Annotated in this window: 57 protein-coding genes and 2 pseudogenes (1 of these 59 only partly in view); 27 read left to right on the top strand and 32 right to left on the bottom strand. The window is 63.3% G+C overall.

Annotated features, from left to right (window positions below; translation table 11 throughout):
- Positions 1-102: 102 nt before the first annotated feature.
- On the top strand, positions 103-981 hold the full coding sequence (locus VSR82_RS08350) for a LysR family transcriptional regulator (RefSeq protein ID WP_368582945.1): 879 nt from the start codon (positions 103-105) through the stop codon (positions 979-981).
- Between the two features lie 4 nt (positions 982-985).
- Here the strand turns inward: VSR82_RS08350 and VSR82_RS08345 are convergent, their stop codons facing one another.
- Both VSR82_RS08345 and VSR82_RS08340 read right to left on the bottom strand, forming a co-directional pair.
- Complete coding sequence (locus tag VSR82_RS08345; protein ID WP_368582946.1) at positions 986-1,237, bottom strand: hypothetical protein; 252 nt, start codon at positions 1,235-1,237, stop codon at positions 986-988.
- 40 nt (positions 1,238-1,277) lie between these two features.
- Positions 1,278-1,799 carry a lecithin retinol acyltransferase family protein gene (locus VSR82_RS08340; RefSeq protein WP_429456035.1) on the bottom strand — a complete coding sequence of 174 codons (522 nt, stop codon included), beginning with the start codon at positions 1,797-1,799 and terminating at the stop codon, positions 1,278-1,280.
- Between the two features lie 450 nt (positions 1,800-2,249).
- Here VSR82_RS08340 and VSR82_RS08335 point away from each other — a divergent pair, with 450 nt between their 5' ends.
- Together VSR82_RS08335 and VSR82_RS08330 are read left to right on the top strand one after the other, a co-directional pair.
- Complete coding sequence (locus VSR82_RS08335; RefSeq protein WP_013092508.1) at positions 2,250-2,537, top strand: hypothetical protein; 288 nt, start codon at positions 2,250-2,252, stop codon at positions 2,535-2,537.
- A 5-nt stretch (positions 2,538-2,542) separates the two neighbouring features.
- Entirely contained in the window at positions 2,543-3,313 is a 771-nt protein-coding gene (locus VSR82_RS08330; protein WP_368582949.1) for a PP2C family protein-serine/threonine phosphatase, read from the top strand.
- Between the two features lie 56 nt (positions 3,314-3,369).
- Here VSR82_RS08330 and VSR82_RS08325 read toward each other — a convergent pair whose 3' ends face one another.
- From VSR82_RS08325 to VSR82_RS08285, 9 genes are all read right to left on the bottom strand, one after another.
- Positions 3,370-4,725, bottom strand: a complete 1,356-nt coding sequence (locus VSR82_RS08325; RefSeq protein WP_368582951.1) for a sigma-54 interaction domain-containing protein — start codon at positions 4,723-4,725, stop codon at positions 3,370-3,372.
- Positions 4,722-7,790 carry a peptidase domain-containing ABC transporter gene (locus VSR82_RS08320; protein ID WP_429456036.1) on the bottom strand — a complete coding sequence of 1,023 codons (3,069 nt, stop codon included), beginning with the start codon at positions 7,788-7,790 and terminating at the stop codon, positions 4,722-4,724. The genes VSR82_RS08325 and VSR82_RS08320 overlap by 4 nt, the downstream gene beginning before the upstream one ends.
- Positions 7,791-7,829: 39 nt before the next feature.
- Positions 7,830-8,582 (bottom strand): peptidylprolyl isomerase, encoded by a 753-nt coding sequence (locus tag VSR82_RS08315; protein WP_429456037.1) that lies wholly within the window; start codon positions 8,580-8,582, stop codon positions 7,830-7,832.
- A gap of 37 nt (positions 8,583-8,619) precedes the next feature.
- Positions 8,620-9,993 carry a beta-barrel domain-containing protein gene (locus VSR82_RS08310; protein ID WP_429456038.1) on the bottom strand — a complete coding sequence of 458 codons (1,374 nt, stop codon included), beginning with the start codon at positions 9,991-9,993 and terminating at the stop codon, positions 8,620-8,622.
- The gene (locus VSR82_RS08305; RefSeq protein WP_429457732.1) at positions 9,971-12,583 is read right to left on the bottom strand and encodes an FHA domain-containing protein; all 2,613 of its coding nucleotides are present in this window, start codon (positions 12,581-12,583) and stop codon (positions 9,971-9,973) included. Before VSR82_RS08305 ends, VSR82_RS08310 begins: the two co-directional genes overlap by 23 nt.
- 240 nt (positions 12,584-12,823) lie before the next feature.
- Entirely contained in the window at positions 12,824-14,236 is a 1,413-nt protein-coding gene (locus VSR82_RS08300) for an efflux transporter outer membrane subunit (RefSeq protein WP_368583209.1), read from the bottom strand.
- 315 nt (positions 14,237-14,551) lie between these two features.
- A complete protein-coding gene (locus VSR82_RS08295) occupies positions 14,552-14,836 on the bottom strand; it encodes a hypothetical protein (protein ID WP_176106806.1) in 285 nt (94 codons plus the stop codon).
- A 251-nt stretch (positions 14,837-15,087) separates the two neighbouring features.
- Positions 15,088-15,525 carry a DUF4399 domain-containing protein gene (locus VSR82_RS08290; RefSeq protein ID WP_368582957.1) on the bottom strand — a complete coding sequence of 146 codons (438 nt, stop codon included), beginning with the start codon at positions 15,523-15,525 and terminating at the stop codon, positions 15,088-15,090.
- Positions 15,526-15,571: 46 nt separating this feature from the next.
- Positions 15,572-15,964, bottom strand: coding sequence for a DUF4399 domain-containing protein (locus VSR82_RS08285; RefSeq protein ID WP_368583210.1), 393 nt, complete (start codon positions 15,962-15,964; stop codon positions 15,572-15,574).
- Positions 15,965-16,245: 281 nt separating this feature from the next.
- On the opposite strand from VSR82_RS08285, the pseudogene VSR82_RS08280 reads away from it, so the two are divergent.
- Positions 16,246-17,217 (top strand): annotated as a pseudogene (locus tag VSR82_RS08280) (caspase family protein); the annotation flags it as partial.
- 105 nt (positions 17,218-17,322) lie between these two features.
- Positions 17,323-18,417: a formylglycine-generating enzyme family protein gene (locus VSR82_RS08275; protein WP_498857647.1), complete on the top strand. Its 1,095-nt coding sequence runs from the start codon at positions 17,323-17,325 to the stop codon at positions 18,415-18,417.
- Between the two features lie 28 nt (positions 18,418-18,445).
- Here the strand turns inward: VSR82_RS08275 and VSR82_RS08270 are convergent, their stop codons facing one another.
- Complete coding sequence (locus VSR82_RS08270; protein WP_429456040.1) at positions 18,446-20,605, bottom strand: serine/threonine protein kinase; 2,160 nt, start codon at positions 20,603-20,605, stop codon at positions 18,446-18,448.
- A 433-nt stretch (positions 20,606-21,038) separates the two neighbouring features.
- Between VSR82_RS08270 and VSR82_RS08265 the strand changes: the two genes are divergently transcribed.
- The 6 genes from VSR82_RS08265 to VSR82_RS08240 all read left to right on the top strand — a co-directional run bounded on the left by VSR82_RS08265 (position 21,039) and on the right by VSR82_RS08240 (position 23,953).
- Positions 21,039-21,308 carry a hypothetical protein gene (locus VSR82_RS08265; RefSeq protein ID WP_368582962.1) on the top strand — a complete coding sequence of 90 codons (270 nt, stop codon included), beginning with the start codon at positions 21,039-21,041 and terminating at the stop codon, positions 21,306-21,308.
- 88 nt (positions 21,309-21,396) lie between these two features.
- Entirely contained in the window at positions 21,397-21,696 is a 300-nt protein-coding gene (locus VSR82_RS08260; protein WP_410851150.1) for a hypothetical protein, read from the top strand.
- A 195-nt stretch (positions 21,697-21,891) separates the two neighbouring features.
- Positions 21,892-22,110, top strand: a complete 219-nt coding sequence (locus tag VSR82_RS08255) for a hypothetical protein (RefSeq protein ID WP_498857622.1) — start codon at positions 21,892-21,894, stop codon at positions 22,108-22,110.
- Between the two features lie 344 nt (positions 22,111-22,454).
- Positions 22,455-22,664, top strand: a complete 210-nt coding sequence (locus VSR82_RS08250; protein WP_429456042.1) for a hypothetical protein — start codon at positions 22,455-22,457, stop codon at positions 22,662-22,664.
- A gap of 227 nt (positions 22,665-22,891) precedes the next feature.
- Positions 22,892-23,047 carry a DUF3309 family protein gene (locus tag VSR82_RS08245; protein WP_013092523.1) on the top strand — a complete coding sequence of 52 codons (156 nt, stop codon included), beginning with the start codon at positions 22,892-22,894 and terminating at the stop codon, positions 23,045-23,047.
- A 105-nt stretch (positions 23,048-23,152) separates the two neighbouring features.
- On the top strand, positions 23,153-23,953 hold the full coding sequence (locus VSR82_RS08240) for an SDR family oxidoreductase (protein WP_368582967.1): 801 nt from the start codon (positions 23,153-23,155) through the stop codon (positions 23,951-23,953).
- A 238-nt stretch (positions 23,954-24,191) separates the two neighbouring features.
- On the opposite strand, the gene VSR82_RS08235 is transcribed toward VSR82_RS08240, so the two are convergent.
- Entirely contained in the window at positions 24,192-24,821 is a 630-nt protein-coding gene (locus VSR82_RS08235) for a LysE family translocator (RefSeq protein ID WP_429456043.1), read from the bottom strand.
- Positions 24,822-25,157: 336 nt separating this feature from the next.
- On the opposite strand from VSR82_RS08235, the gene VSR82_RS08230 reads away from it, so the two are divergent.
- Positions 25,158-25,631 (top strand): Lrp/AsnC family transcriptional regulator, encoded by a 474-nt coding sequence (locus VSR82_RS08230; RefSeq protein WP_013092527.1) that lies wholly within the window; start codon positions 25,158-25,160, stop codon positions 25,629-25,631.
- 21 nt (positions 25,632-25,652) lie between these two features.
- On the opposite strand, the gene VSR82_RS08225 is transcribed toward VSR82_RS08230, so the two are convergent.
- From VSR82_RS08225 to VSR82_RS08210, 4 genes are all read right to left on the bottom strand, one after another.
- The gene (locus VSR82_RS08225) at positions 25,653-26,441 is read right to left on the bottom strand and encodes an alpha/beta fold hydrolase (protein ID WP_429456044.1); all 789 of its coding nucleotides are present in this window, start codon (positions 26,439-26,441) and stop codon (positions 25,653-25,655) included.
- An 87-nt stretch (positions 26,442-26,528) separates the two neighbouring features.
- Positions 26,529-26,876 (bottom strand): DUF4148 domain-containing protein, encoded by a 348-nt coding sequence (locus tag VSR82_RS08220; RefSeq protein WP_429456045.1) that lies wholly within the window; start codon positions 26,874-26,876, stop codon positions 26,529-26,531.
- A 40-nt stretch (positions 26,877-26,916) separates the two neighbouring features.
- The gene (locus VSR82_RS08215; protein ID WP_368624112.1) at positions 26,917-27,264 is read right to left on the bottom strand and encodes a DUF4148 domain-containing protein; all 348 of its coding nucleotides are present in this window, start codon (positions 27,262-27,264) and stop codon (positions 26,917-26,919) included.
- A 381-nt stretch (positions 27,265-27,645) separates the two neighbouring features.
- Positions 27,646-28,689, bottom strand: coding sequence for an alpha/beta fold hydrolase (locus tag VSR82_RS08210; RefSeq protein ID WP_368582973.1), 1,044 nt, complete (start codon positions 28,687-28,689; stop codon positions 27,646-27,648).
- Positions 28,690-29,055: 366 nt separating this feature from the next.
- Here VSR82_RS08210 and VSR82_RS08205 point away from each other — a divergent pair, with 366 nt between their 5' ends.
- The 4 genes from VSR82_RS08205 (at position 29,056) to VSR82_RS08190 (ending at position 32,688) form a co-directional block, all read left to right on the top strand.
- Positions 29,056-29,772 carry a cytochrome c biogenesis CcdA family protein gene (locus VSR82_RS08205; protein ID WP_368582976.1) on the top strand — a complete coding sequence of 239 codons (717 nt, stop codon included), beginning with the start codon at positions 29,056-29,058 and terminating at the stop codon, positions 29,770-29,772.
- A gap of 1 nt (position 29,773) precedes the next feature.
- A complete protein-coding gene (locus tag VSR82_RS08200; protein WP_368582977.1) occupies positions 29,774-30,313 on the top strand; it encodes a thioredoxin family protein in 540 nt (179 codons plus the stop codon).
- Between the two features lie 295 nt (positions 30,314-30,608).
- Positions 30,609-30,998, top strand: a complete 390-nt coding sequence (locus VSR82_RS08195; protein ID WP_368582978.1) for a hypothetical protein — start codon at positions 30,609-30,611, stop codon at positions 30,996-30,998.
- A gap of 367 nt (positions 30,999-31,365) precedes the next feature.
- Entirely contained in the window at positions 31,366-32,688 is a 1,323-nt protein-coding gene (locus tag VSR82_RS08190; protein ID WP_429456047.1) for a metal-dependent hydrolase family protein, read from the top strand.
- A gap of 60 nt (positions 32,689-32,748) precedes the next feature.
- Here VSR82_RS08190 and VSR82_RS08185 read toward each other — a convergent pair whose 3' ends face one another.
- Positions 32,749-34,965: a beta-glucosidase family protein gene (locus VSR82_RS08185; protein WP_498857621.1), complete on the bottom strand. Its 2,217-nt coding sequence runs from the start codon at positions 34,963-34,965 to the stop codon at positions 32,749-32,751.
- A gap of 565 nt (positions 34,966-35,530) precedes the next feature.
- Here VSR82_RS08185 and VSR82_RS08180 point away from each other — a divergent pair.
- The 6 genes and pseudogenes from VSR82_RS08180 to VSR82_RS08155 all read left to right on the top strand — a co-directional run bounded on the left by VSR82_RS08180 (position 35,531) and on the right by VSR82_RS08155 (position 39,391).
- A complete protein-coding gene (locus VSR82_RS08180; RefSeq protein WP_429456049.1) occupies positions 35,531-36,754 on the top strand; it encodes a M23 family metallopeptidase in 1,224 nt (407 codons plus the stop codon).
- Between the two features lie 82 nt (positions 36,755-36,836).
- The gene (locus tag VSR82_RS08175; protein WP_368582983.1) at positions 36,837-37,424 is read left to right on the top strand and encodes a helix-turn-helix domain-containing protein; all 588 of its coding nucleotides are present in this window, start codon (positions 36,837-36,839) and stop codon (positions 37,422-37,424) included.
- Positions 37,421-37,944, top strand: a pseudogene (locus tag VSR82_RS08170) (GNAT family N-acetyltransferase). Before VSR82_RS08175 ends, VSR82_RS08170 begins: the two are co-directional and overlap by 4 nt.
- A 97-nt stretch (positions 37,945-38,041) precedes the next feature.
- Positions 38,042-38,497 carry a MarR family winged helix-turn-helix transcriptional regulator gene (locus tag VSR82_RS08165; RefSeq protein ID WP_429456051.1) on the top strand — a complete coding sequence of 152 codons (456 nt, stop codon included), beginning with the start codon at positions 38,042-38,044 and terminating at the stop codon, positions 38,495-38,497.
- Between the two features lie 58 nt (positions 38,498-38,555).
- Positions 38,556-38,753 (top strand): hypothetical protein, encoded by a 198-nt coding sequence (locus VSR82_RS08160; protein WP_368582989.1) that lies wholly within the window; start codon positions 38,556-38,558, stop codon positions 38,751-38,753.
- Positions 38,750-39,391, top strand: coding sequence for a trimeric intracellular cation channel family protein (locus tag VSR82_RS08155; protein ID WP_368582991.1), 642 nt, complete (start codon positions 38,750-38,752; stop codon positions 39,389-39,391). Before VSR82_RS08160 ends, VSR82_RS08155 begins: the two co-directional genes overlap by 4 nt.
- Before the next feature lie 10 nt (positions 39,392-39,401).
- Here VSR82_RS08155 and VSR82_RS08150 read toward each other — a convergent pair whose 3' ends face one another.
- The 11 genes from VSR82_RS08150 to VSR82_RS08100 all read right to left on the bottom strand — a co-directional run bounded on the left by VSR82_RS08150 (position 39,402) and on the right by VSR82_RS08100 (position 48,559).
- Positions 39,402-40,370: a type II secretion system F family protein gene (locus tag VSR82_RS08150; protein WP_498857620.1), complete on the bottom strand. Its 969-nt coding sequence runs from the start codon at positions 40,368-40,370 to the stop codon at positions 39,402-39,404.
- 28 nt (positions 40,371-40,398) lie between these two features.
- Positions 40,399-41,376, bottom strand: a complete 978-nt coding sequence (locus VSR82_RS08145) for a type II secretion system F family protein (protein WP_368582994.1) — start codon at positions 41,374-41,376, stop codon at positions 40,399-40,401.
- Between the two features lie 52 nt (positions 41,377-41,428).
- On the bottom strand, positions 41,429-42,790 hold the full coding sequence (locus tag VSR82_RS08140) for a TadA family conjugal transfer-associated ATPase (protein ID WP_368582996.1): 1,362 nt from the start codon (positions 42,788-42,790) through the stop codon (positions 41,429-41,431).
- Between the two features lie 36 nt (positions 42,791-42,826).
- On the bottom strand, positions 42,827-44,038 hold the full coding sequence (locus VSR82_RS08135) for a CpaE/TadZ family protein (RefSeq protein WP_368582997.1): 1,212 nt from the start codon (positions 44,036-44,038) through the stop codon (positions 42,827-42,829).
- A 21-nt stretch (positions 44,039-44,059) separates the two neighbouring features.
- Complete coding sequence (locus VSR82_RS08130; RefSeq protein WP_429456053.1) at positions 44,060-44,374, bottom strand: hypothetical protein; 315 nt, start codon at positions 44,372-44,374, stop codon at positions 44,060-44,062.
- Positions 44,375-44,395: 21 nt separating this feature from the next.
- Complete coding sequence (locus VSR82_RS08125) at positions 44,396-46,297, bottom strand: type II and III secretion system protein family protein (protein ID WP_429456054.1); 1,902 nt, start codon at positions 46,295-46,297, stop codon at positions 44,396-44,398.
- 100 nt (positions 46,298-46,397) lie between these two features.
- Positions 46,398-47,228, bottom strand: a complete 831-nt coding sequence (cpaB, locus tag VSR82_RS08120) for a Flp pilus assembly protein CpaB (RefSeq protein WP_410851164.1) — start codon at positions 47,226-47,228, stop codon at positions 46,398-46,400.
- 36 nt (positions 47,229-47,264) lie between these two features.
- Positions 47,265-47,807: an A24 family peptidase gene (locus tag VSR82_RS08115; RefSeq protein ID WP_410851165.1), complete on the bottom strand. Its 543-nt coding sequence runs from the start codon at positions 47,805-47,807 to the stop codon at positions 47,265-47,267.
- A 30-nt stretch (positions 47,808-47,837) separates the two neighbouring features.
- Positions 47,838-48,008, bottom strand: coding sequence for a Flp family type IVb pilin (locus VSR82_RS08110; RefSeq protein WP_368583004.1), 171 nt, complete (start codon positions 48,006-48,008; stop codon positions 47,838-47,840).
- Between the two features lie 67 nt (positions 48,009-48,075).
- Positions 48,076-48,246, bottom strand: a complete 171-nt coding sequence (locus tag VSR82_RS08105) for a Flp family type IVb pilin (protein WP_013092552.1) — start codon at positions 48,244-48,246, stop codon at positions 48,076-48,078.
- 100 nt (positions 48,247-48,346) lie between these two features.
- Entirely contained in the window at positions 48,347-48,559 is a 213-nt protein-coding gene (locus VSR82_RS08100; RefSeq protein ID WP_429456055.1) for a hypothetical protein, read from the bottom strand.
- Positions 48,560-49,230: 671 nt separating this feature from the next.
- On the opposite strand from VSR82_RS08100, the gene VSR82_RS08095 reads away from it, so the two are divergent.
- Genes VSR82_RS08095 through VSR82_RS08080 form a run of 4 tightly spaced genes read left to right on the top strand, consistent with a single transcriptional unit; the run spans position 49,231 to position 52,730 of the window.
- On the top strand, positions 49,231-50,517 hold the full coding sequence (locus VSR82_RS08095; RefSeq protein ID WP_429456056.1) for a glycosyltransferase family 87 protein: 1,287 nt from the start codon (positions 49,231-49,233) through the stop codon (positions 50,515-50,517).
- 13 nt (positions 50,518-50,530) lie between these two features.
- A complete protein-coding gene (locus tag VSR82_RS08090; protein ID WP_429456057.1) occupies positions 50,531-51,592 on the top strand; it encodes a glycosyltransferase family 2 protein in 1,062 nt (353 codons plus the stop codon).
- 17 nt (positions 51,593-51,609) lie between these two features.
- Positions 51,610-52,359: a class I SAM-dependent methyltransferase gene (locus tag VSR82_RS08085; protein WP_429456058.1), complete on the top strand. Its 750-nt coding sequence runs from the start codon at positions 51,610-51,612 to the stop codon at positions 52,357-52,359.
- On the top strand, positions 52,356-52,730 hold the full coding sequence (locus VSR82_RS08080; protein WP_429456059.1) for a GtrA family protein: 375 nt from the start codon (positions 52,356-52,358) through the stop codon (positions 52,728-52,730). Before VSR82_RS08085 ends, VSR82_RS08080 begins: the two co-directional genes overlap by 4 nt.
- Before the next feature lie 23 nt (positions 52,731-52,753).
- On the opposite strand, the gene VSR82_RS08075 is transcribed toward VSR82_RS08080, so the two are convergent.
- Positions 52,754-53,989: a YbfB/YjiJ family MFS transporter gene (locus tag VSR82_RS08075; protein WP_498857619.1), complete on the bottom strand. Its 1,236-nt coding sequence runs from the start codon at positions 53,987-53,989 to the stop codon at positions 52,754-52,756.
- Positions 53,990-54,038: 49 nt separating this feature from the next.
- Between VSR82_RS08075 and VSR82_RS08070 the strand changes: the two genes are divergently transcribed.
- Positions 54,039-54,239, top strand: coding sequence for a hypothetical protein (locus VSR82_RS08070; RefSeq protein WP_429456061.1), 201 nt, complete (start codon positions 54,039-54,041; stop codon positions 54,237-54,239).
- A 15-nt stretch (positions 54,240-54,254) separates the two neighbouring features.
- On the opposite strand, the gene VSR82_RS08065 is transcribed toward VSR82_RS08070, so the two are convergent.
- Both VSR82_RS08065 and VSR82_RS08060 read right to left on the bottom strand, forming a co-directional pair.
- Entirely contained in the window at positions 54,255-55,118 is an 864-nt protein-coding gene (locus VSR82_RS08065; RefSeq protein WP_429456062.1) for a MurR/RpiR family transcriptional regulator, read from the bottom strand.
- Between the two features lie 71 nt (positions 55,119-55,189).
- Positions 55,190-55,764, bottom strand: partial view of an ABC transporter ATP-binding protein gene (locus VSR82_RS08060; RefSeq protein ID WP_429456063.1) — the 3' portion only. It continues 508 nt past the right edge of the window; 575 of the gene's 1,083 nt are visible here — the last part of the coding sequence; its start codon lies off the right edge, out of view — the gene reads right to left on this strand; its stop codon occupies positions 55,190-55,192.

The raw sequence follows: 55,764 nt of genomic DNA, 5'->3' as shown, positions 1-55,764 counted from the left end.
AGTGTCGCACAATTCGACTGGCGAAATAACAGCCAGGGAGTCGGCGAAGTGGGCCGATGGTGATAAGTTAGCCCACTCACAAGAAAATCTTGTATCTGCACCATGAGACCGTATCTCCCGCTGAACGCGCTGCGCGCGTTCGAGTCGTCAGCGCGGCATCTGAGCTTCACGCGCGCCGCGCAAGAGCTGAACGTGACCCAGGCCGCGGTCAGCCAGCAGGTCCGCTCGCTGGAGGAGCGGCTCGGCACCGCGCTATTCAAGCGTTTGCCGCGCGGCCTCGCGATGACCGATGAAGGACTCGCACTGCGGCCCGTGCTGTCCGACGCGTTCGATCGTATCGAGGCGGTACTCAAGCAGTTCGACGGCGGGCATTTCCACGAGGTGCTGACGGTCGGTGTGGTCGGCACGTTCGCGGTAGGCTGGCTGATGCCGCGCCTGAAGTCGTTTCGCGAAGCGCATCCATTCGTCGAACTACGGCTACTGACCAACAACAACCTCGTCGATCTCGCGACCGAAGGCCTCGATTTCGCAATCCGTTTCGGCGACGGCACCTGGCCCGGCTCGCTCGCCACCAAACTGCTCGACGCGCCGCTCGCGCTGCTCTGCACGCCCGAGATCGCCGCGCGCCTCACGCGGCCCGACGATCTCGCCAACGAAACGCTGCTGCGCTCGTACCGGATGGACGACTGGATGAACTGGTTCGCGGCCGCGGGCATCGCGCCGCGGCCGGTGCGCGGACCGGTGTTCGATTCGTCGCGGCTGATGGTGGAGGCGGCGATACAAGGCGCGGGCATCGCCCTCGCGCCCGCGTTGATGTTCGAACGGGAGATCAATACCGGGCGGCTGGTGCGCCCGTTCGACGTCGAGGTGAAGGCGGGCAGCTACTGGCTGACCTGCCTGAAGGGCAAGCCGATGACGCCGGCGATGTTGCTGTTCAGTCAGTGGCTCGCCAGGGAAGCGGCCACGGCAGGTCACGCCTGACTTCTTACGCGGCCGTACGGCCGTGCCCGTTCATCGCGGGCCGCTCGGCTTGCGGCGGGAACACGTTCCACGAACCGTCGCCGTGGCGGAAGAAGAAGATCGACAGCAATCCTTCCGGCTTCAACGCCTGCACGCATACATAGCGTTGCTGTTGCGACGCGCGATGGCAGAACCGCACGACTCGCGCGGGCATCGACGGCGTGGGCGCGAGCCATTTGTCGACGGCCCAGTGCAAGCTCTTTTCCGCGGCAACCATGATGTTCTCCTCGAATCGTCCCGTTCCCGGCGCGCTGCAATCACGCGACTTGCGCGAGTTGCGCCACGCGGTGATCGTTCCTCGCCCCGCTCTCGACAAACGCCTTCACGAGGCACAGCAGTGCGCGCACGCCCGTGCTCGGATGGCGCAGGCAGCAATCCACCTGTTCGCTGCGGCTTTCGCCGAGCAGGCACCACGCGCAGAAGTGTTCGCAGTTGTTGGTCAGCAGGCGATAGCGGTTTTCGCCGAGGCGGGAGCGCGCGCGGCGCACTGCTTCGGCACCGACGTAGATCGCGCTCGGCGTCGCCCGAACCGACATCGCATGGCCGGCGGCGAAGCGCGACAGTTCGACTTCCTCGACCGGGCCGGGATGCGCGGACCCCGCAAAGCCCGAGTAGTGCACGACGCGGCCGTTGCCGACATAGATGCCGTGATGTTCGTAGCCATTGCGTTGCGTAACCAGATGCGCGCCGATCGGCAGATCGATCGTCGATGAGGTGGTGTCGCAAGCGGCTGCGGATTGCGGTTCGTCGTCGCGGGTATCGAGCGTTTGGGTGTTCATGGCTGGCCTCGTTCGCATTTCCAACACTGTTGCGACAGCTTTTGCATCATCTGGGCCAGCTCCCGGAAAGCCCGTGTTTACGGGCTTCGCGGCCGATCGAGCGGTTTTTTGAACAGACAGATGTCAGTAAGGGACCAACAGAAATCGCGCCGATCTGTTGGCGTGCAACGCTCATTTGCGAGCGGTGTGGCGCGCTAATTAACGTGAATGGAAAACGTAAGAGGACCCGCCTGAATGTGTTGGGTCCTACACCTATTTAAATGGACGCTTGTTGGCCGCGAGCCGACCGATGACATCGACCTGATTCGTGGAAAAGCCGCGCAGCGCACGCCAGTCAAGGCGCTGCGGGGTTCGCGCCGAATCCGCCCCCGATTGGCATGGCCTTTGCACCAGCGTGTGCAGGGTCCATTCAGCCGCGCGCATTGCAAACGCGGCCAACCGGAGAACGACATGTCCTGCATCAAATTGAACGACCTCTCGCTGAACCTCGCGCTCGATCGCAAAGCGATGGCGGCGATCCGCGGTGGCGGCGGCGCGCCATGGATCTATGGCTGGATTCAGCCGTACGTGCCGCAAACGCCTAGCATTGGGCCGGTGGTCAATCTGTACGAGGTCTCCAACAACTTCTATGCTAACCAGATGATCAACCAGTTCCAGTCGGTCGACGTACGCAACACCGGCGCGAACGCAACCCTCACCGTGTCTCCGGACGCACGCAACCGAAACGAGATGGTGTAGCCGTTGTGACCTGCGAGAGCCAATTTCGCTGGACGTCGTCCGCGCGTTCCGACACGGGGCGGGTCCGCGAAATCAACGAAGATGCCTACCTCGACGATCCCGAGGCGGGACGCTGGGCTGTCGCCGATGGGATGGGCGGTCACGCGGTCGGCGATGTTGCCAGCCGCACCGTGATCGACGCATTGACTCAACTGGCGGCGCCGCACGGCCTCAGAATGCTGATCGCCGATGCGCGCGCGCGTCTGCAATTCGCGAACCGCCAATTGCGCGATGAAGCCGCGCGCCGCCAGGTGCAGCGCATCGGCAGCACCGTGGTCGTGCTGCTTGCCTGCGATCGCTTCTGCGGCTACGTGTGGGCCGGCGACAGCCGCATCTACCTGTACCGCGACGGACAGTTGCGGCAACTGACGCGCGATCACAGCCAGGTCGAGGAGCTGCGCTCGCTCGGCGTCATCACCGACGAAGAAGCACGCAATCATCCGGCGCAACACATGATCACGCGCGCGGTCGGCGCAACCGACCTGCTCGAACTCGACGACGACGCGATCGAAGTCGCCGACGGCGACGTGTTCCTGTTGTGCAGCGACGGTCTGAGCAACGAACTGAGCGACGACGAGATCGCCGGCGTGCTGACTTCGGCGGAGCGCGAAAACGCATGTTGCGAACTGGTCGACCTCGCGCTCGCGCGCGGCGGACGCGACAACATCACGGCAGTGGTCGTGGAAGCGCAAGACCCGAATGCGGCGGACAAGACCTTGCTGAATCCGGCGCCTTGATGGTCTTCAGGCACGCGTTTCAGCGAGCCTCCATTGGTTTTTCAGTGATCCTTCACTCAGCCTTCGTCGTCTTCCTCATCGCGCTCGTTCGTGCCGTTTTTCGTGGGCGGCGCATTGCGATTGCGGAAATCCTTCGAGTGCAGGCCGTGCTTTTTCAGCAGCATCTGCAAGTGCGAGCGATTCATATCGATGCGCCGCGCCAGCTCGGCGACGGTCCCGCTGACTTCCCGCAGTCCGCGTTCGAGAAACGCTTTCTCGGCGTCGTCGCTGGCCGCCCGCTTCGCGTCGCTCAACGACATCAGATTCGCGACACTGATCGGCTGCTCGCCGCTCGCCTGGCCGCCCTCCGCCTGCGCCGCAGCTGAACCGGGCGCGGCCGGTCGCATATCGAGCGGCAAATGCTCGACGTCGGCCATATCTGCAGCCAGACATGAGATGCGGTACATCACGTTGCGCAGTTCGCGGATATTGCCCGGATACGAGTAGCTCAATAGAAAGTCGCGCAAACGCGGCGTCAATCTGACCGGCCGGCGTTTCAGCGTGCCCGCCGCTTCGTCGCCGAACCACGCAATCAGCAACGGAATTTCGTCGCGCCGTTCGCGCAGCGGCGGCAGCGTGACATGAATCACGCTGAGCCGGTAGAACAGATCCTCGCGAAACCGGCCTTCTTCGCTGAGCTTGCGCAGATTGCGGTTGGTCGCCGCGACGATGCGCGTATCGACCGCAATCGTTTCGTCGGAACCGACGCGTTGAATCTCGTGCGCTTCGAGCACGCGCAGCAGCTTGACCTGGCCCGCGAGCGGCAACTCGCCGATTTCGTCGAGAAAGATCGTGCCCGTATGCGCGCTTTCGAATTTGCCCTTGCGGTCGTTCGACGCGCCGGTAAATGCGCCCTTGCGATGCCCGAACAGTTCCGACTCCAGCAGATTGTCCGGAATCGCGCCGCAGTTCACCGAAATGAACGGCTTGTCCGCACGCGCGCCATTCGCGTGAATCACCTTCGCCATCAGTTCCTTGCCGGTGCCGCTCTCTCCATCGATCAGCACCGGCAAATCGGTCGGCGCGGCTTTTTCCGCAATTTCGAGCGATTCGAGCAGCCGCGGATTGTCGCCGAACGTGCCCTCGAAAATAAAGCTGCGTTCCAGTAGCGCCTTGCGTCGCGCACCGCGCGATTGCTCCGCGCTCGCCTGCGGCTCGCCAGCGGTAGCCGCCTGCACGAAGCGCTCCTTGTGCGAAAGCTGCATCACTTCGTCGCGCAACGACGTGGCCTGCCTGAGCAGCTTGTCGATATCGGCGCGTTCGAGCCGCGACGACCAGCGCAACGTGGAGCGCAGGATCTCGATCCGCTCGATCAGTCCCGCGTACGATATCGCGGGACTCGCCTCTTCAATCTGGTCGAGTATCTTCATCATGATGCACTCAACTGTTTCTGCACGAGCTGATAGTACATGCCGCCGCGCTGGATCAGCTCCTCGTGACGGCCCTGTTCGACGATCGCGCCTTCATACAGCACGAGAATCTTGTCCGCGCGCATGATCGTGCTGAGCCGATGCGCAATGATCACCGCCGTGCGGCCCTTCAGGATGTCGTGCATATTGCCGAGAATATTGCTTTCCGATTGCGAGTCGAGCGCCGATGTCGCCTCGTCGAACACGAGCAGACGCGGATCGTGATAAAGCGCGCGCGCAATGCACAGCCGCTGGATCTGACCACCCGACAAGCCGATGCCGCGCTCGCCGACGACCTGTTCATAGCCGAGCGGCATCTTGCTGATGAAGCCATGCGCGTCGGCCATTTTCGCGACCTCCTCGATACGCCGGCGGTCCGGCGCGTCGTCGCCGCTCGCGATGTTCTCGGCTATCGTGCCCGAGAACAGCAGGTTGCTTTGCATCACGTAGCCGATTTGCGCGCGGAAGTAAGCCTTGTCGATCACGCCGGAGTCGTAACCGTCGATCGTCATTTTCCCTTCGCTCGGCTGATAGAACCCAACCAGCAGCTTCGCGAGCGTGGTCTTGCCCGAGCCGCTGCGCCCGACGATCGCGACCAGTTCACCGGGCTTGATATCGAAGCTGATGTTCTCGAGCACATAAGCGGAATCCTCTTCGCCATAGCGGAAATAGACGCCTTGCAGGCTGATTTCGCCTTGCAGCTCCGGCAGCATTACGCGGGAAGGCAAATCCTGCGGCTTCTGTTCGGGCTCGATATCGAGCACATCGCCGAGCCGTTCCATCGCGACACCCGCATCGTTGAGCATGCTCCACAAGCCGACCAGACCCATCAGCGGACTCAATACGCTGCCCATGAAGGCATTGAACGCGATCAGCTGGCCGATCGTCAATTCGCGTGCGAGTACCAGATTCGCGCCGACCCAAAGAATCGCAATCGTCGTGGCCGCATTCAGCAATTGACTGCCGAAGCTGACCAGAATATTGAATGCGTGCGCGCGATACTGCAATTCGAGCGCCTTTGCGTACTTCTTCTCCCAGCGCAAGCGCACCGGCCGCTCGATGCCCATGCCCTTGACGGTCTCGACGCCGGAGAGCGCCTCCATCAAAAACGACTTCGCCTCGGTCGACGCTGTGAACACCTCGCGCGCATAGCTCTTGATCTTCGGCGTCGCGATCACCGTGAGTCCCATGATCGGAATCACGAATGCGATCAACACCAGCGTCATCTTCACGTTGTACACGAACATGATCGTGAAGTAGATGAAGATCATCAGCAGATTGAGCGCGGTCGTCACGGTGGATTCGGTCAGGAACGCGCGAATCGTCTGGTTCTCCTGAAAGCGCGCGAAGATATCGCCGGTCTTGCGCTTCGCGAAGAACGAGAACGGCAGCGACAACGTATGCTTGAAGAACTGCGACATCATCGCGAAGTCCATGTTGCGGACCATGAAGTTCGCCAGATACGCGCGTATCGTCGACATCAGCTGCGTGAAGATGTTGGAAATGATGAGCCCGCCGATCAGCATATGCAGCAGACTGACGTTCTGATGCACGATCACACCGTCGAGAATGTTCTGAATGATCAGCGGGGGAATCACGCCGAGCACCTGGATCACGAAGGTCGCCAGAAACAGATAGCCGAGTATCTTGCGGTACGGCTTCAGGTATCCGACAAAACGAATCCAAGGCGAGCGCTCGGCCGACATCTGCAGCAGCTGCGATCCGCCGGTAAACAACAAACAGGTGCCGCTCCAGCCGCGTTCGAAATCTTCGACGCTCAGCTTTCTGAAACCGAGTGCCGGGTCCGCCACCCAGACATACTCTTTCGACAGCCCGTACACGATCACATAGTGGTAACCCTCCCAATGCACGATGAACGGCAAATCGAAGCCGCGCAGCGAATCGAACGTGCATTGGACACCGCGCGTCGTGAAGCCGAGCGACTCGCCCGCGCGCGCGAGGCTGTCGAGCGTCGCACCCTGCGTCGTCACGTTCGCGAGTTCGCGCAGTTTGCCGAGCGTCATCGGAATGCCGTAATGGCGGCAGATCATCGCGAGACACGCGGCGCCGCAATCCATTTCCTCGGCCTGCTCGACGAGCGCGAAACGCCGGATGATCTTCTCGCCGAGTTCCGGCTTGCTCTGCAGGTCCAGCATCAACGGCAGCTTGCGCCGCTGTTCGAGCCGCTTTTGGCGCTGCAATTCGCGGTCGCCGTAGCGGATGCGCTCGTCGAGTACTTCGCGCAGTTTCGGATTGCGTTCGAGAATGAAATGAACGGTGCGCTCGGGGATCACCAGCAGCCGCGTGTCGGTGGTCGCAATCACCGATGCCATCTGTTCCTGGCGCATCAGGCACGCCTTCTCGCCGAAGATCTCGCCTTCGCCGAGCGTCGCGAGCGTGTAGTCGTGACCCTCCTCGTGCCGCACGATGCGCACCTGGCCTTGCCGCACCACATAAAGCCGCCGGTCCTCGCGGCCGTCCTGTTTCAGAATCTCCTTGCCGGCAGCCACCCGTTTCGCGCCGACGCTGCGCACGTACTCTTCGAGTTCCGCCTTGTTCAGCTTGCCGCGCAGATCGAACAGTTGCGCGACGAAGCCCCCAGCCGAATTGATCGCGACATAGCTGGCGACGAACGCCAATGCCGCGGCGTTGGCCGCCATCACCGGTTCGATCGCGCTGCGCGGAATGAACAGCACTTCGGTCTTGCCCGACGACCGTACCGACGCTTCGTGAACGTACGAGCGCAACATCGCAATGTCGGCAAAGATCTCGCCCGACTTGCGTACGCCCATGCTGGTTTCCTTGCCGTGCTCCTCGGTAAAGATACGCACCGTGCCCGAGCGGATCACATAGAGACCATCGGCCACTTCGCCAGCCGAGCACACCGTCTCGCCAAACGAATAGAACTTTGCCTGCGCGTATTCGGCAAGCCGCTCCAATTCGTCGCGTGAGAATGGCGACAGGATCTCCACCGAAGCGAGAAATTCGGCGGTGGAGGGCGCGGATGGCGCGGTCTGGGGGGCGTCCATGTATCGGTGAGCCTCGCTTTATCGGGCGCTAGTCGGGTACTAGCGCGCTTCGATCACGTGTTCCTGGGCGCGGGCAATCAGCCAGCTCTCGCGCAGCAAACGGCGGATTTCAGTGGCCACGTCGGCATCGAGCGTGGCCGGATATTTGGCCGTCACCGCGAAGATCTCGAAACACGAACGGTCGGCCGACGGAAACGGACCGAGCAGATCGCCGACCGCCGCATTGAAGATCTTCGCCTCGATATCGGGCTTCAGCGAACCGCGCAGTACCTTGCCGATCACGCCGCCGGACTCGCGCGTGTCGGCGATCGAATGCTCGCACGCCATCTCGGCGAAGGCGTCGGGGTCATCGTGCAGGTACGAGATCATTTCCTTCGCCTTGCCTTCGCTATCGAGCACGATATGGCTGACTTCGATCGCGTCGAACTTCGGTGAATTCAACGCGAAGTAATCACGGATTGCCGCGTCGTTACCGATGTCGTCGAGCATCTTCTCCTGATAGAGCCCGTCGGTAATGAACACCTCGAATTCGTCGAGGCTCACGTGCAGCGCGTCGAGATAATGATTCATGTCAGCCGCGCGATGCAGCCCGCGCACGCGGCGAAACTGATCCGCGCGCTGCTGGATTTCATCGGCGCTGACAGTGATGCCCTGCTTTTTCGCCGCATGGACGGTAAGCTTGTCGCGCACGATCTGCTCGATCAGGCTCTCGAACTGGCCGGTCAGTTTCAGAAGACGAATGAACTCGTCCACATCCACGACTTCATCATCGATACGCACTATCGCGGTCATTTGTTCTGCTCCTTCCTTGGATGTTTGATTCGCGCGCTCAACCCGCCACCTCTCTGAACGGATCGAGACCGAGGTCGATCAGGCGCCGTTCGCGCACGACGATTTCCGCACTGGCGGTCATGCCGTAACGCAGTGGATAACGCGTGCCGGCCACCTGGTAGTAATCCTTGTCGAGCGTGACGCGGCCCTCGTAGACCGGTTGCTTGTCCTGCACGGACGGCTTCGTGGCCGGCGAGATATACGCGAGCGTGCCGCTGATCAATCCGTAGCGCTGGTAAGGAAACGCATTGAACTTCAATTTGACCGGCAGGCCCACGTGCAGAAAGGCGCGGTCGTGTTCGGAGATTTCGATCTTCAGCACGGGCCGCGCGTCTTTTGGCGCAATGCCGCCGAGCGGCGCATTCGCCTGAATCTTGTCGCCGCGCTGCGTCGACGTGACGTCGGTAATCACGCCGGAAACCGGCGCCAGAATCAGCAGAAAATTGTCTTTATCGATGTTCTCGAAGCGCACGCGCGCAGCGGCATCGGCTTCGAGGCGCGCGCTTTGTAATTGCACGCGCAGTTTGTCTTCCGCATCGGTGACGTCGCGCACCGCCTGATCGTATTGCAGTTGCAGATCGGTGCTTTGCTGGCCGCTCGTCGCGAGTTGCGCGTTCGCCTGCGCGTATTCATGGCTCAGACGAAAGTCCAGTTCGGCCAGCTTCGACTGCGCGACACGGAAGGCGTTATCCGCTTCGAGCGCGGCCGTGCGTTTCTGCTCGACCTGCAATTCGGCAATGCCGCCGCCGCCCGGCTGCGCGAACAGCCGCGAATAGCGATCCAGTTCCTGGTTCGCCGCTTCGCGCGCGCGGCGTGCGTTGTCGAGCGAGCTGCGCGCTTCGTCGAGTTCGGCCTTCTGCCCTTCGGCAAGCTTCGTCGTGCCTTCTGAAACGCGGTTCTCGTGCAGGCGCTCCTCGACTTCGAGTTGCGCCTTCAACGACGCAGCCTTGCGTTCCATCAACGCCTTCTTCTCCGGAAACTGCTTCCATTCGCGTTCGGCGTCTTCGAGTTTCAGTTGCGCCTGTAACGCGTTGCTCGCAGCTTCGATCGCGCCGCGCGCATTGAGCCGCGCGAGCACGTCGCCTTTCGACACCGGCTGACCCTCCGCGATGTACAGGTCCGCGAGTTCGCCGTCGATCGGCGTATAGATGCGCCGCACCTCCGATTCCGGCGACAACGTGCCAGGTGCGCTGACGATCACATCCGCGCGGCCGACGAACGACCACAGCAAGCCCGACACGACGAGCGCGACCATCGCCCAGATCAGCGCGCGCGCAATCCGCACCGGCTCGGACGTCAGGATCGCGATGCCTTCGACGCTATGATCTTCCAGCGCCTCCGATAACGGCTTAGGGTGAGGATCGCGTTTCACTCTGATCGCCTCCAATCAACGCGAGCTTCGCTTTCAGGAGCCCAGGGTCCAGCACCATGCGCAACTCGGTCAACGAGCGGCGCTGCAAACTCGCTTCCGCGTCGATATCCGCGAGCAGACGATCGAAGTCGGCGGGATGATCGGCCTTCAGCTGCGTGTAGATGCGCATGCCCTGCCGTGCCGCCGTTTGCGCGTCGCTGAGCAGACGCGCCTCGCTGCGAAAGCCCGGCGAGATGCCGGCTTCGAGCCGCTGCGTGCCGCCGATCGGCCCGTTCGCGCGGTACTCTTTCCACAGGCTTTGCGCGCGCAGCAACAGATCCTGCGCACGCGCGAGCGCATTGTCATGCAACGCGGCGACGTCTTTCTGGATCGCCTGCACGAACCATGCGTCGGTTCGCGGATCGAGGCTCGCGTAGAACGACAGCAGACGCTGGTCGTAATCTTTGCCGCCACGCGTTTTCTGCAGATCGTTGTATTGATCGGATAGCGCCTTCTTGTGCGCGGCTTCGGCCGCGAGCACGTCGGACCATGGGCTCGTCGGCATCGACTGCAAATCGCTGAGCGCCTGCTGCGCGTCGCCGCGTTGCCACGCGGCATCGACCGCGTCCTGACGTTGAACGATGTCCGCCGACGGCAAACGCGTCGCCGCAAGCTGCTGGTATTGCGCCTGGAAAGGCGGTGTGCTGAAGCGCGCCGTTTTCATCATCGCGAGCAATGACGTCAATTGGCGGCTCAACGCGGCATTCAGCAGCGCGGTGTATTGGCGCAAATCGTCGCGCACTCTATCGAGCCCCGCGAGCCGTGGGTAGCGCTGCGCGTAATCGTCGAATACCGGCGGCAGCGCGTCGGGTTTGTCGCGCGAGAGTTCGGTTTGGATCACGCCATTGAGCCGATCTATCGCGGCGACGTACACCGAATCGTCGCTTTCGAGCTTGCGCAGATGGCTCAGCGTGTGCGCGTAGGGCTCCGCGAAGGCCGGCACGTAGCTCGCAATCCGGTCGAGCGCGCGCTGATGACTCGCCGCGTCGTCGTCCCAGCGGTGCAGCAAGCCGTTGATCGTCGCTTCGTCCGTATACATGCGGATCGGCGCGTCGACGCCGCCGCGCGCCGCGACGAAGCGTTCGAGATCGCCGACCCACTGCAATTCGCCGACAAGCGACGCGGCATCGGAGTCCGTCGCGCTCAACGCCCTCATGTTCTTCAGCAGCGCGTCGGCCTGGTCGAACTGCGCTTTTTGCACGGCTTCGATCCAGCCCGGCAAGTTCGCTTTCAGCAATGCCTCGCTGGCGAGCGCGCTGATCCTGGTGTCCGTCGGGTGCGTGGCCAGATAGCCGCGTGCCATCGTCAGGGCGTTCGAGTAATCACCGTTCGCGAGCAGGCTCTTCAACTCGCGTTCCGATGAACCGTGCAGATAGAGGCCCACGCCAAGCGCAACCACGAGCGCAACACCCGCGCCGCCCCATGCCGCCGCGCGCCGAACATTGGTGCGCTCGCCGTCCGCCAACGCCTTGTGGAGTTCGCCGGCGACCATCTTCCAGCGACGCGGCTTACTACGTGCCGCGGCTTTGGCTTTGCCGCTTCTTTCATTTGCGCCGTCTTTCGTGTCCGCCGGGTGTGCCGCCTGCGCGCCCTTTGCGGCTTGCGCGCCGCTTGCCGCCCCGGCTCCATCACGCTTCGCGCGGGCGGAGCCGGGTTGCGCCGCATCGTTCACTTCGTCTTCGCGTTGCAGTGCCGGATCGACGCAAAAGATGTCGAGAAACGAATGCGCCGCGCCGACGAAGGTCGTCTTGTCGGCATCGGCGGCACTGTCGGCAGCGGGACGAAGAGAGAACTGGGTCACGGTGGGTTCGGCGTCGGCGGAGTTCTGTAGCGACACCCTGTAGACGAAGTGATCGCCGCCAAATGCAACGACATCCCCATCCACCAGCGCAAGCGCCGATTCGCCGATCCGCTGGCCATTCACGAACGTGCCGTTGGTGCTGCCGAGATCCTCGACGTAGAGCTGGCCGCCCTTCAGAAACAGGTGCGCATGGCGCCGCGAAATGTAATTGACCTGGTGCGGATAACGGTCTTTGTAGCGCGAGAAGATCTCGTCCGTTTTGCTGACCAGGAACGGAAAAGCCAGCACGTCGACCGGTTGCAGACCCAGATCGTCGCGCTGTGGCACCAGCAATAGATGGGCGAGGGAAGAAGCGCTTCCGCCCGTGACGACGCGCGGGCGCGGCTCGATGCCGACGCGATAGCACAGTTCACCGGCAAAGCAGAGTTCATCGCCGCCGCGCACGCGCGCGGGAGTTTGCCGCACCGCGATGCCGTTGACCGTCGTGCCGTTCTTGCTGCCGAGATCGGCGACATAAACCGCACCATGCTCGATAAAAACACGCGCATGCCGACGCGACAGACCGGCGGTCCATTGCGCGGGATAGTCGCTGAACGGCGCTTCGCTGCGGCCGACCGCGAACAGGTTGTCGACGATGCGAATGGCGTCGAGCGCTGGGCGCTGTGCGCACGCAACCGGCGACAGCACCACGTCGAAGGCGGCGTCCGTTGTCGTGCGCATTTCAGCAATCGGAGCTTCGCCGGTGGCCATTTTCTCTGGATCGCTCAAGCGTTTACCTGCCGCGGCAGGAACGCGGGGCGAACTGGACAAAGAACGACGGCCCAACGAAATTGTCGCGAAGAGCCACGCAAACGCTGACCCCTAAAGGATTTTAAGTCACGCATCGACAGTGTCAATTTGGATATCGCCGGATGAGAAGACAGCGGATGAGTCGTCAGCCGACGAAATACCCGCGTGGTACGCCAACTGATGGATTAGCTCAATGCTTCGTTACTTTTCTTTGGCCTGCGCCTGCACGTCGACACTGGGCCATCCACCGCCGAGCGCCTTATAAAGCGTCACCGTATCGGACAGAATCAATTGGTGGTTTTCCAGCAACGCCTGTTGCGCCTGCAGCAGGGTCCGCTCGTCTTCGAACACCTCGAGTTGCGACACGACGCCAAGGTGCAGTTGCGACTGGATCTGATCCGCGACGATCTGCAAGCGCGCCACCTGCTGCTGCAATTCCTCATGCTGCGCCTTATGCGCACTCAGATTGACGAGCGCGTTCTCCACTTCCTCGAACGCTCCCATCACGGCCACCCGATATTGCTGTTCGGCGACTTTCGATTGCGCCTCGCTCACCTTCACATGAGCGCGCACACCCGGATCGAACAGCGGAAAGTTGATGCTTGGCATCAGCCCGAACGTGAACGACTTCAGCAGCTGGTTGAGCGCATAGCTTGCCGTGCCCCCCTGAGCGGTCAGGCCGATGCTCGGCAATTGCGCGAGCTTCGACTGACCGACGAGGTCATAGGCTTCGAGCACCCTGAATTCGGCCGCCACCACGTCGGGGCGGCGCGACAGCAATTGCGCGGGCAAACCATCGGGCACGCCCGGCAATTTCACGCGCTCCTGCAAATGGCCCTGCGGCACATGGAATTCGCCGGCCGGCACGCCGAGCAACGTGCACAGTGCGTTGTCGGAAACAGCCCGCGAGCGGCGCAGATCGTACAGATCGTTGGTGAGGCGGTTGATCTCCGCCTGTTGGCGCAACACCTGCGTTTGCGGCACGATCCCGTTGCGCGCCTGCCCTTCGTAGATCGTCAGGATTTGCTTATTCGTGGCGATGGTCTTTTGCTGCTGGGCGATCTGGTCGTCGAATTGCAGGATCTGGAAATAGGTACTGGCCACGTTCGCGACGAGTTCGAGATACCCCGCGCGCCAATCCGCTTCGGTCGCGTGGAATTCGGCCTTTTGTGCCTGCACGCCTTTTTCGACCTTGCCCCAGATGTCGATGTCCCAGTTCACCTGCAGCGCGAGGTTGTAGGTCCTCGACAAAGGCTGGCCGGTCGTCTTCGAGTAGTCCGCGCCGGCACCGAGGTCCGCGGTCGGCAAGGCGGCCGCGCCCGTCTCGCTGATCTGCGTGTGCGCGACTTCGATACGCGCGGCCAGCACCCGGATATCGAAGTTGCCGTCGATAGCCTTGTCGATCAGCGTATCCAGATACGGGTCCTGGAAGCCCTTCCACCAGTCGCGCTCGATCGTCTCCGCGGCCGATACCGGCGCGCCCTGGCGATCCGACCACGATGTCTTGGCCGGCGTGTCCGGCCGTTGATAAGCCGGCATCCTGACGTCGACGCAGGCACTCAACGCCAATGCGCACATCGTTGCGGCGCCGAGGCCGCGCAGCACACGGCCCATTTGGCGCGGCGCCGTGCTGGCGGCACAAACCCGCTGAAGGTCCGGCGAATCACACGACAAACCGAACGACGAATCCGGCGATGCTGACACGGTTGTCTCCAGTTGCACCCGCCTGTTTCGCGCGAGATGGCCGGTTTTTTCAGGCCGAGCCGCTTCCGCGCGGCTTCAGCGATGAAGCGGCGGAAATCTCGATGCGGGGAGCGGCGGATACGCGAAGGATGCGTGGAAAGGACGATCGAATGCGTTGTCTTTTTGAGCGACGCGGCTATTGGGGCGCACACACGCGGCCGCTCGGGCCGCGCGTGCGAGCGCCGCTCACTTCACGTTGTTGACGTTGCTCGAGTACACGGTCGGTTCGATGTAGGTCGTCGTACCGCTGACCAGCGCCGAGTTGTTGCCGTTCGCGCTCTGGATGTTCATTTCCGTGTTGATCGACTGCGTCGTGCAGATGTTCTTGATGCTGGTCGGCGCATAGACGGGCGCATAGCTGAGGTACGACGGCATCGGGCAGTAGTAGCTGTTGCCGCCGCGCACGGCGCTCATCGCCTTGCTGTCGAGTTGTTCGGTATTGGACAGGTCCTTGATCATTAGCGTGTTCATGGCAAAACTCCTGGAAAAGGGAAAGCGCATCGTGGTGCGTCGGGTTCGAGCAACTTGTCTGCTCGGGCGCTACTGATGCATGGGCTATGCCAGGAGTGCTTCGCTTTCGACATTCGCGTCGTCAGGGCCTTGCAGTAAAGGCCTGGAGGAACGCAGGCGCTGTGGCGCCGCTACCGACCGGCGCAGCGGGGCTCGCGAATGGTGGATCGCAGCCAACAGCGCACGCGGGATTGTTGGCTGCATGATGACAGTCAGCGCGCGATCACCGTGATCTTCTTCGAATACACGGGCGGGCTGTGCGGTATATGCATGTCGTCGCCCATCAACAGCTGCAACGTATGCCTGCCAGGCGGCAATGAAATCATCGTTTCCGTTTCGCCCGCGCCGAAATGCAGATGATGGCGATCCGAGGGTATCTCCTGATCCAGCGGCGGCAGCTCGCTATCGATCAGAAGATGGTGGTGACCGGTGTTCGGGTACTTCACGCCTTTCGGCGCGACGCCCATGAAGCGCAAGCCGAACCACACGCGAAACGGCTTATTGGCGGGCACCACCTGGCCATCGTTCGGATAACCGATATACGCGTATGCGCTGGGCGGCGACGGCGTCGCTGCCCACCCACCCTGCGGCGCTGTCGATGCCGTCAGCGCCGCCGCGACGAATGCCGCGGCCGCAATGATCTTGTTCATCAGGACTCTCCGTTCCGGCTTGACCAGTTCGAACCAACGGATCGCGTTAGTCTTTTAGCACGGTGATGGTGATCTTCTTCGAATACACCGGCGGGTTGTGCGGCACGTGATTATGGTCGCCGAGAATCAGCTGCAGCGTGTGCTTGCCGGGCGGCAACTCGATGCGCGCGTCGGTTTCGCCCGCGCCGAAATGCAGGTGCTGGCGATCCGATGGAATCTCCTGGTCGAGCGCGGGCAAATCCGTGTCGATCAGCAGATGATGGTGGCCGGTATTCGGAAACGCGATGCCCTTCGGACACACGCCCATATTTCGCAGCCCCATGCGCACCCACAGCTTGCCGCCGTGAATCACCGCGCCATCCGACGGCCAGATGATGTACTCCTCGGCCCCCGGCGGTGACGCCGTCTGCTCGGCGCGCGCGACGCCACCCGTTCCCATGCCGACGCACACCGCGACGAGCGTCGCGCACACCGCCGCGCGCAATCCGCCGCAATGCGCTTGCGCGAGATCACGTCTGCCGAAAAGAGAGGAAACACGGGTTCTTCGCATAGCGCACTCTCCCGAACAGGAGTCATGGCTGGGCCCGGCTATCGATGGCCATCCGGGTGTTCGAGCGGCTTGTCGCGGATTGCAACCGGTAGACAGCCACCTAGTTAAAACGGCCGTGTGAGGTGACTTTGTGAATCAGCTTAGAACTTAACTTGCTAAAAAGATACGCAATGCTCGTTAACCGTATGACGCGTTCAGGACTCCCGGACAGTTATGACGCGAAGCGCGTGCTATCGTTAATAATGAGCGCGGACAGCGCGATCGTGGTGCGCGAATGCCTGAATTCTGTCCGGTACAAACAGGATAAAACGATGTGGCGACGATTCCTGCTGGTGTGCGTGGTTGGGGCAATCCAGGCGCAGTGGGATAGCGCCGGTGCCACGACGCAACGCGAATTCATCGAGCCGAGTGCGGCTTCGGTGACGAGTGAACCGGGGCGGCCGGCGGATACCGCTTTGCTCCTTTCACCCTTTGTTTCGTCACGCGACGGCACCCATTCGCGGCGTATCGCGCTTGTGATCGGAAATGGCGAATACGGCGACGCCACTAACCCGATTCGCGCTAACGCGCCGCGCGACGCCGAATCGATCGGCGCTGCACTCCGTGCGCGTGGCTTCGAAGTGATCACCCGCACGAATGCGACGCCGCCGCAAATGCGCGCGGCGATCGACGAATTTCACCGACGTTTGAAAACTGGCGATATCGGGCTGTTCTATTTCGCCGGACACGGCATGCAGTTGGCCGGACAAACGCTGCTTTTGCCGGCGGGACTCGATGCGCGAGCCGATAACCGTGCACCGGTGTCGCTCTTGAATAACGGCGTCGAACTGAATACCGTCTTGCAGGCGATGCAATCCGCTCGCGCCGGCCAGCTCAATCTGGTGATTCTCGATACCTGCCTCGACAATCCGTTTATGCCCGCCGGGATTGCAATCGATCAACCGAAGATCGCTGCCAACACCGTGATTGCGTACGCAACCGCGCCGGGTGGATTCGCGGCGGACGGTCCGCGGCATGGCGTCTACACGGGTGCGTTGCTGCAAGCGCTCGATGATGCCGACGCATCGTCCCGATCGCTCGCCGCGCTGTTCCGGCACGTCGCCGCCGAAGTTCGCGCCGCCACACGCGGAGCGCAGCAGCCGTGGCTCTCCGTGGCCCGTACTTCCATTCCCACGAGTGGCGAACGCACTATCGCGTCGTCGATTACGTCGGACGATCGCGCCATTACACCGCGCAGTCGCGGCATCATGCCGAAGGAAAGCGGCGAACAATACGAAATCACGTTCTGGGAGTCGATCAAGGACAGCAACTACCCAGCCGATTACGAGGCTTATCTGAAGGCCTATCCGAATGGCCGCTTCGCCACGCTCGCGCATGCGCGTATCGATCGATTGCGCGCGGCGGCATCGACTCCGGCGGTGAGTGCTGCGCCGCCCGCAGCGCCCGCGGCGCAGAGCGGTCACGTCGCGCCACCCGCGCCACCTGCTCAGGCCGCGCGTCCCACGGCGCAAGCGAGCGCGGCCGCGCCGCCACCACCGCGCCCCGCTGCCGCCCCGGCGCCGACGCCGCCCGCCACGGCCGCCGCCGCGCCATTCGCCGAAAAGACCGTCGCCCATCCGCCGACCGCCGGTGAAATCCGCGACTGCGCCGCCTGTCCGATCATGGTCGCGGTACCCGCCGGCTCGTTCGCAATGGGCAGCAATACCGACGATCCGTCGGAAAAGCCCGTCCATCACGTGAGCATCGGCGCACCCTTCGCGATCGGCAAATTCCCGGTGACGGTCGAGCAATGGAATGCGTGCGTCGCCGCCGGCGCATGCCAGAAGCTGACCCCGGAGAGCAATAGCATCAAGACCGCACCCGCGCGCGATCTGAGTTGGGACGACGCGCAGCAGTACGTCAAATGGCTCACCAAAACGACCGGCAAACCGTACCGTCTGCCGACCGAAGCCGAATGGGAATACGCGGACCGCGCCGGCACCACGACCGCGTACTGGTGGGGCGATCAGATGCGCAAGGGCAACGCCAATTGCAAGGACTGCGGCGACCCTTGGCACAAGGAAGGACCGGAAAGCGTCGGCACGTTCGCCGCGAATCCTTTGGGTCTGTACGACATGAACGGCGGCGTCTGGGAGTGGACCGCCGACTGCTGGCACAACTCCTATCAGGGCGCACCCGTCGACGGCCATGCGTGGGACACGCCCGGCTGCGAGATGCGCGCGATTCGCGGCGGCTCATGGCGCGAAGGCGGCGACTACATGCTCAGCGCGACGCGCTTCAAATACAGCGCGGGCGTGCGTCAATCGCAGAACGGTTTTCGCGTCGTCAAAGATCTGCGCTGAGGGCCGTTTCGATTGGCTCTCTGACGGATCATGGCTTGGCGGGTTTGGTCGTGATCGGCGCAAAGTCCGCCAACAGACGATCCTGACCGTATTGGCCGCCGATCTGCTTCAACCGCGTCTCGAGCGCGCGCAGATAATCGGCGCGCGCTTCGCTTTCCGGGCGCAGCTTGTCGAACAGCGGCACCGGCGTCACCACCAGCACCACCATCTCCGAGCCGAACGGCTTCGATACCGTCCAATCGCCCGCAGTGCTGCCGATCGTGTATGGACCGCCATTGGCCTGCATCTGGTTGTCCGGCCACAGACGGCTGGGCACCATGTGCACGACGTGGCCGTCTAGCTGGTAGTAGTCGACGGTCGCGAAGGAATCGAACGGGGGCGCTTTGAGGTCGACCACCAGCGAGTCGTTCTCGGTCAGCAAACCGCTTGGCGGTCGCATGTGCAGCGACGCTGCCCGTCCCGCCTGCCAGTTGCGCACCAGAAACGGCGCAAGCGTTTTGACGACGTCGCATTTGTCGTCGGCGAGCGGCCGCACGTCGAGCGAAACCGTATCGACGCCAGGCAGCCGCGACAAGGTCTCCTGCAGACGCGCGGCGCCGTACCGCTGCGACAGGAAACCGCGCACCGTCAGTGCGTGGTCCTGCACCGCGCCCGATAAAGCCGAACACGGTACGCGGGCAAGCGTGGGCGCGATCGCAGCAAGCGTCAACGCGGGCCTGGTCGCGGGCGACGGAGGCGCGGTTGCGGCCGCGCCACCCGTTGTAGGACTTCCTTCATTCGCGCCAGCCGACGGCGCCGTTTGTGCGGCATTCGTCGCAGGCGCGGCAGCGGACGCCGCAGCCGCCCGATCGACCTGGTCGCCCAGCGGTCCCGCCGCCTCGGATGGCGCGGCCTGCTGCCGGTGTGACCCCGAGCGAACCGCGAACACGCCCACGGTAACCGCGCAAACGACGGCCAGAGTAGCGAGCCCGGCCCACGCGAGCGACCCGGACTTCTCCGCGCGCGCTTCATTGTCGAACTCTGCGATAAAGCGCACGACGCTCGGCATCCGCGTATTGCGATCGAACGACAACGCGGCACGCAACGCGCGCCATTGGCGCGCATCGAGATTCGGCGGACGCTGAGGCTTGAAGTCGGCATTGCGCGCCTGCGTGGCCGACAGGCGATCGAACGGATGATGTCCGGTCAACAGCTCGTAAGTGATGCAGCCAAGCGCGTAGATATCGTCGCGCGGGTCCGGCTCGCGATGCTCGATCATCTCAGGACTCGCATAGGCCGGCGTCAACGCGCCGAGACTGCCGGGATCGAACACCGTCGCGTCGCTCTCCTCTTCCGGCCGCTGGAATACGCGCGCGATGCCGAAGTCGATCACTTTTACTTCGGCATTGGTGGTCAGAAACACGTTCGCGGGTTTGAAATCGCAATGGACGAAGCCGCGCTCGTGCGCGTACGCGAGCGCCGCGCACATGCCGCGCACGATCGGCAGCGCGGCCCGCACCGGCATGCCCTGATATCCAGGCGTGCGCAGCAGCTGGCTCAGCGGTTTGCCGCTCAGGTACTCCATCGTCAGATAGACGATCGGTCCGTCGCGGTCGAAGTCGTACACGGTGATGATGTTGCGATGGGCGAGCACCTGCGCCTTGCGTGCCTCGCGCTGCAATGCGACCAGCGAATTCGGATTGCCGCGAAACTGGACGTTCAGCACCTTGATCGCGAGATAGGGCTTGCGGTCCGACGCTTCGAGCTTGCGCAGATCGAGCGCCTTGTAGACGGTGCCCATGCCGCCTACGCCGAGGCACTCTTCGAGCACGAAGCGGTTGTTCAGCGTATCGCCGATGCCTTTGATGGTCTCGTGCGCGGCGCTTCCGGCGGTACTCGCGCTGCCCGCGTTGCCAGCGCTACCCGCGCTCGACGAACGCAGCGACGGTAGATCGACCGTGGTCTGTATGCCGGTTTCGTCGCCACCTGCCGCGACGTTCGACACGCGCAGCAGCTCGATGCGCCGCCGCACTTCCAGATAGAGATCGTCGGGCAACGGGGACTTGTGATGCGCAGCGTATAGCGTCTCCAGCAGCCGCGTCGGACCGAGTTGCTCGGTCGCCAACGCGCTGTCGAGCTGCGCGACGAACTCGTCGCGCGATAGCTCGCCGCTCTGGAAGTCGAGAATCACACGCGCAAGGCTAGCCATTTTTGCGAAGCACCGCCGTTGCCGCTGGACCGTGTCGCATGCGACCGACGCCACGCGGGTCGATAGAGAAGCTGTCGTATCCAGTTACATGTGCCGTTTCGATACTAGCTCCCGGTCCGCGCTTTCGCAAACCAGGCAAACCAGGCATGGGCCGCGCGCCGCGCCGCATGGTGTCGCGCGCAATGTCGTGCGCGAGCCAACAGGGTCCGCCGCGATGTCGGACCGCCGCCACCGCCTCTAGCGCGTCAACGCGGTTCGAGCGGACCGGCACGGCGGCCGAACCGCGCACAAAAGCCTTATACGACAAGGCTTCGTTGATTTCTTCAGGATAGTTCATTAAGACTGGCACAGCCTGTGCATTAGTGATGTCCGAGCAAACGAATTGCTCGAAACCACTCGCGACACTGCGAAAACTTCCCTCAGGAGACTCACCATGAAAACGCTGATGATCAAAGACCTGTCCGTTACCGAACAACTCGACAGCAAGGCCATGAAAGCCGTACGCGGTGGCTATGGCCCCAGCCAGTACTACAGCTTCGCCCCGGTCTATGCGCCGACGAGCATCAAGAACAGCACCACCTCGCAATTCATCGGTAACGAACTGAACTTCCAGAACGCCAATGGCAACAACGTTGCGTTCTCCGAAGGCATCGACTCGACGCTCAGCCCGTATGTCGTGTCGAGCAACTCCAACGGCCACTAATGCATGGCGCGGCGAGGCGCCTGCTGTCGCGGGCCGCTTCGCCGCCAGCCATGCATGTCCGCTTTCCATACGTTTTAGGAGAAACGCCATGTCATCCCTCATGATTCGCGATCTGCCCGGCGCGCGCGAACTCGATCGCCGGACCATGTCCGGGATCGCAGGCGGCACCGGCAGCAACGTGCCCATGCCCTCGGGCCCTGGTGGTCTCGGCAGCCTTGCCGGCATCGCCAACGTCAACGTCAATGTCAACGTCACCCAGAATCTGGCTCAACAGCAGATCGTCAATGTCGCAGCGCTCAATGACATCGGCTATATCGGCTCGGGCGTCGTGCTGCCGAAACTGAAAGTCGACCCGATCCTGGCGGGCGCCAATCTCTCCGCCGTGTAAGCCCGCGAAGCAGCGAGGGACCGGGGGTTCCTTCACTGCCGCGACAGCAGCACGGCAATGCATGCCGCGAGCGGATTTCCTATACTGATAGTGCGTTGAGACCTGAGTACAACGAATAGCACACTGAGCACATTCCGAGCCCGGCGGCCGGAACCCGAACGGGTCTGGCCGCCGGCGCGTTTTTCTGGAGCCGTCATGGCCAAGCTGAGCATCAAGGATCTGACCGAAAGCGTCGAGCTGGACCGCGAGGCGATGGCCGCCATCGTCGGGGGCGCTCGCGTCGGCGCGCGTTCGAGTCTCGCCGCGCCGCTGGTGCCGCCCGCGACGCGCGTCGTCGCATACCCGCCGGGCTTTCCTGACGCGCATCTGCGTATCGCGGAAGCCGCTTCGCCGCGCAAAGGGCGACGCCGCTAGGATTGCTCGCGGGGGCGTTTCACCAGCACGGCACGCGGAAATAGCGCGTGCCGTTTCCATTTGGGCTTGCGATTGAGTATGGCATGGGAGGGTTCGCCACGCGGCACGTTGCGCTGCGCCCCAACCATTAGTATGCGACCCGTGCGACGCGCGCAAACACTTCGACTCGCAATCGCGGTCGTATCCGGCTTGATTCAATGCGGCTATCGCGCGGATCCTTGCCAGGCTTCGCATCGCGGCCCCCGCTCCCTTTTGCGGCTCACTTCCCACACCTTGGCATAGGCCTTGCAGAAATCGAGGCGGGCGCCGCACTGTGCTCGCCTTTCACGTCAAGGAGAAATGCCATGAAAGCCACTGTGATCATCAAAGACCTGCCGCTCGGCGCGGGCGAGCCATCCAACGACAAAACGCTGAGCGCCGAACAGATGAAGACGCTGCGCGGCGGCCGATCGGTAGTCGTCAAGGTGGACGGTGGCGGCACGGGTACCGTCGACGATTGGGACATCAACACCGCGATCTTCGAAGGCCGCATCAACGGACCCTACCTTCTATAGGACGCGCGACGTGTCCGCAATTGGAAAAACGGCACCCTCCTCATGTTTTGAGCGCAATGGGTGCCGTTTCAATCGACTCGCGAATCTCCGCACGCGGCCTGCGCTGTCACCGTGATCCTCTTAACGGATCGGCCGTGGGCACGCGGTTTGCTCGCTAGGGATTACCCTGCGGCCTTGCGGCTGACCTAGGTGCAGCAGGTCCCCTTCAACCAGGCGGAGGTCATAACATGCTAGGAACCATTCTTCTCATCGTGCTGATTCTGCTGCTGATCGGCGCTTTTCCAGCGTGGCCGCACAGTCGGGCGTGGGGCTATGGTCCGACCGGCGGACTCGGCATCGTACTGATCGTGGTGATCGTTCTGCTGGTTGCCGGCGTGATATAGGCCGCGCGTCCTGGACTGGAACACCCGGCGGGCCGCCGTCTATCCGCGCGATGTCGCGCGCCGGTAGATGGCGGCTTCGCTTCTCGTCGTTGCCGGAGCACTCAAATGGAAAAGTTACTGGCCAATCAGGTCGCACTGATTACCGGTGCGAGTTCGGGAATCGGCTACGGCGTCGCCAAAGCACTCGCGGATGCCGGCGCGGCGGTCGTGCTCAATTATCATTCGCATGCGGAACCTGATGAAAAGCTCGCCGACGAAATAGAAAAATCCGGTGGATCCGCAATCGCGATCCAGGCAGACGTATCGAATCCCTCTCAGGTAGCGAACCTCTTCGAGGCGGGTCGCGCGCGCTTTGGCGGCATTGATATCGTGGTCGCGAATGCCGGACTGCAGAAGGACAGTCCACTCGCCGACATGACGCTCGACGATTGGCAACTCGTGCTGTCGACGAATTTAACCGGCCAGTTTCTAACCTGCCAGGCCGCGGTAAAAGAATTTCGCCGACGCGGCCCGACGACTGTATCGAAAGCGCTCGGCAAGATCATTTGCATGAGTTCCGTTCACGAGGTCATTCCGTGGGCGGGGCACGTCAATTACGCCGCGTCGAAAGGCGGCATTCAGATGTTCATGAAATCGCTGGCGCAGGAAGTGGCACCCGAGCGCATTCGCGTCAATTCGATTGCGCCGGGCGCGATCCGTACGCGGATCAATCAGGACGCGTGGGATTCGCAAGCAGCACTCGACAAACTATTGCAGTTGATTCCCTACGGACGCGTCGGTGCCGTGGAAGATATCGGCAAGGCGGCGGTGTGGCTTGCGTCCGATGAAAGCGATTATGTCGTCGGCACGACGCTGTTCGTCGATGGCGGGATGACGCTGTACCCGGGCTTTTCGAATAACGGCTAAAGCTTCGTACGTGACCACATGTGCCTTTCCGACTCAGGCACGCTGCCTGCTAAAACTCCTGTGTATTCGAACTTCAATACGAAAGGAGATGACATCATGCCTTACCTGATTGGCTGGCTGCTTGGCGTTCCGTTGATCGTACTGATCATCCTGTACCTCATTTTCCATTGACCTCGCGCGGTACAGACGATAAGGATGACGTTGTTCCCGCGGCGGCGGTATGCGGCTAGTTTCGTAGTCAGCGTACCGCCGCCATCAGCGCGCCCATCCCGACCAGCAAGCTACCCATCAGGCGGTTCACGACGCGCAACCGCGAGGGGCGCTGCAAAACCGTGCGCAGACGGTGCGAGAAGATCGCCGTCGACGCGACGCCCAACGCGAACATCAGCGCAAAAGTACTGGCCAGCAACAGGTATTGATGATTGGCCGACCAATCGACTTCATTCGACGAAGTACTGATGAACTGCGGAAAGAAAGACGGAAAGAACAATAGCGTTTTCGGATTCAGGCCCGACGTCGCGAAGCCGCGCCAAAACAAACCGCGTTGTCCGGCGCTTTTTGCCGGAAGCGGAGAAGCCGAGAATGTGCCGCTTCGCCATTGTTTGAAGCCCAGATAAACCAGATATATCGCGCCGGCCCAGCGCAGCACGATTAGCGCGCGCTCATCGATCAGCAATAGCGAGTTCAGACACAACGCGGTAAAAGCGAGTTGCAGCAATACCGCACAGGTGCCACCCCATACACAGGGCAATGCCGCGCGCCATCCGGCGGTAAGCGCCTGACTCATCGTAAGAACATTGACCGGGCCGGGCGAATAAACGAGTACGGCGGACGCGAGAAGAAACGAAACATACAACTGGATCGGCATCGGCGAATCAGCGGGCAAAAGAGAGTTGCGATAGACACATGCGGCGACATGCGTCCATGCCCGGCGAGCGCGTCTTCCGGCGTGGGTAACGCCGGAATTCGCCCGCGTGCCGCCTTACCGTGAAGGCGGCGAGACACCGAAAAAGCGGCTTTTGGCCACGGAGGATCGCCGGCGCGAGGCCCGCGGTCCGGGCGGTTGTCCCGGGCATGAATGCACGCTGAAAATATACCGGGAGCCCCGCTGGATAGGCTTCTTAAACGCATCTGCTTATGCCGCCTATTCGGAACGATCTTCACTTACAATATTGTTCCGCAAAATATGCTTCCCATATCGTTGATGAACACCCGAAACCGCCCGCTCGACGCGCTCGATCGCAAGATCATGCGCGAGCTTCAGAAGAACGCCCGGCTCAGTAATGCGGATCTTGCCGAACTGGTCGGCATGTCGACCACCGCGTGCTGGAATCGCACGCGGCAGCTCGAAAACGAAGGGTATATCCGCGGCTATGTCGCGTTGCTCGATCAGCAGAAGCTCGGTTTCGCGGACGTCGTGCTGCTCGAAGTCACGCTCGACCGCCACGACGAAGACGCGCTCGCGCGCTTCGGCGCCGAGCTCGCCACGCTCAGCGAAGTACTCGAAGCGTACCTGGTGTCTGGCGATTACGACTACCTGGTCAAGGTCGCGGTAGACGGCACCGCCGGCTACGAACGCTTCCTGCGAGAAAAGCTCTACAAGATCGCAGGCATTCGCCATAGCCGCTCGATGTTCGCGCTGCGCTGCATGAAGAGCATTCCGTCGATCGCAATCTGATTGGCGATCAGACTGCGCGTTTTAACGCGCGTCCCTCGAGGCGGCGATGATCGCATCGGCCACCGCTTGCGGCTGACTCAGCATCGCGACATGGCTCGTGTCGACGCGCGTGATCTTCGCGTCGATGTGCTTCGCCATCTCGAGTTGCAAGGCCGGATCGATCATGCGGTCGCGGCCCGACACCACGAAGTACGACGGCTTGTCATGCCAGGCGGCGTTCGTCACCTTGTCGTCGATACAGCCAGCGGCCCACGGCTGCTGGGTCGCCGCGATCAGGCGTTTCTGCGGCAGCGGCAGATCCTGCGCGAAGTCGTCGAGCACCGCGTGGGTCGATAGCGTCAGATAACCGGCCGAGTCCTTGCGCAACTCATCAGCCCAGACCGGCGCGGGTTTGTCTTTCGTGATGTCGGCGATGGACTGGCTGTTGTCCGGCGCAAATGCCGCGACGTATACGAGGCTCTTCACCTTGTCGTCGTTGCCGGCTTCGCTGACCACCACGCCGCCCCATGAATGGCCGACCAGAATCACAGGTCCGTTCTGCTGCGCGATCACGCGCCGGGTGGCCGCCACGTCGTCGGCGAGCGAACTCAGCGGATTCTGCACGGCCACGACATGCAGGCCGCGCGCTTCGAGCAACGGGATCACCTTGTCCCAGCTGGACCCGTCGGCGAAAGCGCCATGGACGAGTACGACGTTCTTGCCCTTCAGGTCGTCGGACGGCGCAGCCTGAGCGAACTCCGTGGCCTGCAATGCGAACAGTCCGCCCAGCAACAGAACGGAACCGAGAATTTTCTTCAGCAGCGTGGTCATCGTTTATATCTCGTCAGGTGGGTTAAACAAGGCGTCCGCGCGTCGACGTGAATCGGTGCGCGCGGACGCCTTGCTCATTTGCATCGATCACGAATGCGCGTAGATGGAACCGAGGCCGACGACGTTGGAGCCGTCATACACGCGATCCGCCGCCGCATGCTTCATCGGCAGGTGCGAGCCCGAAGCCGAACTGCCGTTCGCGACACCGCCGTAGGCGGCTGCGTCATGGCTCGCGCTGATGCGCGCCTCGGCCGCCTCGATGTTCTGCGGGTATTGCGTGTTGTCGCTGGCCGGGTTGTAGCCGGCCTTTTGCAATTGAACCAGCTCCGCGCGAACTTCAGCACGAGTGAGCGCGTGTTGCGGTTGCGATTGCGCAAACGAAACAACGGGAACAGCAACGAGTGCGGCGACGAGCAGCGATTGAACGAGTTTCATGAGTCTTCTCCGGGTATCAGAACATTCAGGGATCAACGAATCAGGAGTGCGCGTAGATGGAGCCGAGGCCGACGACGTTCGAGCCGTCGTTGGCGCTATGCGCGGCCGCATGCTTCATCGGCACATGCGAGCTGGACGCCGAGCTTCCGTTCTCGACACCGCCGTAAGCGGTAGCGTCGTTGCCCGCGCTGACACGCGCTTCAGCTGCCTCGATGTTCTGCGGGTATTGCGCGTTGTCACTAGCCGGGCTATAGCCGGCCTTCTGCAACTGGACCACCTGCGCGCGAACTTCAGCACGAGTGAGCGCCTGTTGCGGTTGCGATTGCGCGAACGAAACAACAGGAGCGGCGACGAGTGCAGCGACGATCAGCGATTGAACGAGTTTCATGAGTCTTCTCCGGGTATCAAACCATCAGGGATAAGGATTGAGCGGGACACAAAACCATCAGCGCAGATACACTGTGACGCCCCGCCTGATTCACACGCAACGTTGTGAATCAACCTTGCGTGAAGACATTAGAACGCCCCAACGTATCTGCAATGTTTTCGTCACCCCCCATTTCTGCAAGCGTGTTTGTCTGCGTACGCCGTTGATACATTGCGATACAAAACCCCGCTTCCGAACATGCGGCGCAGGGCCGGCGTCGCATGCGTCGTGCGAGTTGCGCGTGTGCTGCAAATGGCCCGCCCATGAAAAAAAACCCGGCAGCCGTGCGTTCGGCTACCGGGGTTCCGTTCAGAAGAGAGAAGCCGGCTAACGCCGGCTCGATCAAAGGCGCGTGACGTCGAGAATCGCATCCGCGAAAGCTTTCGGCGCTTCCTGCGGCAGGTTGTGGCCGATGCCGCCGCTGATGTTGCGGTGCTGATACTTGCCGGTGAACTTCTTCGCGTATGCAGCGGGCTCCGGATGCGCGGCGCCGTTCGCGTCGCCTTCGAGCGTGATGGTCGGCACCGCGATCGTCGGTCCGGTGGCGAGGCGCTTTTCGAGTTCGTCGTATTGCGGCTCGCCCTGCGCGAGTCCCAGACGCCAGCGGTAGTTGTGAATCACCACGGCAACATGGTCCGGGTTATTGAACGATTCTGCGGAGCGCTCGAAGGTGGCGTCGTCGAAATTCCATTTCGGCGAGGCGGTATGCCAGATCAGCTTGTTGAAGTCGTGACGGTTCGCTTCATAACCGGCACGGCCACGCTCGGTGGCGAAATAGAACTGATACCACCACGCGAGTTCGGCCTTCGGCGGCAACGGCGCGCGGTTAGCCTCCTGGCTGCCGATCAGATAACCACTCACCGACACCATCGCCTTCACGCGTTGCGGCCACAGCGCGGCGACGATGTTCACCGTGCGTGCGCCCCAGTCGAAGCCGCCGAGCACGGCCTTGTCGATTTTCAGCGCGTCCATCAGGTTGATGATGTCGACCGCGACCACTGCCTGCTGGCCGTTGCGCGGCGTATCCGCCGACAGGAAACGGGTGCCGCCGTAGCCGCGCAGGTAAGGCACGATCACGCGATAACCGGCCGCCGTCAGCAACGGCGTTACTTCGGCGAAGCTGTAGATGTCGTAAGGCCAGCCGTGCAGCAGAATGACCACTGGTCCGTTCTGCGGGCCCGCTTCCGCGTAGCTGATGCTCAGCGTGCCTGCATTGATCGAGCGAATGTTCTCGAACGACGCCACGCGCGCGCCTGCTCTCGCATTGCCGGCCGTGTCGGCCGATTGCGCATGCGCGAGCCCGCTCAGTCCCAATTCGAGCAGGCTGATACCCGCAACCGCCGTTCCAAGAAAGCGGCGGCGACGGCTATTGATCTGATCCGACATGGTTGTTCTCCTTCAAGCCAGGCTTTGATACGGAATTTGGAATAAACGAATCGAACACTGCTTGAGATGAATGGTGACAGCTCAGGCTGTCATCAGGAAGAGCAACTAAGTTCACAGGTCGTTGCTTTACAGGCAACGCAGGCCGTAGTCGACTACACACACGCGCGGCATCACCAACAGCGCCTTCCTCACGCTGGGACCGTTCGGCAACCACCGCGGCGCGCATCGTCTCGTCAGCCGATTTGTGTCGCAATGTATCTGCGCCGTGCGCGGACATACAACATTGCAAGCGCGCCTGATCGCCGACATAAACCAGATACGCGTGAGCGTTCCAATACGGTCATCCCAGCCAACGGAACGCCCATCATGCACAGTACTCTCGAAACTCCGCTCGCCCTGCTCGCCGGGTTGCTGACGATTGCCTCTCCCTGCGTGCTGCCGGTGATGCCGATTCTGCTCGGCACTTCCGTCGAACAACCGAGCCGTACGCGGCCATTGTTCATCGTTGCCGGCTTCATTCTGACCTTCGCGTCTTTCGCGCTGCTATTGGGCGCGGTGTCGAGCACCGTGCACGTCGCGCAACAGGTACTGCGCAATACCGGCATCGCGTTGCTCGCACTGTCCGGACTTCTGCGTATCTGGCCGCGCCCCTACGACTGGCTCGTCGCGCAACTGCAAGGGCCGCTCGACCGGATCGGCGCGGCCATTGCGCCGGGCACGCAGCCGGGCAGCGGCAACGCGGGTGGCTTCGTGCTCGGCATGTCGCTCGGCGCGGTATGGACGCCCTGCGCCGGCCCCGTGCTCGCGTCGATTCTCGTGCTCGTCGTGAAGGCTCAGGACTTCGGTTGGTCGGCGCTGCTGCTCACGCTGTATGCGATCGGCGCGGCGATTCCGATGCTCGCGATCATCTACGGCGGACATTACGTGACGCGTCACGTACGTGTCGTCTCACGTCACGCAGAACGTCTGCAACAGGTGTTCGGCGTACTGGTGATGCTGACCGCACTCGCCATCTATTTGCAGTACGACGTGCTGCTGTACGCGCGGCTCGCCGGCCTTTTCCCCTCACTCAAAGGACTTTGACATGACTACCCGATTGAAAAACTTCGCCCTGTCCACCGCGTTTGCCGCCTGCGCGTTGATCGCGGCGAGTACGGCCGCGATCGCCGCGCCGCAGGAAAGCGGGCCGCCCGCACCCGAGCTCACGGGCATCACGCAATGGCTCAATAGCGAGCCGCTCAAATTGCAGCAGTTGCGCGGCAAAGTAGTACTCGTCGACTTCTGGACCTATAGCTGCATCAATTGCGCCAACACGCTGCCTTACGTGAAAAGCTGGAACCAGAAGTACAAGGACCAGGGGCTCACGGTGATCGGCGTGCATACGCCCGAATATCCGTTCGAACGCGACACCGGCAATGTGAAGACCGCGCTCAAGCGGCTCGGCATCACCTATCCGGTTGCGCAGGACAATCAGTACGCGACCTGGAATGCGTATAACAACCAGTACTGGCCCGCGTTCTATCTGATCGACAAGCAAGGTCATATCGTCTACTCGCACTTTGGAGAAGGCGACTATGCGCAGACCGAAGCCAGGATTCAGGCGCTGCTCGCGCAGAAGAACTGACGAAGCGCTCCGTCGCGATGACGCTGGTCGCGACGATCACCTACATCGAGCTTTGATCGCACAAACAAGCCCGCCTGAACCGAATCGTCGGGTCAGGCGGGCTTCTCTTTGTCCGCCAAACCCTGCTCCGGATTCGCTGCTTGCGACGCTTTCAAGGTGTAAAACGGACCTTTCGCGCCCCGGCTGGACGAACGAATTCGTCAAGACTTTTCCAATGGTACTATCGGCTGTCATTGCCGTTATTGTCCTTCTGGCCTTCGATCTCCGCATGACCTCTTCTCAGGAGAACCAACCCATGTCAGTACCGTCGCGGCTGTACAAAGCGGTTATTGGTAGCTTGCTCGTGTTGGAAACAATGGGCGCTCACGCGGCCATCAACCTTGGATTCCTGAGCGATACGCCGATCAGTCTGATGCGGCAAGCAGACATCGCGTCGATCCAGTCCGCAGTGAATCAGGCGCTCGATACCAAGCAGGATGGCGAAACACTCGACTGGACGAACGAGGCCACGCGCAACAGGCCTCGTGTCCACGCGACGATCACACCCTCACACACGGTCAAGGAAGAAGCGCGAACATGCCGGGTCGCGGCAATCGACCTCAGTGCAAGAGGACAAACCATGCATCTCACTCCGCGATTCTGCCGGTCCGGTTCGGACAATTGGGAATTTCAGCGCCGCCACTGAATACTCGAAGATTCGGCGTTCACCGATTCGGCGGGCTGGCCCTCGCTACGCCCGCTCGTCGCACTACCTTAGTTCGACCGATCATTTCCGCACTCCGCTCACGCATTTGCCATCCACGTTCGCAGCAGATACTCTGTGCTGGCTTGACTCTCACGTCGCCAATTGTGAACTGTAGTCAGACGGCGGCTTTCGATGCACAGTGGTCCACGTCATGGGGTGAGCTATGCCTTCAGGAAAGTATCTTGGCAATAAAATAGTCAGTCCATCTTCTTCATGTCTTTGCGACAAGTCACAAGTGCAATATGCAAACCGCCGTATTAGTGCCGACCTGTCGCGCCGCGGTTTTGTCACTGGTCTCGCCGCATCGATGTTGAGTCTGGTACTGCCCGGACTCAGCAATGCCCAAACCACCGTGCCGCCAGCACCGCCCGCGAAGCCGGTGCTGTTCACGAACTTCCGTTTGTTCGATGGCAAATCGTCGACGTTGCGTGACGGCCTCTATATGGTTGTCGAGGGTGACAGCATTAGCCAGTTGGGTCGAGGTCAACCGGCTTCGATCGACGGCAAGACGCTGGTCGATTGCGGTGGCAAGGTGATGATGCCCGGCATGATCGACATGCACTGGCATGCACTGCTCGCGGCGGTGCCGGTTCAGGTCATCCTTCAATCCGACATTTCGCTCGTCCATATTGCCGCAAGCGCTGAAGCCGAACGCACGCTACTGCGCGGCTTTACGACGATCCGCGACGCGGGCGGCCCGTCATTCGCGCTGAAGCAGGCAATCGATAGCGGCATGATTTCCGGACCGCGCATCTATCCGTCTGGCGCGATGATCACGACCACCGGCGGTCACGGCGATTTTCGCGCACTGAGCGAAATGCCGCGCACCAGCAGCCAGATCACCCAATTGGAACGGGACGGTGGCTTCGCGATCGCCGACACGGAAGACGAAGTCCGCTTGCGCGTTCGCGAGCAGTTCATCCAGGGCGCGACGCAGATCAAGCTGGTCGGCTCCGGTGGCGTATCGACGCCGCGCAGCCCGCTCGACATGCTCACCTTCACCGAAAAGCAGTTGCGCGCGGCCGTCGAAACAGCGGCCGACTGGGGCACCTATGTGCTCTCGCATGCGTACATGCCCGAAGCGGTTCAGCGCTCCGTTGCGGCAGGCGTGCAGTGCATCGAGCACGCTCATCTGATGGACGACAAGACCGCGGCGTTGATGGCGAAGAACGGCACATGGTTGAGCACGCAGCCGTTCGTCAACGAAGACGACGTGGGCCCGCTCGCCCCGCAGAGTCGCGAGAAGTTTCTCGACGTGATCGCGGGCACCGATCGCGCTTTCAAACTCGCGCGCAAGCATGGCATCAAGGTCGCATTCGGTACGGACCTGATCTTTTCGCAGGCCGTGGCCGCGGGGCAAGGCAGGATGCTCACGCATATGAAGCGTTGGTACAGCGGAGCCGAGGCATTGACCATGGCAACGGGCACCAATGGACAACTACTCGCGCTGTCCGGGCACCGCAATCCGTATCCGCGCAAGCTCGGCGTACTCGAAGAAGGTGCATACGCCGATCTGCTTCTCGTCGATGGCAATCCGCTCGAGAATCTCGACCTGATGGCTAACCCGGAGCAGAACCTGCGGATCGTCATGAAGGATGGAAAGTTCTACAAGAACACGCTGAAAGCGTAATCGGTAATACAAGCGGGCGCGCAACTTCGCGCGCCCGCGTTCGCTACGACGTCACACTATTTAGCCACGCCCCTGCAGACGGATGTCGCGCGACGATGCGCCGACGTACACCGTGCTGCCCGGCACATAGCGCCAACGGTTGCTCGTGGTGTCCCACACGCTCTGCATGCGCTGCGTCACGACCACGTGCACGCGACGCGATTCGCCCGGGTTCAGACCAACCTTGTCCCAGCCGACGAGACGACGCGGCGGCTCACCCTGATACGGCACACCGAGGTACACCTGCGGCACTTCCGCACCGGCGACGCGACCATCGTTACGCACGTTGAACGACACGTCGATCAGACCGCCCGGCAGATGCTGAACCGATAGACCCGAGTATGCGAAGTGCGTGTACGACAGGCCGTAGCCAAACTCGAACATCGGCGTGATGTTCTGCGAGTCGTACCAGCGATAGCCCATATCGAGCTTCTCGGAGTACACCGGGTTCGCCGCAAATGCGCCATTCGTGCCCCACGTCGGCGTGTCCTGGTCGCGCACCGGGAACGTGACGGGGAGCTTGCCGGAAGGATTGACCTTGCCGAACAGCACGTTCGCAATCGCGTTGCCGCCGCCTTCGCCCGGATACCATGCTTCGACGATCGCCGACACGCTGTCCTTCCACGGCATCAGCACCGGGTTGCCGCTTTCGACGACGACGATCGTATGCGGATTGGCCGCCGCAACCGCTTCGACGAGTGCATCCTGGTTAGTCGGATTCGCGAGGCCCAGGCTCGGCAGATCGCCGATATCCTCGCCGGCCGGCTGCGCGACCACTACGATGGCGACGTCGGAGTTCGCGGCCAGCGTTGCTGCCTGGGTGATCTGCTGCTGCGTGTAGGCGGCAAACGGCGACTGCTGATCGCTGTTGCCGGCGAAGGTCACCGTGGCCTGCGGCGCGAGCGCCTTGATCGCCGACACGATCGGCGTGTTCAGCTTCAGCCACGGGTTGGTCCACCAGCTGCAGCCCGTCGTGGTGCCGAACGTCAAGCCGCCGCAACCGGCGAACGCGCCCGTCACCGGATCGCGTGTGTTGCCCGAACCGCCGCCCGTCAGCACCGCCGCGTCGGCGTGGCCGCCGATCACCGCGATGCGCGACAGCGAACCGGCGGAGAGCGGCAGCTGATTGCTGGCGTTCTTCAACAGTACCATCGACTGCTCTTCGACCGACTGCGTGAAGGCTCTCGCGGCCGAGAAGTCGATGGTCGCGCCACCCTTCGGCGGATCGTCCATCACGCCCGTGCGGATCATCACGTACAGCTTGCGCTCGACCATGTCGTCGACGCGCGCGGTCGACACCGAGCCGTTCGCGATCGCCTGCTTGACCAGCGTGGGCGTCAGATAGACGGTCGAACCGACGTCTTCTTCCTCGTCGAGACCGGCATTGATCGCGGCTGCCGTGCTATGCGCCGCGCCCCAGTCCGACTGCACCTGACCTTCGAAGTGCCAGTCGTTCTTCAGCACGTCGTTGAGAATGTGCGAGTTCTCGCAGGCATAGGTGCCGTTGACCTCGTTGTAGCTGCACATCACACTGCCCGGCTGCGCGCGGCGCGCGGCGATTTCGAACGGCAGCAGATAGAGCTCGCGCATCGTGCGCTCGTCGATCTGGCTGTTGCCGCCGCCGCGGTTGTGTTCCTGCTCGTTGCCCATGTAGTGCTTGATCGTCGCGATGACCTTCTGGCTTTGTGTGCCGTCGGTGCGTTCGGCGAGCATCTCGCCGGCGAGCACCGGATCTTCGCCGAGATACTCGAAGAGCCGGCCACCGCGCGGCTCACGCGCGAGGTTGGTGCCACCGCCGAGCCCCATGCCGAAGCCCTGCTGACGCAACTGGATCGCGATCTGCTTGCCGAAGTTCCACGACAGCGCGCGGTCCCAGCTCGCCGCCACCGCGAGCGTCGCGGGGAAGGTCGTCGATGGCTGGCTGGTGCTGCCCGAACCGGTGGCGGAGTCGACCATGTTCAGGTCGGGAATGCCAAGGCGCGGCACGCCCTGAATGTAGCCCGCGCCGCCGCCCGGCACAGCCGACATGGCGTACTGCGAATGAATGAACTGCAGCTTCTCGTCGATCGTCATCTTGTTGACGAGCGTTTCCGCGCGCCGGTGCGCCGCTGCCGACGCGAACGCGTTCAGCACCGTCGACGTAGGCGCGAAGTCGAGACCAGGAGTGGGAATTTCCGCGTGCGCAGCGGCGCTCACGGCCGCCGCTATCGCGACGGCCGGCCATAGTTTCTTCTGCATAGGTGTCTCTCCGAAATTGTGCTTTTCTGGGGCAACGGAGCGCGTCGGGTGGGTGGGAAGCGGACGCGAACACAGGCGTGCAGCGATGACTGCAAACGTTTGCCTGTTGGAAGAAGAATCGGCGCAACCGGATGGGCTGTAGCGACTCTCCGTGGTGAGTAATGTAAGAATGTAGTCTGACTACAGCATCGGTAGTTTTACTAATACGCGTAATTTTATGCGTAATGGGGTGTAAGGGTTTTTCTTACATAATCCAATTGAAAGTTATTGAATCGAATCGAATAAAGAAGCGGAAATTGTTATTCGAGGTTTGATTGGCAATTCATGAAAGCGGAAAAACGTACGCGTACGGCGAGGCGTTTCCTGTTCGCCCGACCCAAGCTGAGCAACCGCGCTCGCTCGTAGCTCAATCGCGCGCGATGACACCGAGTTAATCTCAAAAATCGGATTCTCCCGATATGGGCGACTTGCCACTCTGCATAGACTAAAGGCTCTTCTTACCGGGTTGTATAGCGCGAAAGAGAACCCTCTGTCGATTTATCGGGTTTTCGCGGCGTTTCAAGCGATGTCATTCATCCCTGCAGCCCTTTTCCGACTGCGAGGTTTTGAAATGATGCGCTCGCGCTATTTACGTCACGTCTGTTCCCGCGCTAAGGCCATTTCCGCCAAAGTGAGTCATTCGGCGTATTGCCGATTTAAATCCCCAGTGGCTGCCGTATTGCTGTGCGGCATCATTGCGATGCTGAGTACGTCGGATTGTGTTACGGAACCGAAGATCGTCAGTCGCGTGAACGCATCAAGTGCAAGCCAACCTTCCTCGGCCTTAACGGTGACTGCGCCGGCCCACACTGAATCCGTTAGCAGAACCAGTTACAGTCGGCTATCCGACGCTGCGCCGCTTGTCATGCCGGAGGTCGACAGCGGTTCTTACGCGGGACGGATCGAAGGCACGTTGCGCGACACCCTGGCACGAGCCAGCGTGCCAGTGGAGATACAACAGCAGATCGAGCATCTTTTCGCTCCTCGCCTCGACCTCGCCGCGCGTGCGCACAAGGGCGACACTTATCATGTTCTCTACGGACACGACGATACAGACGTACAGCGCAAGCGCGTAACGGCCGTCGAAGTCCAATCGGGCGGCGAGTTCTACCAGGCCGTGTGGTTCATCGCGCCGGGACGCACCGATGGAGACTACTATTCATTCGACGGACGCAGGCTTGCAACCAAGCCATTTTCCATGCCTGTCGATGACGTTAGGCTCAGTTCGCCCTTCGGTTACCGGACCCATCCGGTCAAGGGCCAACACCTGATGCACACAGGTGTGGACTTTGCCGCACCGAAGGGAACACCTGTCGGCGCCGCCGCCTCAGGAACGGTGCGCTTCATTGGCTTCAAAGCCGGTTACGGCAAGATCGTCGTACTCAGTCATCCGCGAGGCTTTACGACGCACTACGCGCACCTGTCCGCGTTCGCCCGCGATTTGCGTGTCGGCAAGCCGGTGACCGAAGGACAACCACTCGGCGCGGTAGGCAGTACTGGCACGGCGACGGGGCCGCATCTGCATTTCGAGGTGCGCGAATATGGTCAACCGATCGATCCGCTCGTGTTGACAAGCCGAACCCGCACCGCGCCGCTCACGACCAGTCAGCAGATCGCGTTCGACAGCATGACAGGCGCCCTGCGTGAACAACTGGCGGCATTGCCTCTCGATACACCGGCGGGCAGGATGGCGTCGAATGCCGAAAGCACGCCGAACACACCTGAGAAGCAGAAAAGCTCGTTGACTTGAAGCACGAGGCGACCGCCCGATATTGACAACAAAAAAGCCATTCTCTAGTTTACTGGATGCCCGATCCCTTAAACTGGACGACATGGACATCAACGCCCTGATCGCACGGCGAGTCAAAGCGCTACGCGACGCTCAGAACTGGTCTCTCGACGCGCTGGCCGAACGCAGCAAGGTCAGCCGCTCGAACATCTCGCTGATCGAGCGCGGGCAGAGCAGCCCCACCGCGACCGTGCTCGACAAACTTGCAACCGCGTTGAACGTGCCGCTCGCGTCGCTATTCGAGCAGGAAGGCGCACCCGCGGCTGCGCCGTCGCCAGTCAGTCGCGCGGCCGAGCAGCCGGTATGGACCGACCCGAGCTCCGGCTATGTGCGACGTCATCTGTCGCCTACCGCGCGCTCGGCGATCCAGTTGGTCGAGGTCAACTTCCCCGCGGGTCAGCGGGTCAGTTACGAAACCGGCGCGCGTGACGCGGACATCCATCAACAGGTGTGGATGCTCGACGGCTCGATGGAAATCACGATCGGCGACACCAGTTGGCGGCTCAAGACAGGCGATTGCCTGGCGATGCGGCTCGACAGCCCGATCGTGTTCCGTAACCCCACTCGCAAACGCGCGCGCTATCTCGTCGCGCTGAGCACAACGCCAATCAACGATCGGAGAAACGGATGAGCGATAACGTGACCATACGGCGCGTCGGCCCGAACGAAGCGGCCGCCTGCGTCGAAGCGCTCGCCGACGTGCTGATCGACTGCGTGGAAGGCGGAGCGTCGGTCAGCTTCATGCTGCCGATCTCGCGCAACACCGCGCTCGTGTTCTGGCGCAACGTCGCGGAGGGCGTCGCGCGCGGAGAACGCGCATTGTTGATCGCTGAAGACCGGGACGGCAGCATCGTCGGCACCGTGCAATTGATCACCGCGCAACCCGAAAATCAGCCGCATCGCGCCGACGTCGCGAAGATGCTCGCAGAAAAGCACGCCGCCGCGGCGTCGCGCACGCTCTGATGAGCGAACTCGATCGCGTCGCGCGGGAAGAGAAAAAATCGGTTCTCGTGCTCGACACCGTAACCGGCGGCGATGCCGAGCGGCTCTATCAGCGCGCCGGCTGGCTACGTGTCGGCAGCGTGCCGAACTACGCGCTGATGCCCGACGGCGCGTTCTGCGCCACCACGTTTTATTGCAAACAGCTTTGACTGCGCATGCAGTCCGTTCCGCGTAAGTATTTGAAAATTTCAACTACTTGCCTATAATGCCTGCACTGCGCAAGACGGCCGACAGCGGAGCAAATTCTTGTACTCGGACTTCCTGACTTTCAGGCTCGATCTGACCAGCGCGCTGCTGATCAACCGCGCGAACATCGTCTATCGCGAGCGCTGGGATCTCGACGTGCGTGCGCTGCGCGTGCTGCGCCTCGTCTGTGCGGAACCCGACATCACGCCTAAGGCCGTTTCGCAACGCGCGCTGATCGAAAAAACGCTGCTGTCCAAAGTCCTCGCCGAACTTGAAACACGCGGCCTGATCAGTCGCAACATGCATGCATCGGACCGTCGAAGCATCGCATTACGCGCCACCGATCACGGCCTCGAAGTTGCGCAGGCATCCGAAGCGGTAGGCACCGAGCTCGAAGTCGAACTCGCGAAGGCGCTCAGCGCGAACGAGCTTAAAACGCTCGAACGTCTGCTCAGCAAGCTTTCGCATAGCCTGCTCGAAAGCGAGTCCGCAAGCGCGCCGCCCGCGAGATCCTGACCGACGGTCCGCCTTTCGCCGCGCCTTCCCTGGCGTTCATGCCAACAAGGAGCCCTCCATGTCGAAGCTGATCGGAACGATGTCGAGCGCGATCGGTGCACGGCGCCACGCGTCCGCAGTGAAAACTCTCAACGAAATCCCAAGCTATCACTCGCCGAAATTCGCACCGGCGCTCGACCCGACCTTGCGTACGGGTCTCGAAGCCATGCTGTGCGGGGCCGGTGTCTCGCTCGACCAACACGAAACCACTCAGTGAATTCACACGCCGTCTATACCATTCTCGATCTGATCGGCACCTTCGTATTCGCGATCAGCGGCGCGGTCGCCGCGCGTCAACGGCGGCTCGACCTGTTCGGCATTGTCGTGATCGCCTTCATGGTCGCGTGCGGCGGCGGCATCGTGCGAGACGTGTGCATCGGCGCAATCCCGCCGGCGGGGCTGTCGAACTGGCGGTATCTGGCCACCGCGCTCGCCGCGTCCGCGGTGACGATTCTCGCGTATCCGCAGGTGCGCCGGCTGCGTCAGCCGGTGCTGTTCTTCGATGCGATCGGGCTCGGTCTATTCGCGGTGTCGGGCGCGCAGAAAGCGCTCACGTATGGCCACAATGCCGAGCTCGCGATTCTGCTCGGCGTCGTCAGCGCGGTGGGCGGCGGTGTGATGCGCGACGTCGTGCTCTCGCGCGTGCCCGCGATTCTCGAGCGCGAGATCTATGCGTCTGCCGCGCTGTTCGGCGCGGCGGTGCAGGTCGGCTTTGCGTATGCGGGCTGGACGGACTGGTGGACGCCGTGGTTCGCGACCTTGGCTTGCGTGATGGTGCGGCTCGCGTCGCTGCGCTACGGCTGGCGGCTCCCGGTCTTCCAGGGCAGACGCGCCGAGACGCGCGACAACTCATAACAGGCTCTGCTCATGCGCCGCCCGCCATGCTCGGCAGCAGATCGCGATAGATATGAATCATCGCGGGCCCCATCAGCACGACGAGCAGCGCCGGAAAGATACAGAACATCAACGGAAACAGCAGCTTCAGCGCAATCTTCGCGGCCCGCTCCTCGGCGCGCATCCGGCGGCGCGTGCGCAGCGTATCGGACAGCACGCGCAGCGACGCGCCGATGCTGGTGCCGAAGCGCTCGGCCTGGATCAGCATCGCGCTGAACGAGTCGATGTCTTCCACGCCGGTGCGCAGCGAAAAATTGCGCAGTGCCTTTTCCTTCGAGAAACCCGAGCGCATTTCTAGCAGCATCAGTTCGAGCTCGCTCGCGACCACTGCGCTGCGCAGGCGGATTTCCTCGCCGACTTTCATCAGCGACGCGTCGAGGCCCAGCCCCGCTTCCACACACACGGTCAGCAGATCGAGCGCATCGGGAAAGTCCTCGACGAGGCTGCGCTGGCGCGCTGCGGTGCGGCGCGACAGCACGATGTTCGGCAGGTAGTAGCCGAACGCGGCCACCACGACGAGCACGATCGCGCGTTCGAGCAGCGAGCTCGCGAACGACGAGCCGTACAGCGCGAGCATCGCCAGCAGCGGCAACGTCAGCGCGAGCGCGGTCTTCGCGGCCAGATAGACCGGCACGGCGTTGGCCGAGCGCCAGCCGGCGTTCATCAACTGCACGCGCAGCGCGGATTGCTCCCAGCCGTCCTTCGGCACCGACAGCTTCGAGATCGGCTGCGAGATCTCGACGAGCTTTTCGTACCACGGCGTCTGCGCGGCGGCGTCGAGTTGCTCCGGCGCGGGCACCGCATTCGCACCGCCCGCCTGCTCGATGCGGCGGCTCATGTCGCGCGGCGTGCTCAGATGCATTGCGCCGAACACGGCCGCGAAAACGATCGCGAAGACGCCGGCGAGCAACAGAATCTGCGTGATGTTCAGTGTTTGCATGGTCCTTCTCCGATGACCTCGAGCCCGCTCAAACGCGGATCTTCACGATGTGCCGCATCCACAGAATGCCGAACAGCATGGCGATGCTCGCCACCGCGATCATCCTGACGCCCGCCGGGTCCCGCCACAGCACGTTCAGGAACCCCGGATTGATCGCCATCATCGCGCCGCCGACGCCGAACGGCAGCAGGCCGAGCACCCACGCGGACATCCTGCCTTCGGCGGAAAGCACGCGAACCTTGTCGAACAGCTTGAAGCGGTCGCGGATCAGCGCGGTGATGCCGTCGAGCACTTCGGCGAGATTGCCGCCCGTCTCGCGCTGGATCACGACGGCGATCACGAAGTAACGCAGATCGCGAATCGGCACCCGTGTCGCGAGATTCGTCAGCGCCTCGCTGATCGACACGCCGTAGTTGATCTCGTCGAACACGATGCGGAACTCGCCGCTCATCGGCTCGGCGAACTCGGCGCCGACCATATCGATCGCGCCGGTGAACGCATGGCCCGAGCGCAATGCTCGCGACAGCATGTCGCAAACGTCCGGCAGTTGCCGTTCGAGCTGACGAATGCGCCGGTGGCGGCGCCGCTGTACGTAGACGATCGGCAGCAACGCACATAGAGCGGCGGCGGCAGCCGTGAAGATCCACGGCACCCTGAGGCTCGCACCCACGATCAGCACGAAAGGCGGCAACACCGCGCAGGTGCCGAAGAAACGACCGACCGACCAGGACAGCCCCGACTGCTGCAGAAACAGATCGAGCGCATGCACGCGCGGAATACGCAGCAGCAGCCGCGCGAGCACCGCGGACTCGGCCATCGTGCGCGTCTTCAGAATCGACAGACGCTGCCGGCTCATCGGACCGCCGGCCGATACCGCGCGAATCCGCGAATCGACGCGGCGCGCGACCGGCCCGTGCCGGCTGTTCCAATACTCGTAGACACCACCCGTCGCGAGCACCACGGCCGCGAACAGCAGAATGATCGACGCGTAGAAAATCGGGCTCATGCAAGTCTCCTGAAACACCGGGCAAGCGGTCTGTGCGCGTCGCCCGTGCACGTCATGTCGTTTCGAAGCGCCGCGCCGGATCGTAGATCTGCTCCGACGGCGCCACGCCGAATGCCTGCAAGCGCTCGGCGAATTTCGGCCGCACGCCGGTCGCGCAGAAATGGCCGCGCACGTTGCCCTTCGTATCGACGCCGGAGCGGCGGAACACGAAGATCTCCTGCATGTTGATCATGTCGCCCTCCATGCCGGTCAGTTCCGAAATGCTGACGATCTTGCGGCGTCCGTCGGTCAGACGCGTGGCTTGCACGACCACCGAAATCGCCGACGAAATCTGCTGGCGCATCGTGCGTGTCGGCAGCGACAGGCCGCCGAGCGTCATCATGTTTTCGAGGCGCGTCAGCGCATCGCGCGGTGTGTTCGCGTGGATCGTCGACAGCGAGCCTTCGTGGCCGGTGTTCATCGCGTTCAGCATGTCGAGCGCTTCGGCGCCGCGCACCTCGCCGAGAATGATGCGGTCGGGGCGCATCCGCAGCGCGTTGCGCACCAGCGTGCGCTGCGTGATCTCGCCGCGTCCCTCGATGTTCGGCGAACGCGTCTCCAGCCGCAGCACGTGCTGCTGGCGCAGCTGCAACTCGGCGGCGTCCTCGATCGTGACGATGCGCTCGTCGCCCGGAATGAATCCCGACAGCACGTTCAGCAGCGTGGTCTTGCCGCTGCCCGTGCCGCCCGACACGAGGATGTTCACCTTCGCGCGCGCCAGCGCGTCGAGCACTTCGGCCATCGGCGGCGTGAGGCTCTGCAATTCGATCAGGTCGGCAACCTGCAACGGATTCGCGGCGAAACGGCGAATCGACAGCAACGGACCGTCGATCGCGCAGGGCCGGATGATTGCGTTCACGCGCGAGCCGTCCGGCAGGCGTGCGTCGACCATCGGGCTCGATTCGTCGATATGGCGGCCGACGCCGGAGACGATCTTCTCGATGACCTTCATCAGATGCGCGTCGTCGTAGAAGGTCACATCGGTCGCCTCCAGCCGGCCACGGCGCTCGACGTAGGTATGACGATGCGTGTTCACCAGAATGTCGGACACGGTCGGGTCGCGCAGCAGCACTTCGAGCGGACCGAAGCCGAACATTTCGTCGTGCACGTCGCCGACGAGTTGCCGGCGTTCGAGATCGTTGGCGGGCGCCTTCTGGTCTTCGAGAATGCGGCCGATCAGCGTCGCGATCTCCTGGCGGACCTGCTCGGGCGGCAACCTCGACAGCCGTTCGAGCTCGACGCGTTCGAGCACCGCCTGATGAATCTCGCGTTTCAGTTTCTGGTATGCGCCGCGCAACATGCCGGCGGCCGCCGGGTCCTGGCGTTCGCCCAGCGGCTGCACGCGTTGCGCGGAAATCTGCTCACGAAGCGACATGACGTTCCCCTGTTCTGATCGTGTGGCGTTGGAGCGTTAAAGCGTTTCGAGTTTCGGCGGCGGCTGGCGGCCGAGCAGCCGCCCGAATAGCGACTCACCTTTCGCGCGCGAGCGCCCCGGTTTGTTCGCGCGCGCCGCGATGTTTTCGGCGAGCGCCTGCAGGCTGCGCGCAACCCCGCTGCCGCGCGCGGTCTTCGACACCGGCAGTCCCTGGTTCATCGAATCGGTCACCGTATCGGCATCCTCGGGAATCACCTGATACGCGCTCATGCCGAGCACGGATTCGAGCGCGGCGCGCGGCCGCTCGCCGTGCCGCGTATAGCGGTTCAGGATCAGCCGCATCTGCTCCTGCGCGTAGCCGAGCGAGCACAGAATCTCCTGCAGCCGGCGGCCGGCGCGCACGTGCGGCATGTTCGCCTGCAGCACCAGATGAATCTGGTCGCTGCGATCCAGCGCGAGCATCGACAGCCGGTTCAGCGTCTGGCCGAGATCGAACAGCACGAAGTCGTAATGCGGCGCGGCGACACCGAGCAGCCACTCGAGACGGTCTTCCTTCACCTCGGCCGCCTTCACCGGATCGCCCGCGCCGGCGAGGATATGGAAGCTGTCGCTCACGTGCACGACGCTCGTGTCGAAGAACGCGGCATCCATGCGCTCGATCTGCGCGCAGATTTGCGGCAACGTCGACGGCGGCGTCTGGTCGGAGACGAGGAACGCGGCATCCGCGAACTGCTGGTTCAGATCGATCAGCAGCACGCGTTTTTTCTGCGGCAGACTTGCGATCGCATGTGCGACGTTCGCGGCGATGAAGCTGGTGCCCGCGCCGCCCTTACACGACACGAACGACAGAATCCGCGTGTCGCGCGTGCCGCCTTGCAGGCTCTGCGCCTGTGCGCGCTGCAACGCGTCGGCGAACTGGCGCGAATCGAGCGGCCAGTTCAGCACGTCGCGAAAGCCCGCGCGCATCGCGGCGATCAGCGTCTGCGGCGACGCGTCGGGGATCAGCAGGATGCAGGTGAGCCGCCCATGCTCGCGATGCAGCCGCTCCACCACCGCGAGCTCCGCATCCTTCAGCGACGCGGCGTCGACGATCAGCACGTCGAACGCGTCGAGCGTATTGCCGCGTTCGCCGAGCAGCGACGGCGTGCCCATCGCGCGCGTGATCCGGTAGTCGCCGGCTTCGCCGCTCAGATGCGCGATCTGAGCGAGCCGTGCACCGTCTTCAGAGAGAGCCAGGATGTTGATCATGATGTTCCCCCGCGTCCGCCATCACTGACTGCCGCCGTTGCTGCCGATCCCGATCACGAACGGATTGAACGTCGTGGCCGGCGTCTGGAACGACTTGTCGTACTGCTGCTGCGCGGCGACCGCGGCCCTGCCGTCGACTCCCGGTGTCGACGGCGTGTGCTCGCCCGCATGCGGATCGATGATCTGCATCTGCGTTACGGTGCGCACGGCGTCGCCGACGTGCGCGTCCCAGATCGGCGAGCTCGACATGCAGCCGCTCAACGAGCCGACCAGCGTGGTGCACACCGTCAGCAGCAACGCCGCGCGGCGCGTGATCAGAAGATGTTCGAGTTTCATGAGAGTCTCCTTCGCGGCGCGTTACGGGTTGAGCCGGGTGGCCTTGAGCGTCGGGTTGCCTGGGCTCGTGGCGTCGGCTTTGGCGAGTGTTGGTTCGGCGCCGGTTTGCACTTGCGTTGCCGACGTTGGCGTAGTTGCCGTCTTGTCGGCCGGTGGCATCGCCGCCGACGGTGCCGGCCGGTCCGCCTGGGTGTCGCGCGGGAGCAGCGCGGCGGGGGCGGCCGAGCCTTCGGTCGGTGCCGGCGTCGGAACCGGTGCGGGCGCCGCGGGTTGCGGTTGCGGTTGCGGTTGCGCGGGCATCTGCGGCGCGTTCGGCAGTGCGGCGGGCCGGCGGCCTTCCATGTTGCCGGTCGCGTAGACGGTGCCGTCGGACACGCCGGTGAAGCTATCGGTCGGCAGCGGATAGTCGCCCGGCGGCAGCGGCTTCACCAGATGCACGGTGACGATGAAGATCAGCTCCGTGCGATCCTGCTGGAACGACGTGCTGCGAAACAGCGCGCCGAGTACCGGCACTTCGCCGATACCGGGCAGCGCCTTCAACGCGCCGGTGATGTTGTTCTGAATCAGCCCGCCGATCGCGAAGCTCTCGCCGTCGTTCATCTGCACCGTCGTCGACGCGCGCCGCGTCGTGATCAGCGGCAGGATCGCGCTGCTGCTCGTGCCGGTCGCCTGGACGGTGACGCCGGTCGGCGACAGTTCCGACACTTCCGGCGCGACCTTCAGATTCACGCGGCTGCCGGCGAGCACGGTCGGCGTGAACTTGAGGCCGACGCCGAACTCTTCTTCCTGCAGCGTGATCGTCGAGCCGCCCGTGCCGTTGCTTTGCGGCACCGGAATGAAGACCCGGCCGCCCGCGAGAAACGACGCCTCCTGGCCGCTCAGCGTGACGAGGTTCGGCTCCGCGAGAATCTTGCCGAGGCTGTCGCTCTTCTGTGCGTCGACGGCGATGTTGAACGGCCTGTTGTTCGCCTTGCTCACCGCGATACCGCTGCTGACGCCGGCGAGCAGGCTGCTCACCAGCGCGCCGGTCCACGAACCGAAGCCGCCCTGGATGTTGACCGCTGCACCCAACTGATTGAGCAGCGTCTTCGACACCTCGGCGACCTTCACTTCGAGCATCACCTGTTGCGGCGAATCGACCGACATCATGTTGATGACTTCGGAGCCCTTGCTAACGCTCGAGCTCTGCTGCGAGATCGAACCGCCGTTACCGAAGCTCGCGGTGCTCGACTGGTCTTGCTGGGTCGGTTGCGCACCCGCGTAAGCGCCGGCGATGCTCATCGCCTGCTGCGCGGCCTGCCCGCTCGATACGCGGCCCGCGAGCACGAGGTTGCCGGCCGCGCTCGACACGCGAATGCCGCGCTCGTTCGGCAGCAGTTGCGCGAGTGTGCGTTGCAGCCCGTCGGCATCGACGCCGACGCTCACGTCGATGATCTGGCATGCGCCGCTGCGGCCCTGCACGATCATGTTCGTGGTGCCGACGCTCATGCCGACCACGTACAGCGTGCGCTGCGACACGAGCGTCGCCTGCGCGACGACCGGATTGCCGAGCGTGCGGTTGCGCGCGGGCTCGACGAGCGGAACCAGGATCGACTTGCCGACCGCGACCGACACGTTCGATTCGTCGCGAATCTCGCCGGTGCAGTTCGGCCCGGTCAGCTGCGCGGGGGCGACCATCCGGCCGCTCGTCGCGCCGGTCGGCATCGGCGTGTTGCTCACCAGCATCGGCACGGCGCCCCGGCCGACCGGCAGCGGCGCGGCCTGCGCGCCCCAGCCCGGCGGCATTTGCGCGGCGGCCATCGTTTGAGCGGCGCTGTCGTGCGCAGCCGTTAACCCGGCGCATAACGCGGCGGCTAGCACCGTGCCGCCGAGCGAGCGGCAACGCTTGCCGCCACCGGATGAGAACCGTTGTTGTGTTTTCATGTTGCTGCCCCCGTCGCTCGATAGGTGAACCGAGACGTCTTTTGATTGCCTTCTGATTCAGATCGCGGCGTCAGTCAAAAACCGGCGCGCCGCGACCGCGCTAGAAACATTCGACGCTGCCCGTCACTCCCGACAGCACGCCGACGCAATCGCGCCTGGGCGCCGGACGTGCCGCATAGTGGGTGCGCACCGGACGCACTTCGGGTGCGGCGGGCGCCGAAGCCGGCACCGGCACGTCGAGCAAGGTCAGCTTGGTCGCGCCGCCGGTGCTCGGGGTCTGCTTGTCGACCTGGTTGCGCAGCACCAGCGACAGCGTGCCGACGCTGCGTGCGAGGTCGAGCTTCTCGGCCTGCTCGGGCGTCACTTCGAGCGTCACCGCGTTGACCACTTTCGGCGCGGTGTCGTCGCGGCTCACCTGCTGCGCGACCGCGAGCACGAGGATCTTTTCGAGCACGATCTTCGAGATGCTTTGCGCCGCGTCGGTCTTGTTCGCCTGCTGCGTGTTGACGATCACGTCGACGTAGTTGCCCGGCAGCGCGAAGCCCGCGACGCCGACCACGTCGTTCACCCGCACCGTGATCGCGCGATGGCCTTCGCCGATCACCGCGGACAGGCCGCCCTTGGTGCCCTGCGGCGCGAGCTTCGATTCGAGCACCGGCTCGCCGGGCGCGAGACTCGTCAGCAGCACGCGCCCTTCGAGCGCCTTGCCGTCGGCGAACGCACCGGGCGGCACGCTCGAAGTCGGCCAGCTGACCATGTGAATCAGGTTCTGGTTCAGCGGCTGGCCGAGACTGATGTCCGACGACGCCACCGCGACCGATGTCACCGCGGCCGACGAGGTCTGCAGCAACCAGCGCGACGCGAAACTCACGGCCGCGAGGCCCGCCAGCACGGCGATCGTCAGCATCACTAAAGCCCGACTGTTTTTCATGGCAACACTCCCGCATCGTTCAGTGGAAACGTCCGGCTACAGCGCGGCCGCGAACAGCATTCCGAGGGTGCCGGCCGCGATCGCAACGCCGTAGGGAATCGACCCGACCGATCCAGAGCGCGCATCGATCAGGCTCGGTTGTCTGAGCGGCGCGACGACGAACCCGCCGATCAGTTGCCGCAGATTCGCGAGCAAGCGCGCGAATCTGCCGCGGCACAGCACGATCAGCAGCGACCAGAGTCCGCCGATCAGAAAAGTGGCGAGCGCGATCCGCCAGGTCAGCGCGGGTCCGACCCATGCGCCGATCGTCATCAGCAGCTTCACATCGCCGGCGGCCATGCCGCGCAGCAGATAGAACGGCAACAGCAAAGCGAAGCCGCACGCGGCGCCGCTCAGCCAGTCGAGCGCGCCGGCGAGCGGCCCGTGAATCGACATCTGCACGGCAAGCGCGACGGCGAGCCCGAGTACGATCAGGCGATTGGGAATGCGCCTCGCGGTGAGATCCGTGCTCGCTGCCACGATCGCCAGCACGATCACGCACAGCGGTACAGGATGTGGCGGCAGAAGTGGCAGCGTCATGACGACCTCGTGATGGATGATCGAGCCGCGTCAGATCGAGTCGGCGAGATTGTTGAAGATCGCGCTGAGGTTGGTGCCGAGCGTGGTCACACCGCCGATGATCAGCAGTGCAATCAGGCCGGCGAGCAGACCGTATTCGATGGCGGTCACGCCGTCTTCGTCGTGAGCGAAACGCAGCGCGCGCGCAATCAGCTTCTTCATGACAGGCCCCCGTATTCAGTTGGAAAGTGACGGACGAATCGTGAGGTTCGTCCGTCGGCAAGATGACTCAGACCGAGTCCGCGAGGTTGTTGAAAATCGTCTGCAGATGCTGGCCGAGCAGGGTCACGCCGCCGATGATCAACAGCGCGATCAGGCCGGCGAGCAGCCCATATTCGATGGCGGTCACGCCGTCTTCGTCACGAACGAAACGGGCTGCGGTAGCGATGATGTTCTTCATGATTCGACTCCTGTGGAGGACTAACGATTTAAACCCGTTACCAGGATTGGCGTGGGCGGTGGCACTACGGGCACTGCTGGGAACTGCGGAAAACTGCGAGCTAGTTTCGCCGCCCGGTCAGCGTCGCGCGGTGTTTGATCCGCATGGGCGTAACGCTGGGCGACACGAACTGGAGGAAACGTGGGAAGTGAAGCGGCAGCTGCCGGGCAAGCCGCAGCATTGCGGCCGTGTGCCGCTGACGCAGCATGGCCGCACGATGGGCGCCGCTCATGAGCTTGTTACCGCCGCGCAGTCGCGTGAACTTGTTGTACATACATCCCCCGTCTTTCGTGATTTTTTCTTGGCGCCGGCTCGAGGCCAGCACCCGCTGGTCAGTCGACGTTGGCTCTCTCTCGCGCCATGGTGTGCTGTCTGTCAGGTCCGCAGCATCGTGTCGTCGACTTCCGCGCACTCCCCATCGCAAGGACGGGACCAGCTTTGCGAAAACAGCGTAACGACAGGGGTTCGAGCCGACTGGCCTCGAGCCTCGCGCCCGATTCGCGTCCGGAATGTCCGAATCCGCAACGTTTCGCATAGGCCGCCGAACACTTCGCGGAACGCGTAAAGCCCCGTTGGACAAGGCTCGGCATTTTTTGTCCAGGACTTTCCCTGAGCCGGTAAAAACGGAATATCGCTGAGAAATCGGCCTTCCCGAATGGCGCGCCGGTCCAAAGCGTCTCATCGATGAGACGGCTTGGTGCGTTGGCGCACACAACGCTGACCGTTTGGCCCGTTAATTGGGTGAATCGGCAGCGCGTGACTCGCGGCCAGGAAAACGCGAGCTTGAAAGTCACATAAATTTCCGCCAACAATGAGCTGACCGGTTCAGCGCAACGACACGGGTTTTGATGCGATGTCACGCGCAGACACATACAAAACGGAATCAATAAACAGAACGAACGGAGGGTCGACAGACCTGATCCGGATCACACGGGGGCGGGGATCATGTACGCATCACAGCTACGCATGCGCAGCGGCGACAGCGAGATTCGCGGCTGGCTCACGCACGAGCGCATCGTCTTCTACTGCAGCGGAATGTGCGCGCTGTATGCGGTGATCATCGGGTTGTGGGCCTATGCGAGCCACGGCTTCACCGACCAGCGCCTCACGCGTCCCGGTGAGGACTTTTCGATTTTCTGGTCGGCCTCGTATGGACTGCTGCACGGTTCGGCGATGCAGGTCTACGACCATGCGTTGTTCGACAAGCTGCAGCGCGCGCTATTCACGACCGTCAAGCAAGACAGCGTGATGCCCTGGCTCTACCCGCCGACCTTCCTCGTGCTGATCTCGCCGCTCGCGCTATTGCCGCGGCTCGTCATGTACTTCGTGTTCGTCGGCGGCGGCATTGCGCTGCTCAGCGCGGGCACGCTGCGAGTGTCGGGCCTTGCCGACAGCTTCAGGGGATCGCGCTTCGCATGGTTCGTCGTCGCGGCCTCGCCGTGCGTGTTCGTGCCAGCCCTGTTCGGTCAGAACTCGCTGCTGACCGCGGGCATCGCGGCGCTCACGCTGCATTGGCTGCGTCGCCATCCGGTACGCGCGGGGTTGTGCCTCGGCCTGCTCGCGATCAAGCCGCAGATGGCCGTGCTGTTTCCGCTTGTGCTGATCGCCGCGCGCGCATGGCGCACGCTGGCGGCCGCCGCGTTCAGCGCGGCGCTGCTCGGCGTGATCAGCGTGCTGGTCTGCGGCGTGCAAACGGTGCGGCTCTTCTTCATCAACACCGGCATTGCCCGCGAGACGCTGCTCGAACAATGCCGCGGCTACTGGCTCGCGTCGCCAACCGTGTTCGCTGTGCTGCGCGAGGGCGGCGCGCCGATCGTCGCGGCCTTTGCGGTCCACGCCTGCGTTGGGCTGATTGCTGCGGCAGCCGCATGGCACGTGTGGCGCAACACGCGCGACACGCGGCTGCGCGCGGCGAGCCTCGTCGTCGCCACGTTGCTGACTAACCCGTACGTGTGGCACTACGAACTGGCGTGGCTCGGCATCGCGACGGCCTGCCTGACCGCGCTCGGGCTCGACAGAGGCTGGCTGCGCGGCGAGCAGAGCGTGATTGCGCTTGCGTGGCTGCTGCCGGCCTATGAACTCTTCAACCGCACGACCGAGTTGCCGCAGATCGGCCCGATCGTTCTGCTGCTGGTGCTGCTGCTCGTCATGCGCCGCGTGCGCGCAATGGACGAAGAACGCGACGAGCGCGCCGCCCTCGCCTATTCGCACGCGGCTCGAATCATTCGATAAACGGGGAAGCGTCATGCCAACTCATACAACCACGCCACTGATCTCACTCGTCGTGCCGTTCTATAACGAGCAGGACGCGGTGGAACGCTTCTTCGCGGCAGTCGTGCCGGTGCTCGAATCGATCGACGGCACGCGCTTCGAGATCGTCTGTATCAACGACGGCAGCAGCGACGCGACGCTCGATCGGCTGATCGCGCAGAGCAGCCGCGACCGTCGCATTCGGGTGATCGACCTGACACGCAACTTCGGCAAGGAAGCGGCGTTGACCGCCGGCATCGACGAAGCGTTCGGCGATGCGGTGATTCCGATCGACGCGGACCTGCAGGACCCGCCGAGCCTGATCCCGGTGATGGTCGAGCATTGGCGCGCGGGCGCCGAAGTAGTCGCGGCCAAACGCACGAACCGCCTGTGCGATACGTTCGCCAAACGCACGGCAGCCGCGCTCTACTATCGCGTGCACAACGCACTGTCCGAAGTGAAGCTGCCGGAGAATGTCGGCGATTTCCGGCTGATCGATCGTCAGGTGGTCAACGCACTGCGCAGCCTGCCGGAGCGTCGTCGCTTCATGAAGGGCCTGTTCGCGTGGGTCGGCTACCGCACCGTGATCGTCGAATACGAACGCGAGCCGCGCAGCGCCGGTCACTCGAAGTTCTCCGGCTGGCGGCTGTGGAACTTCGCGCTCGAAGGCATCACGAGCTTCAGCACGGTGCCGTTGCGCAGCTGGACTTATATCGGACTGTCCATCGCCACGCTCGCGTTCGTCTACGGCGGGTTCGTCATCGGCCGCACGCTGTGGTCGGGCAATCCGGTGCCCGGTTACGCGTCGACGATCTCGGTGATGCTGTTCATGGGCGGCATCGAGCTGATCGGCATCGGCGTGATCGGCGAATACGTCGGCCGCATTTACTACGAGTCGAAGGAACGGCCCGTTTATCTGGTGCGGCGCCGCTATCAGGCGAAGAGCAAGGTCAGCATGTTGCCGGGCGTGCGCCAGGATGCGCGCGTAGCGCATGTGGGGCGCGTCGAACCGACACGCAGGCGTGCCGCGCCACGGTTTCGCGTAGTCGGCCACTGACAGTTGAGGAGTTAATCATGTCTCCCGATGCCTACCTCGAAATGGCCGAGACCGAAGCTGGACACTGGTGGTTTCGCGCGCGGCGCGACGTGCTGCGCACGCTGCTCGAACGGCTCGCGTTACCGCGCCGCGCACGGGTGCTCGAAGTAGGCTCCGGCACCGGCGGCAACCTCGACATGCTGGCCGGCTTCGGCACCGTCAGCGGCCTCGAGATGGACCCGACTGCTCGGGCGCTGAGCGCGCGCAAGACCGGCAAGCAGTTCGACATCCGCGCGGGCCACTGCCCCGACGACGTGCCATTCAACGGCGAACGCTTCGACCTGATCTGCTTCTTCGACTGCCTCGAACATATCGCCGACGACGCCGGCTCGCTCGCCGGCATGCGCGAGCTGCTGACGCCGGGTGGCCGCATCGTCGTGACGGTGCCGGCCGGACACCATCTGTGGAGCGCGCACGATGTTTTCCTGCACCACTACCGCCGCTATAGCCGCGCTTCGCTGATGCGCTGTGCGGCCGCAGCCGGCTACGAAGTCGAACGCATCAGCTATTTCAACACGCTGCTGTATCCGGTCGCGGTGCTCGCGCGTTGGGCCGATCGGCTGCTGCATCGTCAGCACTCGAGCGGCGACGCGATTCCGCCGTGGCCGCTCAACGCGGCGCTGTACCGCATTTTCAGCGCCGAGCGCCACTGGCTCGCGCATGCGCCGCTGCCTTATGGCGTATCGCTGTTCGCGGTCCTGCGCAAGCGCGACGGAGCGTCACGATGATGCCGGTCGATCGAGTCAAGCTGATGCGCTTTGGCGCGAGCGGCGTCATCGCGACGGGCCTGCATGTGTGCATTGCGCTGACGCTGATAGCGGACGCCGCCATGTCGCCGCCGTGGGCCAACGCGATCGCGTTCACGTGGGCGACGGCGGCTTCGTATCTGTTGAACACGTTCTGGAGTTTTTCGGCGCTGCCCGCGTTGGTGAACGCTGGGCGGTTCGTGCTCGTATCGCTGGGCGGCCTGACGTTGACCGCGCTCGTAGCGCGCCTGACGCAGCTTGCGGGCGGCCCGCCCGCGCTCGGTATCGCGCTCGTCGTGTGCGTGGTGCCGCCGCTCACGTTCATCGCGCATCGGTGCTGGACGTATCGCTGAATACGAAGCACACGTAACGCGGCTCACGCCGTGCGCAACGCCTTCTGACACGCCGCGAGCACCGCGCCACCCGCCAGCAGCAGCGCCGAATACACGAGCCCGCGCGCGAGCCCGGCGCCATCCGACACCCAGCCGATCACGACCGGCCCGACGATCTGCCCGAACGCGAACACGATCGTGAAGGCGCTGATGCCCTTCGCCCAGTGGCTCGCGGGCAGATTGTGGCGCACGAACGCGGTCGTCGATGCGACCGCCGACAGGAACGTCGCGCCGAATAGCGTGCCCGAAACGAACGCGACCCACGGCTGCGTGAAGATCGCGGGCAGCAGCGTCGCGATCGCTAGCAGCGCGTTGAGCACGGCGAGCGCCTGGCCGCCGCGCATGCGATCGAGCAGTGTCGACCAGATTCGCGCCGACACCACGGTCGCCGCGCCGAGCAGCAGATAAAAGCCGGTGACGACCGCCGCGCTCATGCCGGCGTTGCGCAACAGCGCGACGATGAAAGTCATGTAGCCGATATAGCCGACGCCGAACAGTCCATAGCCCGCGAGCGCGGCCGCGTAGTGCGGCCAACCCGGCGCGGAAGTGGCGCCGGCTGCATGCGCGGCAGCCGCCGCGCTCGTATGCGCGCGCTCGATTCTGCGCGACGCGCCGATCGCGACCGCGGCGAACAGCGCGCAGGCCGCCGCCAGCGCGAACCACGCGAACTGCCAGCCGTGGGCGGCGTCAAGGATCGTCACGGGCACCAGCACCGACGACGCGACGATCCCCCAGCCGGTGCCCCCGTAATACAGACCGAGCACGAGCCCCGCGTCGCGCGGGCGCGCCGACGCGAGCCGCGCCGCCAGCACGCCGCCGCCGATGAAAATCGCCGCGCTGCTCGCACCGGTGATCACGCGCAGTGTCAGAAGCACATCCGTGCTGGCGGTGAGGCCGCTGCCGGCCATCAACAGCGCGGTCAGCACGCAACCGCCCGCGAACAGCGCGCCCGCCGACCAGCGGCGCGCGAGGCGCGGGAACACCAGCGCGCCGAGCAGATAGCCTAGCGCGTTCGCGGTGTTCATCGCACCGGCCTGCGCGAAGCTCCAGCCGAGGTCGAGCTTCATCGACGGCAACAGCAACGCGTAGGCGAAGCGCGCGAAACCGAGCGCTGTTGCGCTGCCGAGCGACAGCGCGGCGGCCAGCAGCAGTGTCGGCGGACGTTGGGCGGTGGTCGTGGTTGGAGCGTGCGGTGCGGTGCCGGCGGAATGGGAGGACATGGGCGGACGGACCTGAACGAGAACGCTTCGAGCCGGTTCTGATTGGACGATGAGTTGGACGCATGCGGCAGATTGCCATGATAGCTGGGAGAGACGTTTCGCAGCGAGCTTCTCGCTCGAACTCGCGAGGCACGGCAAACGGCAATTGATCGATCTGCCGATGGGCGGCAAGGTTCGCCCGGCGGCAACGGTCGCGCAGCCGGTGGACAAGGTATCGATGATCGGCCGGCCGAAGAGGACGGCGCGCTAGCGCTTCGAGCGCGCTCTACCCGCCCGCCCCTTCCGGCTCATGCGGCACGAGCCGCGCTTTCGCGTGACGCATCTTTTCCAGCGCCTCGGGCCCGGCCTTCAGCGCGACGCCGATCGCGAGCGCATCCATGATGCACAGATGCACGAGCCGCGATACGCCCGGCGTATTCGGATCGATCGGACTCGCCACGCGCAGCAGCAGCGGAATATCGGCGAGCCATGCGAGCCGCGAGCCGACGTTGGTCAGCGCGATCGTCGTCGCGCCGCGCTCCTTCGCGATCTGGATGCTTTCGTTGACTTCGACGCTGCGCCCCGAATGCGAGATCGCAAACGCGACGTCGCCCGGCTCCATCAGGCCCGCGTAAAGACGCTGCAAATGACCATCGGTGAACGCGGCCGCCGCGATGTCGATGCGCAAGAACCGCAGCGCCGCATCCTGCGCGACGAGCCCCGAACCTGAACCCACCCCGAAGAAAAACACGCGCCGGGCGCTGACAAGCGCCGCGATCGCGCTTTCGACCACCGCAGGATCGAGCGCGCCGCGCGCATGCGTGATGCCGTCGATCGCCGCTTCCCCGACCTTGTCCATCAAGGTCTGCACGTCGTCGTCGCGGGCGACCGCGGTCGACGCATACGGCAAGCCACCCGCCACGCTCTGCGCGAGCTGCATCTTGAAGTCGCGCAGACCGTGCGCACCGATCGCGCGGCAAAAACGCGTGACGGAAGGCTCGGACACGTCGGCGCGCTGCGCGAGATCGGTGATGCTCGCGCGCATCGCGAAGTCGACGTCGGCGAGCACCATGTCGGCGACCTTGCGCTCGGCGGGCCGCAGACTCGCGAGTGCGTTGCGGATATGGGGAATCAAGTTCGGTGCGGACACCCGGTGTTCCTTAGGGGCTGTTTCATATGGATCCGCGTCGCTCGCAGCTTCTACGGCTTCAATCGGCCTGGTCAAACCAGCCTGCGTCCACTCTCCGTATCGAACAGATGAATGTGTTCGGCCGGCAGACGCAGCGCAACGCGCTGACCGGGCTCGATCTTCGAGCGTTCGCGCGTCGTCACGCACCACGCGGAGCCGCCTATTTTCCCGTACAAGTGCGTCTCGGCGCCAGTTGGCTCGATCACTTCGACGTCGAGCGCGGCATCCGGTATCAGCGTCGTGATCTCGATGTGCTCGGGCCGCACGCCGAGCGTGACCTTCGCACCGACCACGGCCGACGCAGGCGTGCGTTCGAGCGCGACCTCGCTGCCGTCCGCGAGCTTCAACGCGAGACCTTCACCATGGGTGCGATTGACGATCACGCCCTCGACGAAATTCATCGACGGCGAGCCGAGGAAGCTCGCGACGAACAGATTCGCCGGCCGGTCATACAGTTCGAGCGGACGGCCGATCTGCTCGATCCGTCCCGCGTTCATCACGACGATGCGATCGGCCATCGTCATCGCTTCGATCTGATCGTGCGTGACGTAGATCACCGTGTTCTTCAAGCGCTGATGCAGCGCCTTGATCTCAGTGCGCATCTGCA

Origin of the sequence: Burkholderia sp. JPY481, assembly GCF_038900515.1 — a bacterium.
In the GTDB taxonomy this organism is placed as follows: Bacteria; Pseudomonadota; Gammaproteobacteria; order Burkholderiales; family Burkholderiaceae; genus Paraburkholderia; species Paraburkholderia youngii.
The sequence above is the reverse complement of the archived record's forward strand: the minus strand, read 5'-3'. Positions and strand labels throughout refer to the sequence as shown.

Coding starts and splice junctions, on each gene's coding strand:
- VSR82_RS08225 (WP_429456044.1), bottom strand. CDS start 26,441: ATGACCACGCTGCTGAAGAAAATTCTCGGTTCCGTTCTGTTGCTGGGC.
- VSR82_RS08080 (WP_429456059.1), top strand. CDS start 52,356: ATGATGCCGGTCGATCGAGTCAAGCTGATGCGCTTTGGCGCGAGCGGC.
- VSR82_RS08195 (WP_368582978.1), top strand. CDS start 30,609: ATGTCAGTACCGTCGCGGCTGTACAAAGCGGTTATTGGTAGCTTGCTC.
- VSR82_RS08345 (WP_368582946.1), bottom strand. CDS start 1,237: ATGGTTGCCGCGGAAAAGAGCTTGCACTGGGCCGTCGACAAATGGCTC.
- VSR82_RS08305 (WP_429457732.1), bottom strand. CDS start 12,583: ATGGCCACCGGCGAAGCTCCGATTGCTGAAATGCGCACGACAACGGAC.
- VSR82_RS08205 (WP_368582976.1), top strand. CDS start 29,056: ATGCACAGTACTCTCGAAACTCCGCTCGCCCTGCTCGCCGGGTTGCTG.
- VSR82_RS08245 (WP_013092523.1), top strand. CDS start 22,892: ATGCTAGGAACCATTCTTCTCATCGTGCTGATTCTGCTGCTGATCGGC.
- VSR82_RS08230 (WP_013092527.1), top strand. CDS start 25,158: ATGAACACCCGAAACCGCCCGCTCGACGCGCTCGATCGCAAGATCATG.
- VSR82_RS08295 (WP_176106806.1), bottom strand. CDS start 14,836: ATGAACACGCTAATGATCAAGGACCTGTCCAATACCGAACAACTCGAC.
- VSR82_RS08105 (WP_013092552.1), bottom strand. CDS start 48,246: ATGAAGAACATCATCGCTACCGCAGCCCGTTTCGTTCGTGACGAAGAC.
- VSR82_RS08185 (WP_498857621.1), bottom strand. CDS start 34,965: ATGCAGAAGAAACTATGGCCGGCCGTCGCGATAGCGGCGGCCGTGAGC.
- VSR82_RS08350 (WP_368582945.1), top strand. CDS start 103: ATGAGACCGTATCTCCCGCTGAACGCGCTGCGCGCGTTCGAGTCGTCA.
- VSR82_RS08220 (WP_429456045.1), bottom strand. CDS start 26,876: ATGAAACTCGTTCAATCGCTGCTCGTCGCCGCACTCGTTGCTGTTCCC.
- VSR82_RS08260 (WP_410851150.1), top strand. CDS start 21,397: ATGTCATCCCTCATGATTCGCGATCTGCCCGGCGCGCGCGAACTCGAT.
- VSR82_RS08335 (WP_013092508.1), top strand. CDS start 2,250: ATGTCCTGCATCAAATTGAACGACCTCTCGCTGAACCTCGCGCTCGAT.
- VSR82_RS08240 (WP_368582967.1), top strand. CDS start 23,153: ATGGAAAAGTTACTGGCCAATCAGGTCGCACTGATTACCGGTGCGAGT.
- VSR82_RS08140 (WP_368582996.1), bottom strand. CDS start 42,790: ATGTCGCTTCGTGAGCAGATTTCCGCGCAACGCGTGCAGCCGCTGGGC.
- VSR82_RS08190 (WP_429456047.1), top strand. CDS start 31,366: ATGTTGAGTCTGGTACTGCCCGGACTCAGCAATGCCCAAACCACCGTG.
- cpaB (WP_410851164.1), bottom strand. CDS start 47,228: ATGAAAAACAGTCGGGCTTTAGTGATGCTGACGATCGCCGTGCTGGCG.
- VSR82_RS08255 (WP_498857622.1), top strand. CDS start 21,892: ATGGCCAAGCTGAGCATCAAGGATCTGACCGAAAGCGTCGAGCTGGAC.
- VSR82_RS08325 (WP_368582951.1), bottom strand. CDS start 4,725: ATGATGAAGATACTCGACCAGATTGAAGAGGCGAGTCCCGCGATATCG.
- VSR82_RS08095 (WP_429456056.1), top strand. CDS start 49,231: ATGTACGCATCACAGCTACGCATGCGCAGCGGCGACAGCGAGATTCGC.
- VSR82_RS08340 (WP_429456035.1), bottom strand. CDS start 1,799: ATGAACACCCAAACGCTCGATACCCGCGACGACGAACCGCAATCCGCA.
- VSR82_RS08075 (WP_498857619.1), bottom strand. CDS start 53,989: ATGTCCTCCCATTCCGCCGGCACCGCACCGCACGCTCCAACCACGACC.
- VSR82_RS08130 (WP_429456053.1), bottom strand. CDS start 44,374: ATGAAACTCGAACATCTTCTGATCACGCGCCGCGCGGCGTTGCTGCTG.
- VSR82_RS08125 (WP_429456054.1), bottom strand. CDS start 46,297: ATGAAAACACAACAACGGTTCTCATCCGGTGGCGGCAAGCGTTGCCGC.
- VSR82_RS08145 (WP_368582994.1), bottom strand. CDS start 41,376: ATGAGCCCGATTTTCTACGCGTCGATCATTCTGCTGTTCGCGGCCGTG.
- VSR82_RS08115 (WP_410851165.1), bottom strand. CDS start 47,807: ATGACGCTGCCACTTCTGCCGCCACATCCTGTACCGCTGTGCGTGATC.
- VSR82_RS08200 (WP_368582977.1), top strand. CDS start 29,774: ATGACTACCCGATTGAAAAACTTCGCCCTGTCCACCGCGTTTGCCGCC.
- VSR82_RS08315 (WP_429456037.1), bottom strand. CDS start 8,582: ATGACCGCGATAGTGCGTATCGATGATGAAGTCGTGGATGTGGACGAG.
- VSR82_RS08180 (WP_429456049.1), top strand. CDS start 35,531: ATGTCATTCATCCCTGCAGCCCTTTTCCGACTGCGAGGTTTTGAAATG.
- VSR82_RS08275 (WP_498857647.1), top strand. CDS start 17,323: ATGCCGAAGGAAAGCGGCGAACAATACGAAATCACGTTCTGGGAGTCG.
- VSR82_RS08110 (WP_368583004.1), bottom strand. CDS start 48,008: ATGAAGAAGCTGATTGCGCGCGCGCTGCGTTTCGCTCACGACGAAGAC.
- VSR82_RS08300 (WP_368583209.1), bottom strand. CDS start 14,236: ATGGGCCGTGTGCTGCGCGGCCTCGGCGCCGCAACGATGTGCGCATTG.
- VSR82_RS08150 (WP_498857620.1), bottom strand. CDS start 40,370: ATGCAAACACTGAACATCACGCAGATTCTGTTGCTCGCCGGCGTCTTC.
- VSR82_RS08135 (WP_368582997.1), bottom strand. CDS start 44,038: ATGATCAACATCCTGGCTCTCTCTGAAGACGGTGCACGGCTCGCTCAG.
- VSR82_RS08175 (WP_368582983.1), top strand. CDS start 36,837: ATGGACATCAACGCCCTGATCGCACGGCGAGTCAAAGCGCTACGCGAC.
- VSR82_RS08160 (WP_368582989.1), top strand. CDS start 38,556: ATGTCGAAGCTGATCGGAACGATGTCGAGCGCGATCGGTGCACGGCGC.
- VSR82_RS08085 (WP_429456058.1), top strand. CDS start 51,610: ATGTCTCCCGATGCCTACCTCGAAATGGCCGAGACCGAAGCTGGACAC.
- VSR82_RS08320 (WP_429456036.1), bottom strand. CDS start 7,790: ATGGACGCCCCCCAGACCGCGCCATCCGCGCCCTCCACCGCCGAATTT.
- VSR82_RS08090 (WP_429456057.1), top strand. CDS start 50,531: ATGCCAACTCATACAACCACGCCACTGATCTCACTCGTCGTGCCGTTC.
- VSR82_RS08100 (WP_429456055.1), bottom strand. CDS start 48,559: ATGTACAACAAGTTCACGCGACTGCGCGGCGGTAACAAGCTCATGAGC.
- VSR82_RS08285 (WP_368583210.1), bottom strand. CDS start 15,964: ATGGGAACGGGTGGCGTCGCGCGCGCCGAGCAGACGGCGTCACCGCCG.
- VSR82_RS08250 (WP_429456042.1), top strand. CDS start 22,455: ATGAAAGCCACTGTGATCATCAAAGACCTGCCGCTCGGCGCGGGCGAG.
- VSR82_RS08290 (WP_368582957.1), bottom strand. CDS start 15,525: ATGAACAAGATCATTGCGGCCGCGGCATTCGTCGCGGCGGCGCTGACG.
- VSR82_RS08210 (WP_368582973.1), bottom strand. CDS start 28,689: ATGTCGGATCAGATCAATAGCCGTCGCCGCCGCTTTCTTGGAACGGCG.
- VSR82_RS08215 (WP_368624112.1), bottom strand. CDS start 27,264: ATGAAACTCGTTCAATCGCTGATCGTCGCTGCACTCGTCGCCGCTCCT.
- VSR82_RS08070 (WP_429456061.1), top strand. CDS start 54,039: ATGAGTTGGACGCATGCGGCAGATTGCCATGATAGCTGGGAGAGACGT.
- VSR82_RS08235 (WP_429456043.1), bottom strand. CDS start 24,821: ATGCCGATCCAGTTGTATGTTTCGTTTCTTCTCGCGTCCGCCGTACTC.
- VSR82_RS08270 (WP_429456040.1), bottom strand. CDS start 20,605: ATGGCTAGCCTTGCGCGTGTGATTCTCGACTTCCAGAGCGGCGAGCTA.
- VSR82_RS08265 (WP_368582962.1), top strand. CDS start 21,039: ATGAAAACGCTGATGATCAAAGACCTGTCCGTTACCGAACAACTCGAC.